Below are 56564 nucleotides of genomic sequence, written 5' to 3' on the forward strand. Positions count from 1 at the left end.
TTGGCCAACCTGTCCTCGGTCGCCGTCGACCGCCTCGAAGCCCTCGTCCGCAACCGGCTCAAACGGCTTCAGTACCGCCCCGACATCCTCGACGGATTCCTCGCCGGGACCGGCCTCTCCCTCGACCTCCCACCGCCATCACCCTGAAGCGCCGATGTCAGTACCCGGAGTCCACGGGTGCGGTGAACCAGCGCACCGAGACGCTGGCGATCCTCGGCGGTGACGCAGATGTGGACAAGTTCATCGCGCACACCGGGGGCGACCTGAACGACCAGCGCGCCATCCAGGAGACGATGAAGGTCAAGGCAGCATCGATCCACTTCGCCGACCAGTTCTTCAACGGTGGCACGATGGTGAACCCCCTCGGCTTCGACGGCCTGCGCAAGCGCCTGATCGGCCGTCAGGTCATCGACGGTGCATCGGTCGGTGCAGTCGCTGGCGGCTACGACTTCTTCGACAAGCTCGACGCCCTGCTGTCCGCCGTCCCGGGTCTGAACGGCAGCAATGGCGCTCTCTACATGAACGCCGCACTTATCGCCAAGATCCGTTCCGGGTTCATCGTCGAGCCGGTTGCCGCCGCTGGTGCCAAAACTTTCGAGCTCATCGTGGACGAGTCTCGCCAGCGCAACGCTGGCGGCCAGGTCCTCGACGTCTTCGACGGGACCAATGCGCAGGCGGTTGACGAAGTCGCTATTGAAACGCGCCGACCAGAAGGCCCGGGCGCGAGAGCCGCCGCCTTGGCCCGAGTCCGGCTCGGTCTCGAAGAAGTCATCCGGCCGCATGGTAGTCATCGTGTCCGACAGGCAACAGAGCGACCGACGGGCGAGCGGTGGCACAGGTGTCCGGGGGCCCGGGCGATCCGCACGAGCGGCGACTGGAACATGCGGCAGGTCGAGAAGCTGGCGCGATCGGGGTCGGTCACCCTCCGTGAGGAGGGTGACCGACCCCGATCTCGTTCTCCTCCGCTGACCCATCGCCAGCTATCGGCGTCGCCATTTCACACTCATTTCACATGAGGGCGAGGACGAGCGAGTAGTGGCGAGAGCTCATGAGAGACGTTTTCGCAGGTCAGAGGCCCTTAAGTGGCTTTCGGGCCAAGTGGCGCTTAGGGGTCGATTTAGAGGTCGTAGTACAGCTCGAACTCGTGCGGGTGCGGCCGCAGCGCGATCGGGGCGATCTCGTTGGTGCGCTTGAAGTCGATCCAGGTCTCGATCAGGTCCGGAGTGAAGACGTTGCCCGCGAGCAGGTACTCGTGGTCGGCCTCCAGGGCCTCCAGGACGGCCGGGAGCGAGGAGGGCACCTGCGGGACGTTGGCGTGCTCCTCGGGGGCCAGCTCGTAGAGGTCCTTGTCGACCGGCTGCAGCGGCTCGATCTTGTTGCGGATGCCGTCGAGGCCGGCCATCAGCATGGCGGAGAAGGCCAGGTACGGGTTGGAGGACGGGTCCGGCGCGCGGAACTCGATGCGCTTGGCCTTGGCGTTGGAGCCGGTGATCGGGATGCGGATCGCGGCCGAGCGGTTGCGCTGTGAGTAGACCAGGTTGACCGGCGCCTCGAAGCCCGGCACCAGGCGGTGGTAGGAGTTCACCGAGGGGTTGGTGAACGCCAGCAGCGAGGGGGCGTGCCGCAGCAGGCCGCCGATGTAGTAGCGGGCGGTGTCGGAGAGGCCGGCGTAGCCCTGCTCGTCGTAGAAGAGCGGCGAGCCGTCGGTCCACAGCGACTGGTGGACGTGCATGCCCGAGCCGTTGTCGCCGAAGATCGGCTTCGGCATGAAGGTGGCGGTCTTGCCGTTCCGCCAGGCGACGTTCTTGATGATGTACTTGAACAGCATCAGGTCGTCGGCGGCGTGCAGCAGGGTGTTGAACTTGTAGTTGATCTCGGCCTGGCCGGCTGTGCCGACCTCGTGGTGCTGGCGCTCGACCTCCAGCCCGGCCTTGGCGAGTTCCAGCGACATCTCGGCGCGCAGGTCGGCGAAGTGGTCGACCGGTGGCACGGGGAAGTAGCCGCCCTTGTACTTGACCTTGTAGCCGCGGGCGTCGCCCTCGGCGGCGCCGCTGTTCCAGGCGCCCGCCTCCGAGTCGATGTGGTAGAAGGACGCGTTGGCGCTGGTCTCGAAGCGGACCGAGTCGAAGACGTAGAACTCGGCCTCGGGCCCGAAGAACGCGGTGTCGGCGATGCCGGAGGAGGCGAGGTACGCCTCGGCCTTCTTGGCGACGTTGCGCGGGTCGCGGCTGTAGGCCTCGCCGGTGACCGGGTCCTGGATGAAGAAGTTGATGTTGAGGTGCTTCTCGGCCCGGAAGGGGTCGAGCCGGGCCGTGGCGAGGTCCGGCACGAGGGCCATGTCGGACTCGTGGATGGCCTGGAAACCGCGGATCGACGAGCCGTCGAACATCAGGATCTCGGACGGATCGAAGGTCGCCGCAGGTACGGAGAAGTGCTGCAAGACGCCCGGCAGGTCACAGAACCGGACATCGACGAACTTGACGTCGTTGTCCTGGATGAACTGCTTCACTTCGGCGGCGTTGTTGAACATCCATCCTCCTCGGCGTGCGAATTGGGCTCACCCTAGGAATGGGTCGTTTCCAGTCGGTGACCCGTTCGTTTCCTCGATGTTAACCGCACCCCCCGGACGGGCGGCAAAGCCGTACGGGATCGGGCAAATCACCTCGCCGACCTGGGCGGCCTCCCCCAAGTGGTCTGGACCACTGGAAGATTGCGGGGAAAGCCGCCGGAGCCGGATTCACCCGGTCGGGGAGGGTGCCCCGCAGGGGAGGGGTGCCGGTGACGGTGCGGGCCGTCAGCCCGGTTAGTGTGGATTCGTGGACACCAGAGAAGCGTTGGGATCGTGGATCGACGGCCCTAAGGCGGCCGCCGAGAAGATGGGCACCGACTTCGGGCACCGCGGCGAGCGCCTCGGGCTGCCCGAGGAGGGCCCCGGCTCCATCGCCGGCCCCGGCCGCCGGATCGGCGCCCTGTTCGTGGACGGCTGGCTGGTCGCCCTGATCTCGTACGGCCTGATCGCCCGCGGCGACCAGGCCGAGGCCAACCTCTGGACCAGCCCGCTGTACTTCCTGGTCGCGGCCCTGCTGCTGGCCACGACCGGCACGACGGTCGGCAAGCGGCTGTTCGGCCTCCGGGTGATGCGCCTGGACGGCGGCCGCGCGACCATCCCGCAGGTCCTGCTGCGCACCCTGCTGCTCTGCCTGGTGGTGCCCCCGCTGGTCTGGGACCGCGACACCCGGGGCCTGCACGACAAGGCGGTCGGCACGGTCGAGGTCCGGATCTAGCACCGGCCGCCGGTCCGCTCCGCCGGCGCACGACGCGGAGCGGCGTCCGGAGCGGCGTCCGGAGTGGAACGCGCCTCCGGAACCCCGGAACTGCGAACCGCCCCCGGAGCCCCGAACCCCGGAACCCCAGGACACCGAAACGGCCCCGCCGCGGAGCTTCCGCGGCGGGGCCGTTCTCGTGTCGTCAGGGGCGGGGGGAGGGTCAGCGGGCCTGGCCGCCCTTGGGCATCCGGGCACCCTTGGGCATCGGGCCCTTGGGGATCGGCGCCTTGGAGAGCAGGTCGCCCAGCGCGCGCAGGCGGTCGTTGGTCTCGGTGACCTGGGCGGCGGTGATGGCGCGGGGCAGGCGCATCAGGTGGACCTGCAGCTTCTTCAGCGGGATCTCGCCCTCGCCGTTGCCCACCACGATGTCGTGCACCGGCACGTCGCCGACCACGCGGGCCATCTTCTTCTTCTCGGAGGCCAGTAGCTGGCGCACCCGGTTCGGGTTGCCCTCACCGATCAGCGCGATGCCGGCCCGGCCCACCGCGCGGTAGACCGCGTCCTGGTTGCGGGTGACCGCGACCGGGGTGGTGTTGGAGCTCCAGCCGCGCTTGATGTTGTTCAGCACCGCCGCGACGGCCCCCGGCTGCCCCTCCATCTGTCCGAACGCGGCGCGCTCGGCCCGGCGCCCGAAGACGATCGCCATGGCCAGCACGGCCACGATGAAGCCCAGGATGCCCAGGTAGACGGGGTGGTCGATTGCGAAGCCGATGGCGAGGAACACGCCGAAGGTCAGCAGGCCGACGCCGGCGATGATCAGGCCGATCTTGGTGTCGACCTTCTTGGTCATGTTGTACGCCAGGCGGATCTGCTTCAGTCGCCCGGGGTTCTCGGATGTTTCCCTCGCCATAACGCTCATGGTACGTGGCACCGGTAGGGGATATCCAAGCCCGGGTACCCGTTCGCCCGAACCGTGACCCGTGTGCCTGCACGTCGTCGCGCACAGCGACGTCCGGAGCCCTCGCCGACGCCGGACCGTCACCGCCGGGCGCCGCGCGTCGTGGACTCGCTCCGCCCGGTCTCAGTGCCGGGCGGAGCGGGTCCCCGCCGTGCCCGCCGTCTCGACCGTCGCGGCCGCGTGCCGGCGGTCCGCCTCGTGCCGCCGGTCCGCCGCGTGCCGGCGGTCCTCGCACACCGCCGCCCAGGCGTTGCGGCGCGCGTGCTGCTGGCCGGGCGCCAGCAGGACGCTCTCGGCGAACCGCAGCGCCACCCTCACCGACCGGATCCGCATTCCCATGCCGAACAGCTCCTCTTGTGGCTGAGAAGAATCGAACGCTCGCTGTGCGTCCATCGTCCCCACCCCGTGTTACCAGTCCGTGACCAGGCAGTCAAAGCGTGGTGAAACCCGGAAGGGCGGAGCCGCGGCTCCGCCCTTCCAATGGCTCAAAGTCGACCGGACCGTCAGACGGCGGCCTGCTCGCGCCGCTCCAGCGCCTGCCGGTACAGCCGGCCGGCCCGGTACGACGAACGCACCAGCGGGCCCGACATGACACCCGCGAAGCCCAGTTCCTCGGCTTCCTGCTGGAGCTCGACGAACTCGTGCGGCTTCACCCAGCGCTCCACCGGGTGGTGGCGCAGCGAGGGGCGCAGGTACTGGGTGATGGTGATCAGCTCGCAGCCGGCGCCGACCAGGTCGGCGAGCGCCTGGCTGACCTCCTCGCGGGTCTCGCCCATGCCCAGGATCAGGTTGGACTTGGTGACGAGTCCGGCCGCGCGGGCCTGGGTGATGACGTCCAGCGAGCGCTCGTAGCGGAACGCGGGACGGATCCGCTTGAAGATCCGCGGCACCGTCTCGACGTTGTGCGCGAGCACCTCGGGGCGGGAGGAGAAGACCTCGGCCAGCTGCTCTGGCACCGCGTTGAAGTCGGGGATGAGCAGCTCGACGCCGGTGCGGCCGCTCTCGCGGTCGGCGGTCATCGCGTGCACCTGGCGCACGGTCTCGGCGTACAGCCAGGCGCCGCCGTCCTCCAGGTCGTCGCGGGCGACGCCGGTGATGGTGGCGTAGTTGAGGTCCATGGTGACGATGGACTCGGCGACCCGGCGCGGCTCGTCACGGTCGAACTCGGCGGGCTTGCCGGTGTCGATCTGGCAGAAGTCGCAGCGGCGGGTGCACTGGTCACCGCCGATGAGGAAGGTCGCTTCGCGGTCCTCCCAGCACTCGAAGATGTTGGGGCAGCCGGCCTCCTGGCAGACCGTGTGCAGCCCCTCCTTCTTCACCAGCGACTGGAGGGCGTTGTACTCCGGGCCCATCTTCGCGCGGGTCTTGATCCACTCGGGCTTCCGCTCGATGGGGGTCTCGCTGTTGCGGACCTCCAGGCGGAGAAGCTTCCTGCCGTCGGGTGCGACAGCGGACACGTGCGACTCCTAGAACTAGACGGGGTACCCCCAGGGTACGCCTGTGGTTGTACGGCCTTCGCCGGGCCTGCCGCCCTGCAATCGCAGGGCAACACGACTACCGGCGAGTAGATTCCCAGTGCTCGGGGCTTTCCCTCGGGCCGTGCCCGTCGGGTGGGCGGCCGGGCACCGGCGTGGGTCGCCGGCCGGGCGCCGGGCGGGTCAGCGGCTGAGCGCCGGTTCGGGCAGTTCGGCGAAGAGCTCCGCCAGGTGCCGCTCGACGACCGGCGCCGCCTCGGCGACGGGGAGCCCGCGCTTCAGCTCGCCGGAGAGCGAGGCCACACCCGCGTCCCGGATGCCGCACGGCACGATCTTGTCGAACCAGGTCATGTCCGGGTCGCAGTTCAGCGCGAAGCCGTGCATGGTCACCCCGCGGGCGACCCGCACGCCGATGGCGGCGAGCTTGCGGTCGTCGCCGCGCTGCCCGGCGTTGGAGGGAGCGTACTCGGGGCCGGCCAGGCGCGGGTCGATGCCCAGCGGCAGGCCCATCCGCAGGGTCAGTCTGCCGATGTCGACCACCTGGGCCGGGTCGACCACGGCGTCCGGGAGGGAGTCGCCCAGCACCCAGACGCCGCTGCGGCCCTCGACCCGGGTGGTCCCGATGCCGAACTCGGCGGCGGCGCGGATCAGCGCCTCCTCCAGCCGGCGGACGTAGGCGATGACGTCGATCGGGTCGGGCAGCTTGACGATCGGGTAGCCGACCAGCTGGCCGGGGCCGTGCCAGGTGATCTCGCCGCCCCGGTTGACCTCGACCACCGGGGTGCCGTCCAGCGGCAGGTCGGCGGGATTGGTGCGCTTGCCCATGGTGTACACGGACTGGTGCTCCAGCAGCAGGACGGTGTCGGGGATCTCGTCCGCGACCCGCAGCGCGTGCAGCCGCTGCTGCTCCTCCCACGCCTCCTGATAGGACACGGTGCGCTCACCTATGCCCATGTGAACAAAACGCACGTTCTCGCTCACCGCTTTGAGCTCCTTGCCAGGCGTTCGAGACCAACCTCGCCACTGTACGCCCCGGCCCCGCCGGATCCTCAGCCTCCCGCCAGCAGCCGCAGCCGCAGCGCGAGCCGGAGTTCCAGGGACCGCTCGGGGTGGTTCCAGTCCTGCCCGAGCAGCGCCTCGACCCGGTCGAGCCGCTGGACCACCGTGTTCACGTGGACGTGCAGCTCGTCCTTGGCCCGGGTGAGGCTGCCGCCGCAGTCGAAGTAGGCGCGCAGGGTGCGGACCAGCTCGGTGCCGCGTCTGGCGTCGTACGCGAGCAGCGGGCCGAGCGTCGCGCCGACGAAGCCGTCCACGTCGTGGCCGTCGCCGAGCAGCACCCCGAGGAAGCCGAGCGTGCGGGCCGAGGAGCCCTCCCCGGCGCGGCCGAGCACGCGCAGCGCCCGGACGCAGCGCAGGCTCTCGGCGTGGGCGGCGGCCAGTGCGGCGGGGCCGGCGGACGGGCGGGCGGCGCCGACGGTGACCGGGAACCCGGCCAACCGGGCGAGCTGTTCGGCGGCCTGCCGGGCGGTCTCCTCGGGATCCCCGGCGGTGCCGGCCTCGACGGGCACCAGCAGCACCACGGCCTCGCCGTGCTCGGCGCTGACGCCCCGGGAGCCGAACAGGTACCGCCGGGCCGCGCCCGCCAGCCGGCCCCGGTCCGCACCGGCGGGTTCGGCCGGTTCCGCGACCAGCACCAGGTGCGGCCGGGCGAGGTCGACGCCGAGCCGGCGGCCGCGCGCGGTGAGCCCGGCAGGGTCGCGCTCCGGCGCGGTCAGCAGGTCGGTGAGCAGTTCGCCGCGGATCCGGTTCTCGGTCTCGGCCACCGACCGGCGCAGCAGCAGGAGCAGTGCGGTCACCACGCCGGCCCGTTCGAAGAGCCGCCGGTCGGCGTCGTCGAGGTCGGGCCGGCCGCGCAGCACCAGGGTGCCGAGCGCGTCGTGCCCGGCCAGCACCGCGCAGACCCACAGTTCGCCGTGGAGCACGGACCTGCCCTCGGTCCGGGAGGCGGCGACCGCCCCGGCCAGCTCGGCGGCGGGTGCGGACCGGCCGGCCAGCGGCTCGCCCTCGGCGTCGAGGACCGCTATCTCGCCGCCCAGCAGTGCCGCGACGGCGGCGGCGACGTCCGGCACCTCGGCGCCGCGCAGCACCAGGTCGGTGAGCCGGTCGTGCGCCTGCTCGGCGCGCTGGACGGCGGCGGAGTGCGCCCGGACCAGTTCGTTGGCGGTGTTCAGCTCGGCGAGCGCGGCCCGGGTGTCGGCGAGGGACTTGGCGGTGTCCAGGGCGATCGCGGCGTGCGCGGCCAGCGTGCAGAGCAGCGCGACCTCGTCGGGGGAGAAGGCGCGCGGCGTGCGGTCGGCGGCGAACAGGACGCCGATGACCTGTCCGCCGATCAGCAGCGGCACCCCGATGATCGCGACCAGGCCCTCGTCCAGCACACCCGCGTCGATCGTGCCGGTGTGGTGGAAGCGCTCGTCGGCGCGGTAGTCGGGGGTCGCGTACGGGCGGGCGGTCTGCGCGACCAGCCCGCCCAGGCCGTCGCCGAGGCTGAGCCGCAGGGTCTGGAAGAGCACGGAGACCGAGCCGTCGGTGACCCGCATGTAGGTGTCGCCCGCGGTCTCGTCCGGCAGGGTCAGGTAGGCGGTGTCGGTGCCGAGCAGCATCCGGGCCCGGCGGACGATCGCCTGGAGCACGGTGTCCGGCTCCCGGGAGGCGGCCAGGTCCCCGGCGGTGTCGAACAGGGCGGTCAACTCGGCTTCCCGGCGCCGGTGTTGACGCAGGGTCCGGTGGACTCGCAGGGCCTGCCAGGTGGCGTCGTCGATCTCGGCGAGGACGGCGGCCGGCGCCCCGCGGCGGCGGGCGTCGGCCAGCACGTCGGCGAAGTCCTCGGTGGCGGCGCCCGAGGCGAGCAGGTCGAGCAGCCGCCGCAGCGCGGGCGCGGCGCCCTCGTGAGGGTGGGTCATGGTGCGTGCCGCCAATCGGCGTCGGTCCGTCGATTCCGGGGAATCGCGATGGTAGCGGCTCGGCCCCCGGGCGACGGCGGTCCTCGCGGCCGTCGCCCAGGGGCCGGGGCGGGCTTTCCGGCCACGAACCTCAGGCGACGGCGGGCTTGCCGGCTGCCGGGGCGTCCGCCGGCTGCCCCTCCGGGCCCTCCGGTGCCCCGGCCTCGGCGAGGTCCTGCCCCCTGGTCTCCCGCCCGCAGAGCACGGCGAGGACGGTGAGCGCCGCCGCGACGGCGACGTACACCGAGATGGGGGTGGCGCTGCCGTAGTCCTTGAGCAGGGCGGTGGCGATCAGCGGTGCCGGGGCGCCGGCCGCCACGGAGGCGAACTGGGCCCCGATCGAGGCGCCCGAGTACCGCAGGCGGGTGGCGAACATTTCGGAGAAGAAGGCCGCCTGGGGCGCGTACATCGCGCTGTGGAAGACCAGCCCGACGGTCACCGCGAGGACCAGTGACCCGAACGAGCGGGTGTCCACCATGCCGAAGAAGACGAACGCCCAGACCCCGACCCCGATCGCGCCCACCAGGTACACCGGTTTGCGCCCGACCCGGTCGGACAGCGCGCCGAACAGCGGGATCAGCGCGAACTGGACCGCGGAGCCGATCAGTACGGCGTTCAGCGCGCTCTGCTTGGCGAAGTGCGCGTGCGTGACGGCGTAGGTCAGCACGAACGTCGTCATCACGTAGTACGAGATGTTCTCCGCCATCCGCGCCCCCATGGCCACCAGCACCTCCCGCCAGTGGTGCCTCAACACGCCGACCAGCGGCGGCTGTTCGACGGTCGCCCGGTCCCGCTGGGCCGTCAGCGCGGCCCGGAACAGCGGCGACTCGTCCACCGCGAGCCTGATCCACATCCCGACCCCGACCAGCACCGCCGACAGCAGGAACGGCACCCGCCATCCCCAGGACAGGAACGCCGACTCCGACTGCACGGACGTCATCAGCGACAGCACCCCCGCCGCCAGCAGGTTCCCGGCCGGCGCCCCGCCCTGCGGCCAGGACGCCCAGAAGCCCCGCCGGCGCCGGTCCCCGTGCTCCGACACCAGCAGCACGGCCCCGCCCCACTCGCCGCCGAGCGCGAAGCCCTGCACCAGCCGCAGCGCGGTCAGCAGCACCGGCGCCGCGACGCCGATCGAGTCGTACGTCGGCAGCAGGCCGATCGCCGTGGTCGACCCGCCCATCAGCAGCAGGCTCAGCACCAGCAGCTTCTTGCGCCCGACCCGGTCGCCGAAGTGTCCGAACATCAGCGCCCCGACCGGCCGCGCCGCGAACCCGATCGCGTAGGTGAGGAACGCCAGCAGCGTCCCGGTCAGCGGGTCGCTGTGCGGGAAGAACAGTTTCCCGAACACCAGCGCCGCAGCCGTGCCGTAGAGGAAGTAGTCGTACCACTCGATGGTCGTGCCGATCAGGCTGGCCGCCACCACTCTCGGGAGTGAGGTGCGCGCAGCCGTACCGCTTGCAGGGGCGTTCATGTGCCACCACTTCCAGGGCTGGGGGAGACGATGTCGCCACAAGGTAGGAATCCGCCGGGCGGAGGCCTATGTGGGCGGGCCACATACCGTGCGATCGGTTCATGGCGTGCGGGGCCACGGCCCCGCGGTCAGTGCGCCGTCCAGCCGCCGTCGACCGGGAGGCTGGCGCCGGTGATGTACGAGGCGGCGGGGGAGCAGAGCCAGAGGGCGAGCTGGGCGACCTCGTCGGGTTCGATCAGCCGCTTCACGGCGGTGCGGTCGAGCATGACCCGCTCGACCACCTCGTCCTCGGGGATGCCGTGGGCGAGCGCCTGGGCGGCGATCTGCTTCTCCACCAGCGGGGTCCGGACGTAGCCGGGGTTGATGCAGTTGCTGGTCACGCCGTACGGCGCGCCCTCCAGGGCGACCGTCTTGCTCAGACCCTCCAGGGCGTGCTTCGCGGTGACGTACGCGGACTTGAAGGCGCTGGCCCGCAGGCCGTGGACCGAGGAGACGTTGACGACCCGCCCCCACTCCCGCGCGTACATGTGCGGCAGGGTCCGGCGCAGGATGCGGAACGGGGCCTCGACCATCACGCGTTGGATGAGGGTGAAGCGCTCGGGCGGGAACTCGTGCACGGGCGCCACGTGCTGGAGTCCGGCGTTGTTGACCACGATGTCGGCGTCGTCCGGCAGGGCGTCCACGGCCCCGGGGTCGGCGAGGTCGGTGACGATCGCGAGCCCGCCGATCCGCTCGGCGACCTCCTCGGCGGGGGCGGCCGCGAGGTCGACGACGTAGACCCGGGCCCCGGCCCCGGCGAGGGCCTCGGCGCAGGCCCGGCCGATGCCCGAGGCGGCCCCGGTGACCAGCGCGGTACGGCCGTCGAGCGGACGGGCTGTAGTGGTGTCCATGGCCGAGAACGGTAGGAATCCGACGCCCCGGCTCCCATGTGGCGGGCCACCACAGCATTCCGCCGGGCTGTGGCGGCAACCACTACGACCCTCGATCGACGGTTCGACCGCGGAAGGCCAAACCCATGGTGACCCCGCTTCCCCACAATGGGCGCGGTTGCTTCACCCGTTCGGAGGATTGCTCGGTCAGATCCGCCCATAGCGCCCGAATGCTCGCTACATTCACGCCGATTCCCGACAGGGGGCGCCGCCCCAGGCCGCCGAAGTGCTGGTAGGGCCCGGTGCGACGTCCGAGAGGTGTTGACAGACATGCCCCAACGGCCTGCAACCGACAGCCCGGCGTACGGACCGCTCGACCCGCTCGGCCGGCACCGAGGTCCGGTCGGCCGGAGCCTTCCGGACGCCCCCGACGCCCTGGCCCCCGACGCCCTGACGGGCGACACGCTGACCGCCGACGACCCGACCGCCGACGAACTGCGGCTGCCCGAGCAGGCCACACCCGACCGGCACGAGAGCCCCGTCGCACCCGCGCCCGCGCGGAGCACCGGCCACTCCGGCCCGGCCCCGCAGAACGGCCAGCTCGCCGCGCTGATCGAGGAGGCCGGCTTCTCGCACGCCGGCCTGGCCCGCCGGGTCGACCAACTCGGCCTGGAACACGGCCTCGACCTGCGCTACGACAAGACCTCGGTCACCCGCTGGCTGCGCGGCCAGCAGCCCCGCGGCGCCACCCCGGCCCTGATCGCCGAGGTCTTCACCCGCCGCCTGGGCCGCCGCCTCACCGCCCAGGACCTCGGCCTGGACGCCTGCGCCCCGGTCTACGCCGGCCTGGAGTTCGCCGAGACCCCGCAGGAGGCGGTGGACATCGTGGCGAGCATGTGGCGCAAGGACAACGGCCCGCAGTCCGAGCTGCGCCGGATCGCCTTCACCCCGGCCGGACTGGTCGTGCCCAGCCGGGACTGGCTGATCGGCCGCACCGACGAGCGGGTCGCCCGGGACGGCTCCACGCTGACCCGCCAGGACACCGCCACCGGCCCGCCGCCCGCCGGCTCCGGCCCCGCCACCGGCGCCGCACAGGGCGCGCCGGGCGCGTCCCCCGTGAGCCCGGCACGCGGCCCGGCCGTGGGCCTGCCCGGGGCGCCCACCGCACGCAGCACCGCAGGGACGACCGGCACCGCCCCCACCATCGGGCGGGTGCCCACCCAGAGCCGCCGTCCACCGGTCGCCGTCGAGCCGCCGTACACCGACCCGGCCCGCGAGTCCCGCCCCGCCCTGCGGGTCGGCCGCGGCGACATCGCCGCCATCCGCGCCGTCGGCGACCTCTTCCGCGCGCTCGACCATGCCTACGGCGGCGGCCACGCCCGCCAGGCGCTGGTCCGCTACCTGGAGAGCGAGGCCGAGCCGATGCTGCGCGGCCGCTACGGCGAGCAGATCGGCCGGGCCCTGTTCGGCGCGGTCGCCGACCTGACCCGGCTGGCGGGCTGGACGTCCTTCGACATCGCCGCGCACGGGCTCGCCCAGCGCTACTTCGTCCAGGCGCTGCGCCTGTCCCAGGCCGCGGGGGACCGCGCGCTCGGCGGCTACGTGCTGGTGACGATGAGCCAGCAGGCCGTCCACCTCGGCCACGGCCGGGAGGCGGTCCAGCTCGCCCGGGTCGCCCAGCAGGGTGTGGGCACGGCCGTCCCGCCGGTGGTCCAGTCGCTGATGCATGCCGCCGAGGCCCGCGGGCACGGCCTGCTGGGCGACGTCCGGTCCTGCACCACCGCCCTGGTGCGCGCCGAACGGGCCCTGGCGGCGGCCCGCACCGGCGACGAACTCCCCGCCTGGGCACGGTACTTCGACGAGGCGCAGCTCTCCGACGAGTTCGCCCACTGCTACCGCGACCTGCAGCAGTGGCGCACCGCCGCGCAGCACGCCGAGAAGTCGCTGCGGCTGCGCTCGCCCGCCTACGCGCGCAGCCGGATCTTCTGCCGGCTGGTGCTGGCCACCGCCCGGCTCGGCATGGGGGACCTCGACGAGGCCTGCACCATGGCGACCGACGCGCTGCGGGCGGCGGGGGAGATGCGTTCGGCCCGCTCGCTGGAGTACGTCCGGGACTTCCACCGCCGCCTCACGCCCTACCGCGGCAGCCCGGTGGCCCGCGCCTTCGAGGAGACGGCCCGCCAGGCGGGGGTGATCTGACGGGGGCGGGGTCCGGGCCGCCTCCCGGGCCGGGCGCGCTCACGGCCTCCCGGCCCGGGGCGCCGGCCTCCCCGCGCCCTGCGGCCCGTCGCCCGCCGCCTGGGCCGCCGCCCGGCAAGGCGCGGGCGTGGCGGGCCCGGAGCGGTCGGCCCCGGGGCCCGGAACGCGGCGCCCTCAGGCCGCCGCCTCCACCTCCCGCGCGTCGGCCGGGACGCCGAGGTCGCGCAGCACCGCCCGGGCCGCCCGTCGCCCCGAGACCAGCGCGCCCTGCACGGTGCTGGTGTCCCGGTGGTCCCCGGCGACGTACAGCCCGGCCAGCAGTCGCACCGGGCGCCGGGTGTTGTGCGGCGGCGGCATCGCGGGCAGCGCGTCGGGGACGTGCCGCACGCTGAGGAACTGCCAGCCCGCCGTCGCGGTGCCGTACAGCTCGGCGAGCCGGGCCCGGACGGCCGGTTCGAGTCCGGCCGGGCCGCCCGCGTCGAAGGCGCGCCGCCCGAGCAGCGTGGTGGCGACCAGTGCCTGCCCGGCCGGGGCGCACGAGGGGTGCAGTTCGCTGAGCACCAGCGAGTGCGAGACCAGCGGCGGGTGCCCGTTCGGCCGGTCGCCGTCGAGCAGCAGCACGGCTTCGCCCACCGGGGCCCGGTCGGCCGCGTGGTAGAAGGTCGTGACGGGGTGGAAGTCCGGCAGCCGTAGTCCGGGCAGCAGTGCGGCGGCCGAGCGGGCGTCGGTGGCGACCAGGACGGCCTGGGCGCCGATCCGCCCGTGGTGGAGGGTCTCCACGCCGTCCGCGCTGATCGAGGTGACCTGCACCCCGGTGCGGACGGTGCCGGCGGGCAGGGTGGCGGCCAGCTGGGCGGGCACCGCCGCGATTCCGCCGGCGGGCAGACAGAGCCGCCCGCGGGCGTAGGAGCGCAGCACCAGGTCGGCGACCCGGCTGCTGGTGCCGAGTGCGGGATCGCTGAGCAGGGCGCTGAGCAGCGGGCGCAGGAAGCCGTCGACGGTGCGCGGGGCGAGTCCGTGGCCGGCCAGCGCGCGGGCGGTGGTGGTCTCGGGTCGGGCCTGCAGCCGGGCGATCGGGGCGGTGGCGAGCCGGCCGAGCCAGTTGCCGAGCCTGGCCTTGTCCAGCGGGCTGCCGAGCGGGGCCCGGATGGCGGCCTGCCGGGCGGTGGTGAGCTGTGGGTCCCCGGCGCGGTACCGGCGGCCGCCGCTGTGCACGAGTACGCCGGGTGCGAGCGGGCGCAGGTCGAGGCGGTCGAGGTCGAGCGTGCGGCGCAGCTCGGGGAAGGCGGTGTTCAGCAGGTGGCTGCCGTCGTCGAGCCGGAATCCGTCCAGTTCGCGGGTGGCCATTCGGCCGCCGATCCGGTCGCTGCTTTCGAGGACCTGAACGGCGAGGCCGTGGCCGGTGAGCGCGCGGGCGGCGGCCAGGCCCGCGAGTCCGGCGCCGACCACGACGACGTCCGGGTCGGACGGCCGACGAGCGCGGCGGGTGAAGTCGTACGTGGGCACTGGGGTGCTCCCTCCCTGGTCCCGGGGCTCCGGCCGACGCAGGCAGCGGGGTGCCGGGACACGGTCCGAGGAGGGTGATGCCCAGTCAGTGTGAGCATCAGACAAGCGCATCGAGCCGGATTCGAAGGCCGGCAGGGGTTGTGCGGTACCGGGCGGGGGCGCGGTCACGGACAGTGCGCCGTGGCGGCCGGGTTCGGGGTCGGCGGGCGCGTACGGTCACCGGGGGCGTGCGGCGCGCCCGTTGTGTGCTCCCGTGCGCCCCCTCCCGGAGCCCCGTCCGACCCCCGACCGGCATATGCCCCTGGCCAGGGTGGATGCCGTAGTCGGAGGTACGCACGGAGCCCGGCGCGAGTACGGAGCCCGGCGCGAGTACGTCACAGCGCCGCGAGCACCGCCGAGTACACGTCCGGGTGCGTGAAGCGGAAACCCGCGTCCGACAGCCGTCGGGGCACCACCCGGTGACTGCCGACCACCTCGACCGCCAGCTCGCCCAGCACCACCTTGAGAACCGCCTCCGGCACCGGGAACGGCGTCGGCCGCCGCAGCGCCCGCCCGAGCGCGGTGGTCAGCTCGGAGTTGGTCGCCGGGTTCGGCGCCGTCAGGTTGAACGCGCCGGACAGGTCGTCGTGGTCGATCAGGAAGCGCAGCGCGGCCACCTCGTCGTGCAGCGAGATGAAGCTCCAGTACTGCCGCCCGCTGCCGAGCCGACCGCCCAGGCCCAGCCGGAACAGCGGGAACAGCCGCCCGCCGGCCCCGCCGGCCGCGGACAGCACCATCCCGGTGCGCGGGTGGACGACCCGGATCCCGGCCCGCTCGGCCGGCCTGGCCGCCGCCTCCCACTCCAGGCAGACCTCGGCCAGGAAGTCGTCGCCGGCGGGGGAGTCCTCGTCGATCACCCGGTCGTCGGTCTGCCCGTACCAGCCGACGGCGGAGGCGCTCACGAGGACCCGGGGCGGCTCCTTGAGCTTGGCCAGCGCCACGGCCAGCGTCTCGGTGCCGTAGACCCGGCTCTCCCGGATCTCCCGCTTGTAGGCGTCCGTCCAGCGGCGGGCGCCGACCCCGGCGCCGGCCAGGTGCACCACCGCCTGGACGCCGGCCAGCCCGTCCCGCTCGACCTCGCCGAGCAACGGGTTCCACCCGATCGCCGTGCTGCCGTCGGGCTGCGGGCCCGTCCTGGACCGGTGCCGGACCAGCCGGACCACCTCGTGGCCGTCCGCCAGCAGGGAGCGGACGAGCGCCGAACCGATCAATCCCGTGGAACCCGTGACAGCGATGCGCATGCGCCCATCCTCGCAGTTCCCGGGCGTCCCGGGCCTTCCGACCCTGCCGACGGGCCCCGCTGTTCCCACCGTTCCCGCCGTTCCCACCGGTCCCGCCGTTCCCGCCGGTCCGACCGGTCCCACGGTTCCCGGCCGCCCGTCACGTCCGCAGGCGCCCTAGCATGACGCGCATGCTCGACGACGATCTGATCATCCGTCCGGCGCAGCCCGAGGACGAGCGCGAACTCGCCGTCCTCAACCGCGCCGCCTGGTCCGCCCTGTCCGACGTCTCCCCGGAACCGCCCGCCGACGACGCGGTCTTCGACGAACGCCACACCCCCGAGCAGTACCTGCTGGCCGTCCTGGGCGGCCGGATCGTCGGCTACGTCCGCCGGATCCCGCCGACCCGGCTGGCCGCCAACGGCCACGTCCGCCAGATCCAGGGCCTGGCCGTCGACGGCACGGTCCGCGGCCGGGGCGTCGGCCGCCTCCTGGTCGAGGCGGTCTGCGACGCGGCCCGGGCCGAGGGCGCCCGGAAGATGACCCTGCGGGTGCTCGGCTGGAACACCCCGGCCCGCCGCCTCTACGAGAGCTGCGGGTTCACCGTCGAGGGTTCACTGGCCGAGGAGTTCCTGATCGACGGGTCCTACGTGGACGACGTCCTGATGGCCCGGCGGCTGGTCGACTGAGCCCCGGGATCCCCGGCGGCGACCCGCGTCCCGGACGGCGCGCGCCCGTCGCACCGGGGCGCACTCGCAGCCGACCCGGAGCGGACTCGGAGCGGGGTCGAAGCCGACTCGAAGCGGCGCGGAGGCGGTGCAGAGTCGTGACCCGCTCGCCCTGTCTGGACCGCCGCCACGGCGGGTACCGTACGGCCGTGAGCAACTCGACGCCTCCCGGGTGGTACCCGGTTCCGGGTGCGGACGGCACCCCCGGTCACGAGCGCTGGTGGGACGGCAACACCTGGACCAACGAGGTCAGGCCGCTCCAGGGCGGCGCCGGACCGCTCGCCGAGGCCCCGACCGAGGCAGCCTGGCAGCCCTCCGACCGGAAGCCCGGCTACGGCTACCCCGGCGGCGCCACCACGCCCCCGGCCTACGGCTACCCGGGGCAGGACGGCTCCCCGGCGGCCGGCTACGGCTACCCGGGCCAGGAGGCCCACCAGGGACAGCCCGGGTACCAGGGACAGGCCGGCTATCCGGGGCAGGCCGGCTACCCGGGGCAGGCCGGCTACCCGGCGGCCCAGGGCGCGGGCTACGGCTACCCGGGGCCCGGCTACCCGCCGCCGGCCCCCTCCGGGAACAGGTCCGGCCTGGCCATCGGCATCTCCGTCGGCGTGCTGGCCGTGGGCGGGATCATCGCCGCGATCGTGTTCGGCACCGGCGGCGGGGACCCGAAGGCGGACCCGACCCCGGCGCCCACGGTCACCGTCACCCAGAGCGACGGCCCCGCCCCGAGCCCCACCCCGGCCCGGCCCACCACCAGCCCCACGGTGCCGGCGCCCAAGCCCGCACCGGTGCTGAAGACCACCATCCCCGACCCGCAGCACGCGATCACCGTCCCGGTGTTCGACGGCTGGGACGCGGCGGCCGACTCCGCGCACTCCACGGTCTACCTCGGCAGCGGCCGCTACACCTGCGCGGACGGCAACTCCTGCATCCGCGGCCAGTTCTCGGTCGAGAAGGACACCGTCCAGGGCGCCACCCCCAAGGCGGCCGCCGACGCCACGATGCCCACCTACGCCGGGCAGATCTTCACCGGGATCACCTCGCACACCGACTACGGCTCCGGCTACGTCAGCGTCGCCGGCGTGCTCGGCTACGCCACGCGCTGGCACATCCGCACCTCGGACGGCACCCAGGGGTACGTCCTGCTGGCCGCCGTCCCGGCCAAGGGCGGCGGCTACGTGGTCTTCGAGGGCGGCGTGGACGACGACCCGTCCGCGCCGGACCCCTCGGTACTGGACCAGATCCTCAAGGGCGTCCAGCAGGACAGCTCGTCCGGCAGCTCCACCTGAGCACCGGGCCGGCCCGAGCCCGGGCCGGCCCGCCCCCCCCGGGGCAGCGGCCGGCCCGCCACCCGGGCGGCGGGCCCGCTCAGTCCCCGTACCGCTCCCACAACTTGGGGAAGCGCTTCGCCATGACGTCCGGGTCGTCGAAGTCCAGCGAGGGGCCGGACGGCCGTCCGGCCTGCCGACCGCCCACCTCGGGCAGCGGCAGCCCGGTCAGCCGCTCGTACGCCTCGTCGGCGGCGTAGCCGATGTCCTCGGCCTCGCCGTCCTCCTCCTCGTCGAACTCGGGCAACAGGTCGGCCAGGTCGTCCGGTTCGATCAGCCCGCCCTCGAAGACCTCCCGGCCCTGGGCGATCAGCCAGCAGCGGAAGTAGTCGAAGGTGTCCTCGGAGGCGCCGTCCAGCAGCAGGTAGGCCGCGCCCCACAGGTCGTACTGGTAGGCGCGCTGGAACCGCGCCTCGAAGAGCCGGGCGAAGTCGATCACGTCGTCCGGGGTCAGTCGGACGAGCCGCTCCACCAGCCGGTCGGCCTGCTCGTCGGGGTCGCCGTCGGCGGCGTCCCGGGTTTCGTCGATGATCTGCCAGAAGTCCGTCTCGTCAATCACCGCTCCAGCATCCCCGTTCGTCCGCGTCCGCGCATGCCATGACCCGGCGTGGCCCGGGCCGGGAACGGCGGATCGGGGGTCCGGGACCGCGGATCGGCGTCCGGCAGCGGCGGATCGGGCCGCGGGAACGGCCGGAAGCGGCCGGGAACGGCGGAACCCCGCGCCGTCCGGGGACGACGCGGGGTTCCGCAGGACCGTGGAGGGGTCAGAGGCCGAGCTCGACCTCGAACTCGCCGGCCTCCAGGATCTCCTTGACCGCGACCAGGTAGCGGGCGGCGTCGGCGCCGTCCACCAGGCGGTGGTCGTAGGAGAGCGACAGGTAGGTCATGTCGCGGATGCCGATGGCGGTGCCGCCGTCGGCCTCGATGACGACCGGGCGCTTGACGGTGGCGCCGATGCCCAGGATGGCGGCCTGGTTCGGCGGCACGATCACGGTGTCGAACAGCGCACCGCGCGAGCCGGTGTTGCTGATGGTGAAGGTGGCGCCCGACAGCTCGTCCGGGGTGATCTTGCTGTCGCGGACCTTGCCGGCCAGCTCGGCGGTCTTCTTCGAGATGCCGGCGATGTTGAGGTCGCCCGCACCCTTGATGACCGGGGTCATCAGACCCTTCTCGGAGTCCACCGCGATACCGATGTTCTCGGTGTCGAAGTAGGTGATGGTGCCCTCGGCGTCGTTGATCCGGGCGTTGACGACCGCGTGGGCCTTCAGCGCCTGGGCGGCGGCCTTGACGAAGAACGGCATCGGGGACAGCTTCACGCCCTCACGGGCGAGGAAGGAGTCCTTGGCCTTGCCGCGCAGCGACATGATCTTGGTGATGTCCACCTCGACCACGCTGGTCAGCTGGGCCTGCTCGTGCAGGGCCTTCATCATGTTGTCGCCGATGACCTTGCGCATGCGGGTCATCTTGACCGTCTGGCCGCGCAGGGCGGACGGCGCGGCGGTGGCCTTCGGCGCGGCGGCCGGGGCGGCAGCGGCGACGGGGGCCGGAGCGGCCTTGGCGGCCTCCGCGGCGGCAATGACGTCCTGCTTGCGGATGCGGCCGCCGACGCCGGTACCGGCGACGGAGGACAGCGCGACACCGTGCTCGGCGGCGAGCTTGCGCACCAGCGGGGTGACATAGGCGTCACCGTTGTCGGCAGCGGCGGCGACCGGAGCCGGGGCAGCGACCGGAGCCGGAGCGGCAACGGGGGCCGGAGCGGCAACGGGGGCCGGAGCGGCGACCGGAGCCGGGGCGGCAACGGGGGCCGGGGCGGCGACCGGAGCCGGGGCGGCAACGGGGGCCGGGGCGGCGACCGGAGCCGGGGCAGCCACGGGGGCCGGAGCGGCGACGGGGGCCGGGGCGGCGGCGACGGCACCCGCGGCGCCGATCAGCGCGAGCTGGGCGCCGACCTCGGCGGTCTCGTCCTCGCCGACCAGGATCTTCACCAGGGTGCCGGCGACCGGGGACGGGATCTCGGTGTCGACCTTGTCGGTCGAGACCTCCAGCAGCGGCTCGTCGACCTCGACCGTCTCACCCTCGGCCTTCAGCCAGCGGGTGACGGTGCCCTCGGTGACGGACTCGCCCAGGGCGGGCAGCAGCACCGGGGTGGCGTCGCCGGCCGGGGCGGCCGGCGCGGCGACCGGGGCCGGGGCAGCGACGGGGGCCGGGGCGGCGACCGGAGCCGGAGCGGCAACGGGCGCGGGGGCGCCGGAGCCGTCGTCGATGATCGCCAGCTCGGCGCCGACCTCGACGGTCTCGTCCTCGCCGACCTTGATCGAGGAGAGGATGCCGGAAGCGGGGGCCGGGATCTCGGTGTCGACCTTGTCGGTCGAGACCTCAAGCAGCGGCTCGTCGACCTCGACACGCTCACCCTCGGCCTTCAGCCAACGGGTGACGGTGCCCTCGGAAACGCTCTCGCCCAGCGCGGGCAGTGTTACTGAGACCGCCATGGTTTCAGCGACTCCTATCAAGTCTTGCGTACGGGAAGTACTTGCGTACGGGAAGTACCGGAAAAGGGGGGTGGGGCGCGATCAGTCGTGCGCGTGCAGGGCCTTGCCGGCCAGCGCCAGGTGCGCCTCGCCCAGGGCCTCGGACTGGGTCGGGTGCGCGTGGATGAGCTGCGCGACCTCGGCCGGCAGGGCCTCCCAGTTGTAGATCAGCTGGGCTTCGCCGACCTGCTCGCCCATGCGGGCGCCGACCATGTGGACACCGACCACGGCGCCGTCCTTGACCTGGACGAGCTTGATCTCGCCGGCGGTCTTCAGGATCTTGCTCTTGCCGTTGCCGGCCAGGTTGTACTTGAGGGTGACGACCTTGTCCTTGCCGTACAGCTCGACGGCCTTGGCCTCGGAGATGCCGACGGAGGCGACCTCGGGGTTGGAGTAGGTCACGCGCGGGACGCCGTCGTAGTCGATCGGCACGGGCTTGAGGCCGGCCAGGCGCTCGGCGACCAGGATGCCCTCGGCGAAGCCGACGTGGGCCAGCTGCAGGGTCGGGGCGAGGTCACCGACCGCGGAGATGGTGGGCACGTTGGTGCGCATGTACTCGTCGACGAGGACGTAGCCGCGGTCCATCGCGACGCCGTTCTCCTCGTAGCCGAGGCCGGCCGAGACCGGGCCGCGGCCGATGGCGACGAGCAGCAGGTCGGCGTCGATCTGCTTGCCGTTCTCGGTGGAGACGCGGACACCGGTCTCGGTGTACTCCACGCCCGAGAAGCGGGCCTTCAGCTCGAACTTGATGCCGCGCTTGCGGAACGCGCGCTCCAGCAGCTTGGAGGAGTTCTCGTCCTCCAGCGGAACGAGGTGCGGCAGGGCCTCGACGATGGTGACCTCGACGCCGAAGGACTTCCAGACCGAGGCGAACTCGACGCCGATGACGCCGCCGCCGAGGATGACGGCCGACTTCGGGATGCGGTCGAGCTTGAGGGCGTGGTCCGAGGAGATGACGCGGTTGCCGTCGATCTCCAGGCCCGGGATCGAGCGCGGCACGGAACCGGTGGCCAGGACGATGTGGCGGCCTTCGATGCGCTGGCCGTTGACGTCCACCGAGGTCTGCGAGGAGAGCTTGCCCTCGCCCTGGATGAAGGTGACCTTGCGGGACGCCACCAGGCCCTGCAGGCCCTTGTACAGGCCGGCGATGACGTCGTCCTTGTACTTGTGGACGCCGTTGATGTCGATGCCCTGGAAGGTGGCCAGCACGCCGAACTCGGCGGCCTCCTTCGTCTCGTCCGCGATCTCGGCGGCGTGCAGCAGCGCCTTGGTCGGGATGCAGCCGCGGTGCAGGCAGGTGCCGCCCAGCTCACCCTTCTCGACCAAGGCGACGCTCAGGCCCAGCTGAGCGGCGCGGAGCGCCGCGGCGTAACCGCCGCTTCCGCCTCCGAGAATGACTACGTCGAAAACGGTGCTGGCGTCGTTCGCCACGTCACGTCCTCCATGCAATGGGGTGGGTCGCCGGGCCGGTACGGTCCGGTGGGTCGGAAGCCTTTGTGGGGCGCCCAGTCGTGCCGGAAATACATCTTCGCACTTGTTCGCGGTAGCTGATGTCCGGGTCCACCCCCGAGGTGTCCCACGGAGTGGTCACCGGGGCGGGAATACCCCCCACGGATGGGCATCATCGCAGCTCAGCGCAGTACTGACAGCCGCCGGACGGGGGTCATCCGCGCCATCGGCGGCGGTCTCTTCCGCACTGTGGAACAAAGTTTCGCCCGCAGCGAACAAGGGTGCGCCCCGGTCGCCCGTCCTACTCGTAGGTAACCGGACCGGAACGCGGACGGGGCCCGGCGCGCACGCGCCGGGCCCCGTCTCGGCGGGTGCCTGATCAGGCCTTGCCGTTCGCCGTCCGCTCGGCGAAGCGGACCAGGGTGCGCACCGCGCTCGCGGTGCCGCCCTTCGGGGTGTAGCCGAACGGGGCGCCCTCGTGGAACGCCGGGCCGGCGATGTCCAGGTGCGCCCAGTCGATGCCCTCGGCCACGAACTCCTTGAGGAACAGACCGGCCACCAGACCGCCGCCCATCCGCTCGCCCATGTTGGCCAGGTCGGCGATGGTCGACTCGGTCATACCCTTGCGCAGGTCGGCGGGCAGCGGCATCGGCCAGGACTGCTCGCCCACCTCGCCCGCGAGGGCGTGCAGGTCGTCGCGCAGCTCGTCGTTGTTGGCCATCACGCCGAAGGTGCGGTTGCCCAGGGCCAGCACCATGGCGCCGGTCAGGGTGGCCACGTCGACGATGACGTCCGGGTTCTCCTCGCCGGCCCGCACGATGGCGTCGGCCAGCACCAGACGGCCCTCGGCGTCGGTGTTCAGGACCTCGACGGTCTTGCCGCCGTACATCCGCAGCACGTCGCCCGGGCGGGTGGCGGAGCCGGACGGCATGTTCTCGGCCAGCGCCAGCCAGGCGGTCACGTTGACGGCCAGGCCCAGGCGCTTGGCGGCCACCACGGCGGCGAACACGGCGGCGGCGCCGGCCATGTCGCACTTCATGGTCTCGTTGTGGCCGGCCGGCTTCAGCGAGATGCCGCCCGAGTCGTAGGTGATGCCCTTGCCGACGAACGCCAGGGTGGCCTTGGCCTTCGGGTGGGTGTAGGCCACCTTCACCAGGCGCGGCGGGTTGGTCGAGCCGACGCCGACGCCCAGCAGGCCGCCGAAGCCGCCCTTGGTCAGCGCCTTCTCGTCCAGCACCTCGACCTTGAGGCCGTGCTCCTTGCCGGCCGCCTGGGCGATCGCGGCGAAGCTCTTCGGGTTCAGGTCGTTCGGGGCGGTGTTGACCAGGTCGCGGGCGCGGTTCATCTCCTCGCCGAGCGCGGCGGCCCGCTCCACGGCGGCCTTGGCGTCCTTGCTGCCCTTGCGGGCGGCCAGCAGGACCAGCTCGCCGACCGGCTCCTTGCCGTTGCCGTTGCCCTTGTACGTGCCGAAGGCGTACGAGCCGAGCAGGCCGCCCAGCGCGACCGCCTCGATCTCCGCGGCGGACTCGGCCGGCAGGGCCAGCGCAGCCTTCTTGGCACCGGCCAGGGTGCGGGCGGCGACACCGGCGGCGCGGCGCAGCGCCTCCAGCCCGTAGCCCTCCTCGCCGGCCTCGCCGATGCCGACCGCGAGCACGAGCGCGGCCTTCAGGCCGGCGGGGGAGTGGACCTTCACGGCCTCGCCCTCGGCGCCGGTCGCGCCCAGGGTGCTGAGGACCTCGGCCAGCTTGCCCTCGAACGCCTCGTTCACGGCCTCGGCGCCGGGGGCCAGCACGATGCCCTTCGGGCCCTTGGCGACACCGACCACCAGGGCGTCCGCGCGCAGCGAGGCGGCGGAGGAGGTGCTCACAGACAATGCAGTCACGTAATGCGTCCTGTTCTTTCGCGGTCCACGGCCGGTCGCGGCGCGGCTGCCGCACCGGCGCAGCCCGCCGTCGCAGGCCGTCCGCCGACGGGCCTCCGGGTCCGGGCCCCCTGGTTGCGCGCGCCCGCCGGAGCGGCCGCGCACACCGGAGGCCCCGGCTCCTCGGAACGCGCCGGGCGGGCAGGACCTGCCACGGTGCAGGGCTGCGGTGCTTCACGCATGGTAGTCCGCATGCTGGGATCACGCGCCGCCCGGTGTCAGCCGAGCAACGCCAGGGCGAACAGCGCCCCCGTCGCGGCGGTCTCGGCCATCGCCCCGAGCACGTCCCCGGTGATTCCGCCGAAGCGCCGCACACACCTCCCGAGCAGCAGTCGGGCGCAGCCGACCCCGAACACAAGGGCCAGCGGGAGACGGAGAGCTGACCATCCGTCGAACAGTCCGAGCCCGGCCAGGACGAGTGCCGATCCGGCCGTCCCGGCGACCGCCCCGGCGGGTGTCACCGTGCTCGCGACCACCGCGCCCAGCCCGCCCGGCCGGGCGGCGGGCACCGACCGCAGACAGCCCCAGGCGAGCGCGCAGCGGGCGGCCGTCGCCGAGGCGAGCACCGCGAGCGCGCCGCGCAGCGGCGAGTGCCCGAACTGACCGGCCAGTGCGGCGGTCTGGGCCAGCAGCACGAGGACCAGGGTCAGCACGCCGAACGGGCCGATGTCGGACTGCTTCATGATGCGCAGCGCGTCCTCGGCCGGCTTCCCGCTGCCGAGCCCGTCGGCGACGTCCGCCAGGCCGTCCAGGTGCAGGCCCCGGGTCAGCCCGGCGAGCACGCCCACCGAGGCCACCGCCCCGAGCGGCCCGCCGGCCCGCCAGGCCACCAGCGCCCCCGCCCCGGCGGCCAGCGCGCCCAGCACCAGTCCCACCAGCGGGGCCGTCGCCATCGCCCGGGCCCCCGCCGCCCGGTCCCAGCGCTCCACCCGCACCCGCAGCACGGACAGGGTCCCGAACCCGAACCGCAGCCCGTCCTCCCACGTGGCCCGAGCAATGCGGTCCGTCATCAACGCGTTCCTCTCACCGCGGGAACTCCCCTGTGCGGGGCGTTCTCCGGACTGCCGGGCGTCCGCCCGGGGGCGCGGGAAACCGCGCGGGACCGAGGCGACGGCCCGGTCCCGGCCCCGGCCCGCCGGCCCTGGGTCTCCGGCGCCCGGTCGGCCCTGCCGCCTACAGCTTCCGCAGCAGGTCCGCCGCCGAGGGCAGCCTCGGCTGCTCCTTCGGCGCGGCGGGCGCCGCCGGTACGAACGGCTTCGGCGTCTCGTCCGAGAGCGCGTCCCCCGCCGCCTGCAGCAGCGGCAGCGCGAGCAGCGCGCCGACGCCCTCGCCCATGGTGATCCCCTGGTCCTGCAGCGGCGTCAGGGTCAGTCGGTCGTACGCCTTCGCCTGGGCCGGCTCGCCGCTGGACTGCCCGGCCCGCCACCACTCGGGTGCGCGGAAGGCGATCCGCTGCGCGACCAGCGCGCAGGCCGCCGCGACCACACCGTCCAGCACCACCGGCAGCCGCCGGACGGCCGCCTGCAGCAGGAAGCCGGTGATCGCCGCGAAGTCGGCCCCGCCGGTGACGCCGAGGAGCGCCAGCTGGTCGCCGAGCACCGGCCGGGCCCGCCGCAGCGAGTCCCGGATGGTGGCGCACTTGACCATCCAGACCCGGTCGTCGATGCCCGAGCCGCGCCCGGTGACCGCCGCCGCGTCCGTTCCGCACAGCGCGCCGACCAGGACACCGGCCACCGTGGTGGAGCCGACCCCGAGGTCGCCGAGCAGCACCAGGTCGGTGCCGGCGTCGGCCTCCTCGTCGGCGACGGCCATGCCGGCCCGGAAGGCCCGGGCGGTCTCCTCCGGGGTGAGCGCGTCCTCGACGTCGATCCGCCCGGAGCCGCGCCGGATCCGGTGGGCGACCACCTCGTCCGGGAAGTCGGCCGGGTCGACGTCCACCGCGACGTCGACGACCCGCACGTCGGCGCCGTAGCGCGCGGCCAGCTTGGCCACCGGCGCGGTGCCGTCCAGCACGGCCCGCACCCGGGCCGCGGTGCCGCCGACGGCGGGCATCCGGGAGACGCCGAGTGCCGCCACGCCGTGGTCGGCGGCGAACAGCAGCACCTTGGGCGCGGACACCGGGCGCACCGGGGAGCGACCCTGCACGGAGGCCAGCCAGCTGCCCAGTTCCTCCAGCCTGCCGAGCCCGCCGCGCGGTCGGTCGGCGGCCTGCCAGCGTTCGTCGGCGGCCCGCCGGGCGCTCTCGTCGGGGCGCTCGACGAGCGAGGAGAACGTATCGAGATCCACGGTCGTGTCCATCGTCCGGAAGGCTACACGCCGAAGATGTTCAGCCCGCGGCTGGCTTGACGGTCAGCACCTGCCCCGCCACGACCAGCAGGACCCGCTCCGAGGCGTCCGCCACGGCCATGTTGAGCCGGCCCAGGGTGTCGCGGAAGCGCCGCCCGGCGGCGGTGGCGGGGACGACACCCATGCCGACCTCGTTGCTCACGGCGACGACCGTCCGCCCGGTGGCCGCCCAGGCCGCCGCCAGCGCCTCGCAGCGCCGCTGCACCGCGGCCTCGCCCCGGTCCTCCCAGACCCCGTCGTCCCAGGCGTCGCACTCGTCCATCACGGCGGTGAGCCAGAGCGCCAGGCAGTCGACCAGCACCGGCGCCGGATCGGCGGTGTCGGCCAGCACGGCCTCCAGGTCGCAGGTCTCGGCGGTGCGCCAGCTCGCCGGCCGGCGCTCGCGGTGCAGCGCGACCCGCCGGGCCCACTCGTCGTCTCCGTCCCGGGTGCCGCCGGTGGCCACGTACAGGACGTCCGGGCGGTCGGCGAGGAGCTGCTCGGCCCGGGTCGACTTGCCGGAGCGGGCGCCGCCGAGCAGCAGCGTGCGGGGGAGCGGGGGGAGGGTCGCCATGCCGCCCATCCTGCCGGACGAGGCATACGGAAGATCCGGCCGGGCAGGCTAAGGTGCGCAGCAACACAGGCAGTGTCGTCAGTGGGAGGAGCCGGGCATGGCGTGGACGTGGCGGTACGAGAAGGCGGACGGCAGCGCGGTGACGCCCGGCGGCAGCCAGGAGGAGTTCGCCGGCCAGGGGGACGCCGAGACCTGGATCGGCGAGTCCTGGAAGCAGCTCGCGGAGGACGGCGTCGACACCGCGGTGCTCCTGGAGGACGACCGGGTCGTCTACGCGATGAGCCTGCACGAGGAGTAGGCCCTCGGCCGGGGCGGGCGCGGCAGGCGCGCTACTTCGCCCCGATCACGTGCAGCAGCGCGGCGACCTGCCGGTACGGGTCGGTGCGGCCGGCCCGGTCCTCGGCCTCCAGCAGCTGGGCCAGCTGCCGTCCGTCGACCGGCGGGGCCGCGTCGTCGGCGGCGTTGTCGGTGAAGACCCGCACGCCGTACCAGTGCCGGAGCGGCACCGACACCTCGGAGAGGGTGACGGAGAGGTCGGCGAGCCGGTCGGCGCGGGCGGCCAGCCCGAGCCGGTTGTAGTACCGGTCGCTCTCGAAGGCGTGCAGCGCGGCCCGCCAGTCGCCGGCGGCGGCGGGCCGCAGCGCGAGCGCGTCGCGGTTGCGGACCAGCAGCGAGAGCAGTCCGCCGGGTGCCAGCAGCCGGGCCAGCGAGGCGATCATCGGGTCCGGGTCGGGCAGGTACATCAGGACGCCGTGGCAGAGCACCACGTCGAAGCTGCGCGGGCCGAACCAGCGCCCGCACTGGTGGCCGTCCCCGCTGAGCAGCTGCAGCCGGCCGCGGACCTCCGCCGGCTCCTCGGCGAGCGCCCCCTGGGCGACGCCGAGCGCGACCGGGTCGGAGTCGATCCCGGTGACGTGGTGGCCGGCCCGGGCCAGCCGCAGGGCCTGGGTGCCCTGGCCGCAGCCGATGTCCAGGACCCGCTGCGCGCTGCGGCCGGTCAGCTGTTCGGCGAGCTGGCGCGAGACGAGTTCCTGGCGGACGAAGTTGCGCAGTCCGCCGAGCCGGTCCAGCCAGGCGGCGGTGCCGCCGGCGAAGGACCCGCTGCGCGAGGGCAGCAGGCGCTCCTGGGCCAGCCGGTCGTGGCCGCCGTGGCCCTGCCCCGGCAGCGCGTACAGGCCGGGCCCCTCCCAGGAAGGCGGGGCCCAGCCGGAGTCGACCGGTTCGGCGGTCAGGGCTTCTCCCCGCGCCGCACCTGCGGCTTGGGCAGGCGCAGCCGGCGCATCTGCAGGGTGCGCATGATGCCGTAGGCGACCGTGCCGCGGGTGTTCTCGGTCGGGAACCGCTCGGCGAGCTGCTTGCGCAGGCCGAGGCCGAGGCGGGCGAAGTCCAGGATCACGAAGACGAAGAACAGCAGGAACAGCAGCGTGGAGAGCACCTGGATCTGCTGGACCTTGATGATGCTCAGCACCAGGATGACCACGGCGGCCGGGAGGAAGAACTCGGCGAGCGACCAGCGGGCGTCCACGTAGTCACGGGCGAACTTGCGCACCGGGCCCTTGTCGCGGGCCGGCAGGTGCCGCTCGTCGCCGTTCATCAGCGCCTGGCGCTGCTTCTCGCGCTCGTCCCGCATCCGGTCGCGGGCCTGGCGGCTGGCCTCCTTGCGGTCCTTGGGCACCGTCACCCGGGTGCGCCGGTGGGCCTCGGCCTCGTTGCGCTTGGGGGTGGGGCGGCCCTTCTTGGCCTCCGGGTGGCGGGCCTGGGGCGTCTCGTCCTGCTTCTCCAGCACGGTGGCGGAGGCGGCGGCATCATCTGAACGGCGTCGGAACACACCACCAGCGTACGGGGTGCGGAGCCGCTTCCACGGGTGCCCTCGGAACCGAACGCATATCGATACCGCGGGGTGGTCGCCCGAACCGGGTTTCCCGGGGGCTTCCCGTAGGGGATCAGTCGGATGGACGATAGGGGGGATGAGGGGCGGATCCACCCGGGGGAGGAGGAAACACCCCTGGTCGCTGTAGCAGTCTTGTTGCAGGCAGGTGCACTGCGGCGATGGGCTCGCTGCACATACACTCGTCGTGTCTGGTAACGAGATAAGACCGCAGCCCGGAGAAGGGGGCACCCGAGGCCCATGAGCGACGGAATCATGAAGCGTATGGGGCTGATCTTCCGCTCCAAGGCGAACAAAGCCTTGGATCGGGCGGAGGATCCCCGTGAGACGCTCGACTACTCCTACCAGAAGCAGCTCGAACTGCTGCAGAAGGTACGGCGTGGTGTCGCGGACGTCGCGACCTCGCGAAAGCGCCTCGAACTCCAGCTGACCCAGCTCCAGCAGCAGTCGGCCAAGTACGAGGACCAGGGCCGCAAGGCACTGTCCCTCGGCCGTGAGGACCTCGCCCGCGAGGCGCTGACCCGCAAGGCCAACATGCAGTCCCAGATCACCGATCTGGAGACGCAGTACCAGCAGCTGCAGGCCGAGGAGGAGAAGCTCACCCTCGCCTCCCAGCGGCTTCAGGCCAAGGTGGACGCCTTCCGCACCAAGAAGGAGACCATCAAGGCGACCTACACCGCCGCGCAGGCGCAGACCCGCATCGCCGAGTCCTTCTCCGGGATCTCGGAGGAGATGGGTGACGTCGGCCTGGCCATCCAGCGCGCCGAGGACAAGACCGCCCAGATGCAGGCCCGGGCCGGTGCGATCGACGAGCTGCTCGCCTCGGGCGCGCTCGACGACGCCAGCGGTCTCGGCCGCAAGGACGACATCGAGGCCGAGCTGGAGCGCGTCGCCGGCGGGTCCGACGTCGAGCTGGAGCTGGCCCGGATGAAGGCCGAGCTGTCCGGCGGTCCCGCCTCGGGTCCGGCCGCGATCGAGCAGGGCAAGCCCGAGGCCCAGCCGCAGCAGCAGGACACCCCGCGCATCAACTACAACAAGTGATCTGAGCTCGACCCCCACGAACCAGGGAGACGCACGGCATGATCATGAGGGTCATGGGTGAAGGGCAGTTCGAGGTGGGCGAGGACCACCTGAACCTGCTCAACGAGCTCGACTCCGAGCTCGTCACCGCAGTGGATTCGGGGGACGAGGAGCTCTTCCGCCGGGCCTACGGCAAGCTGCTGGAGGCGGTGAAGCAGTACGGCACCCCGGTGCCGCTGGACTCGCTGGAGCCGTCCGAGCTGATCCTGCCGAGTGCCGACGCGACGATCGACGAGGTCCGCGACCTCCTGATGGCCGACGGCGAAGGCGTGATCCCGGGCTTCCCCGAGTAGCGCTGCGGCTGCTGCCAGACGAAAGGGCGGGTCCCCTCCACCAGGAGGGGACCCGCCCTTTCGCGTGTGGCTCGTGCCGGCTCTACGGCAGGGCCAGCATCCGGTCCAGCGCCGCCTTGGCGTGCTTCTCGGTCTCCGGGTCGACGCTGATCACGTTCGGCACCCGCCCCTCGACCAGCGACTCCAGCGCCCAGACCAGGTGCGGCAGGTCGATCCGGTTCATGGTCGAGCAGAAGCAGACCGTGCGGTCCAGGAAGACGATCTCCTTGTCCGGGTGCGCCTTGGCCAGGCGGCGGACCAGGTTCAGCTCGGTGCCGATGGCCCACTTGGAGCCGGGCTCGGCGGCGTCCAGCGCCTTGATGATGTACTCGGTCGAGCCCACCATGTCGGCGGCCGCGACGACCTCGTGCTTGCACTCGGGGTGCACCAGCACGGTCACGCCGGGGATCCGCTCGCGGACGTCGTTCACCGACTCCACGCTGAACCGGCCGTGCACCGAGCAGTGGCCGCGCCACAGGATCATCTTCGCGTCGCGCAGCTGCTCGACGGTCAGGCCGCCGTTCGGCTTGTGCGGGTTGTACAGGACGCAGTCGTCCAGCGAGAAGCCCATCTCGCGCACCGCGGTGTTGCGGCCGAGGTGCTGGTCGGGCAGGAAGAGCACCTTCTCGCCCTGCTCGTACGCCCACTCCAGCGCGCGCTTGGCGTTGGAGGAGGTGCAGATGGTGCCGCCGTGCCGGCCGGTGAAGGCCTTGATGTCGGCGGAGGAGTTCATGTACGAGACCGGGACGGTCACGTCGGCTATGCCGGCGTCGGTCAGCACGTCCCAGCACTCGGCGACCTGCTCGGCGGTGGCCATGTCGGCCATCGAGCAGCCGGCCGCGAGGTCCGGCAGGACGACCTGCTGGGCCTCGGTGGTGAGGATGTCCGCGGACTCGGCCATGAAGTGCACGCCGCAGAAGACGATGTACTCGGCCTCGGGGCGGGCCGCCGCGTCGCGGGCGAGCTTGAAGGAGTCGCCGGTGACGTCGGCGAACTCGATCACCTCGTCGCGCTGGTAGTGGTGTCCGAGGATGAACACGCGGTCGCCGAGAGCGGCCTTGGCCGCTCGGGCGCGCTCGACGAGGTTCGGGTCGGAGGCCGGGGGGAGGTCACCGGGGCACTCGACGCCGCGCTCGCTGTTCGGGTCGGCCTCGCGGCCGAGCAGCAGCAGAGCGAGCGGCGTCGGAGTGGGGTCGACGCCGGAGGTCTCGGTGATGGTGGTGGTCACGGGCGGGTGCCCTTCTGTGCGGCCGATCGAGCGGTGAAGCCTTTTCGTCTAACTGACGCTATCTATGATAACCGGTTGGCGTCGGCGTGACGATGGCCATCCTGTCGATGTGACGAGAACCGCTCGCCGGATCGGATGCTTCCTGGCGTGGCCGAATCGATACTTCCAAGCCCCCGGGTATGGCTGAGCCATGAAAGCAATCGCGATCAATCGCTACGGCGGCCCCGAGGTGGTCGAGTACACCGACCTGCCCGACCCCAAGGTCGGGCCGGACTCGGTCCTGGTGGAGGTCCGGGCGGCCGGGGTGAACCCGGTGGACTGGAAGGTCCGGGACGGCGCCCTGGACGGCCTGCTGGACGCGCACTTCCCGCTGGTCATGGGCTGGGACGCGGCCGGCGTGGTCCGCGCGGTCGGCGGCGGGGTAACCGAGTTCGCCCCGGGCGACGAGGTCTACGGATACGTCCGCAAGGACGCCGTCGAGCACGGCACCTACGCCGAGCTGCTCTCCGCCCCGGTCCGCACCCTCGCCCGCAAACCGGCCGCGCTGGACTGGGCGCAGGCCGGCGGGCTGCCGCTGGCCGGGCTCACCGCGCTGCAGGGCCTCAGGGCGCTGCGGCTCACCGAGGGTGAGACCGTCCTGGTGCACGCCGCGGCCGGCGGGGTCGGCCACCTGGCGGTGCAGCTGGCCCGGGCCCGCGGCGCCCGGGTGATCGGCACCGCGGCCGAGCACAACCACGACTACCTGCGCGGCCTCGGCGCGGAGCCGGTCCGCTACGGCGACGGCCTGGCCGACCGGGTCCGCGCGCTCGCCCCGGACGGGGTGGACGCGGCCCTGGACCTGGTCGGCCGCGGCGCGGTCCGGGTCTCGGCTGGCCTGGTGGCCGACCCGGGCCGGATCGCCTCGGTCGCGGACTTCGGGGTCAAGGCCCTCGGCGGCCGGTACGTCTGGGTCCGACCGGACGCCGACGGCCTCGCCGAGCTGGCTGCGCTCGCCGACGACGGCCGGCTGACCGTGACCGTCGCCTCCACCTTCCCGCTGGCCCAGGCCGCCTCCGCCCAGGCGCTCAGTGCGGAGGGCCGCACCCGGGGCAAGATCGTCCTCCTGGTGGAGTGACGGCCTCCTGCCTGTCGTCCGTCGGCGGTGAACTCGTCCAGGTCATCCGCCAGAATGGGTGGCGAACCGTTTCGGCAGACCGCTCCGGAAGAGACCGCCGCCGCGACGCGCAGCCGAACCCCCGCACGACCCGTGGAGCCCCGCACCGATGACCAGCAGCCGAGCGAACGAGGTGGTCGGGGCCGACCTGGACGAGACCGACCGGCTCCTGCTCGCCCGGCTCGGCCGCGACGGCCGCGCCTCGTACGCCGAGATCGGCGTGCAGGTGAACCTCTCCGCCACCGCCGTGCGCCGCCGGATCGACCGGCTCCGGGCGCGCGGCGTGGTGCGGGGCTTCACCGTGGTGCTCGACCCCGCCGTCCTCGGCTGGCAGACCGAGGCGTTCGTCGAGGTCTACTGCCGCGAGCGCACCGCCCCCGAGGAGATCCTCGCCAGCCTGCGCCAGTTCCCCGAGGTCATCGCGGCCTGGACGGTCACCGGCGACCCGGACGCCCTGGTCCACCTGCGAGCGGCCGACATGCGCCACCTGGAGGCCGTCATCGAGCGGATCCGGCGCGAGCCCGGGGTCCAGCGCAGCCGCTCCTCGGTCGTCCTCTCCCAGCTGATCGGCTGACGCCTCCGGGGGTACGCAGGAATCCTGCGCGGACCGCCCCGAAGACGCTCGAAACCTGCCTGACCAGCCGCGTTCCGACGCGCGGCGAGGCACTCCGGCTGCCTACGCTGATCACGTCCGGTCGTCGCGGTGAAGACCCCCGCCGACCGGGCCGGATCCTCACCCCCCGACACCCCACAGCCGAGAGGGACCCGCCGTGTCCGCAGCCCCCGACCGCATGCACCGGCCCGACAACGAACTGGTCGACCTGGTTTTCGACTACATGCGGGAGCGGCTGCAGTACGACCCCGTCCCGCTCGACCACCCCGGTGACGGCGAGCACCTGCGCACCCAGCTGGCCGGCCTGCTGAACCAGGACGGCAACAATCCGGCCGACGTGCTCAAGCTCTACGACCACGAGCTGTCCCGCGCGGTCATCTCCGCCGACAGCCCGCGCTACCTGTCCTTCATCCCGTGCGCCCCGACCAAGGCCGCGCTGCTGTTCGACATGGTGGTCTCCTGCGCCTCGCTGCAGGGCATCTCCTGGCTGGAGGCGGCCGGCGCGATCGCCGCCGAGAACCAGGTCCTGCGCCTGATCGCCGACCGCGCGGGCATGCCCGGGACGGCCGGCGGCACCTTCGTCTCCGGCGGTTCGGCGGGCAACCTCTCCGCCCTCGTGGTCGCCCGCGACACCGCCCGCCGTCGCCTCGGCGTCGGCCCGGAGGCACGGCTGCGGATAGCCGTCGCCGACCAGGTGCACTCCTCGGTCAAGAACACCTTCAACATCATCGGCGTCGAGGCCTTCAAGGTCCCGACCGTGAACCGGCGGTTCACCGGTGAGGCGCTGCGCGCCGCGCTGGCCGCCGACCCGAACCCGGAGACGGTGATCGCGGTCGTCGGCACCGGCGGCACCACCAACGAGGGCATCGTCGACGACCTCGCGGGCCTGGCCGAGGTCGCCCGCGAGCGCGACCTGTGGTTCCACGTGGACGGCGCCTACGGCGGCGCGGGCCTCTTCGCCCCCTCGGTGCGCGAGCGCTACAACGGCATCGAGCACGCCGACTCCTTCGTGGTCGACCCGCACAAGTGGCTGTTCGCCCCCTTCGACTGCGCGGCGCTGATCTACCGCAACCCGCAGCTCGCCCGCGCCGTGCACACCCAGGACGCCTCGTACCTGGACGTCCTGCACACCGAGGGTGACGAGTGGAACCCCACCGACTACGCCTACCACCTGACCCGGCGCGCCCGCGGCCTGCCGCTCTGGTTCTCGCTGGCCGTGCACGGCGTCCAGGCCTACACCGACGCCATCGAGGCCGGCCTCACGCTCGCCCGGGACACCGCGCAGCTGATCCGCGAGAGCGACCACCTGGAGCTGCTGTTCGACCCGCAGCTCTCGGCGGTCTGCTTCAAGCGCACGGGCTGGACCAACGACGACTACTACCGCTGGTCGCAGCAGCTGCTCGCGGACCAGATCGGCTTCGTCACCCCCACCGGCTGGGACGGCGAGACGGTCGCCCGCTTCGCCTTCCTGCACCCGGGCACCACCATGGAGATGGTCCGGGAGATCCTGGACACCATGGCCTGATCAGGGCTCCACGCGTACGGCCCCACCGGCTCCCGGTGGGGCCGTACGCGTCGGCGGGCCTACAGGAACGCCCCGCTCGGCAGGTACGGCGCCGGCGGGCGCATCCCGCGCACCCCGACGAAGCCGCCCGCCACCGGCGTCAGGCCGACCTCCAGCCCGACGTCCAGCGCCCACTCCTGCTCGGCGGTCAGGAAGTCCACCCGCGCCCCGACGCCGTCCGGCACCCGGGCCAGCGCCTCGCGCAGCAGCCGGGCGGCGATCCGCTTGCTGGTGGCCGCCAGCAGCCGCACCGTGCCGCCGTCCCGGTAGCAGTAGCCGCTGCCGGCCAGCGCGTCGGCGACCAGCAGCTCCTCGAAGTGGCCCAGCATCAGCTCGTGGTCGGGCCCGTGCGCCGACCCGCGCAGCCGCCGGTCCACCGAGTCCAGCAGGTGCAGGTGGGTGGCGTTGCCGCGGTGCACCGGGATGTCCCCGGGGTCGATCAGCCCGCTCCGGTCCACCCGCCCGGACAGCCGCATCGCCGGGTGCAGGGTGAACCCGGCCAACCGGTAGCGGCGCGCCGCCGCGGCGGAGTCCGACGCGCAGACCATCCCGCGCAGACAGCCCCGCGCGTGCGTCGCCGCCCGCTCCAGCAGCAGCCGCCCGACGCCCTTGCCCTGCGCGGACGGCCGCACCGCGTACAGGGACGGCGTCCACAGGCCCTCCCGGCGCATCGACAGCACCACCCCGACCGGCTCCCCGTCGACCGAGGCCAGCCAGCAGCCCCCGGGATCGGTGCGCGCCAGGTGCCTGGTCCTGGCCAGCTGCAGCGGGGTCGGCCCCGGCGCCGGCCCGGTCCCCGCGGGGTCGGCGAACGCGGCGGCGGACAGCTCCTGGACCGCCTCCGCGTCCGCGGCGGTGTCCCTGACCGGGCGAAGGATCATGCCCACCATCCTGGCGTCCGACCGGCCGCGGCGGGGCCGGTTCACCCGGATCCACGGCTCGGGCGGTGACCGGTCCTCCGGGGTTGTGCGAGCATGGGGAGCGTAGGGGACACGGGTGGTACGCCCGGCCCACGGAAATCCACCGCACGACAGGCCGCAGAAATCCACCGCCGCCCGGAAATGAATCCGGACAGCCGGTGGTTGGCACTGGCGGTAGACCGTCGTCAAAGACCGGGAGAAAGCAGATGACCGTCCAGGACGAGACCACCGTCGAGAGTGGCATCCTCCTTACCGATGCCGCCGCGGCCAAGGTCAAGGCCCTGCTGGAGCAGGAAGGCCGCGAGGACCTCGCGCTGCGCGTCGCCGTCCAGCCCGGCGGCTGCTCCGGCCTGCGTTACCAGCTGTTCTTCGACGAGCGCTCGCTCGACGGCGACGTGATCAAGGACTTCGACGGTGTGAAGGTCGTCACCGACCGGATGAGCGCCCCGTACCTGGGCGGCGCCACCGTCGACTTCGTCGACACCATCGAGAAGCAGGGCTTCACGATCGACAACCCGAACGCCACCGGCTCCTGCGCCTGCGGCGACTCGTTCAGCTAAGCGCACCGCGAGAAGGCGGCCCCGGGAGGAATCCCGGGGCCGCCTTCTCGTTGTCCCGCGCCACGGCCGCTACTGGCCGGCGACGTCCGGGGTCACCGGGTCCGGCCCGGCGTGCGGGTCGGCGTCCAGCGGCACCTCCTGGCCGCTGGTCCGGTCGACCACCGTCCGCCCGGCCAACGGCGAGCGCAGGTCGGCCGACACCGACTGCCGCTTGGCCAGCGCGTTGCAGACCTGTCCGGGCTGCAGGGCGGGCTTGCCCGGCACGACCACGACGTCGACCCGGCCCGGCTGCGACTCGTCCGCCTTCAGCGCGTACGTCGTGCAGACCCCGCCGAAGAAGTAGACGGTCAGCTTGGTGGTGCCGTCCACCCGGTACGCCACCGGCGGGTGCGCGGGCGAGCCCGAGCCGTTCGGGTTCGGCTCTCCCGGCGCGATCCCGTTGACCGGGGGAGTGCCCGGCGCCGGCTGCCCCGGAGCGGGCGAGGCCGGCGTGGGGACGAAGTCGGTCGGTGGCGCCGTGGGCGGCCGGCCGGCGTCCGAGGGGCTCCCCGTCGGAGCCGCCGCAGAGGGGCTGCCGGAGGGCGCCGGGGCCTGCGGGGAGGCGGAACCGGTGGCCGCGCCGCTCGTCGCCGAGTCCGAGGCGGGCTTGCCGTCCCCGTTGCACCCGGCCACCGTCATCACCGCCGCCAGCGCCAGGGCCGCCAGGGCCACCGCCCGCCGACCGCGCCGGGGCATCGTCTCCAGATCCATCTGCACATCCTCCCGAGAGCTCAGCGGCGCCGCCTCCTCGGCCGCTCCGCGCGGATGTGACGTGCCCCGGACGGATCCGGTTCCGTGTCGGTCCGGGACCGGCTCAGAGGCCGTACTCGGCCATCCCCGCGACCACCCGCTGCGCCCCGGACGGGACGCGGAAGCCGGCGGACGCGGGGGCGGTGGGCTCCGGGCCGGTCGCCAGCAGCGGCCAGAACCGGCGCAGCCGCCGGGAGGAGTCCAGCAGGGCGTCGAGGGTCTCGCCGTCCTCGGCCCGCAGGCCGGGCAACGGGGACTGGTCGGTCTTCATCGGGCATCGCTCCGATCCAGAGCGGCGGCGGCTCCGCCGCAGTAGACGTAGGGGCCCGCCCGCGGCGGGCCTCCTGGGGCCGACCCTAGGCCGGGCCTCGTCCCGCCCACCAGTGCTACCCGGAGGTAGTACACGTTCGACGGCAACGGGTGCCACCATGGCCGAGGGGGCGGCAACTTGCGGCACTGTTGCCGGGGCACGTCCTGGGGCCGGTACCGTGAGTGGGTTCATCCGCGCCTGCCCGCTGGCCCCGCAGCCATCCTGAGGAGACCTCCCGTGCGTATCGCCGTCGCCGGCTCGATCGCCACCGACCACCTGATGACGTTCCCCGGCCGGTTCGCCGACCAGCTCGTCGCCGAGCAGCTGCACACCGTGTCGCTGTCCTTCCTGGTCGACACCCTGGACATCCGCCGCGGCGGGGTCGCCCCGAACATCGCCTTCGGCATGGGTGTGCTCGGGCTCCGCCCGGTCCTCGTCGGTGCCGCTGGCGCGGACTTCGCCGAGTACCGCAGCTGGCTGGAGCGCAACAACGTGGACTGCGACTCCGTCCACATCTCCGAGACCCGGCACACGGCCCGCTTCATGTGCACCACGGACCAGGACCACAACCAGATCGCCTCGTTCTACACGGGTGCCATGGCCGAGGCCCGCAACATCGAGCTGAAGCCGATCGCCGACCGCGTCGGCGGCCTGGACCTCGTCCTGATCGGTGCCGACGACCCGCAGGGCATGGTCCGCCACACCCAGGAGTGCCGCACCCGCGGCTACGCCTTCGCCGCCGACCCCTCCCAGCAGCTGGCCCGCCTGGAGGGCGAGGACATCCGCGAGATCGTCGACGGCGCCGCATACCTCTTCACCAACGAGTACGAGGCCGCGCTCATCGAGAGCAAGACCGGCTGGGACGCCGACGAGCTGCTCACCCGCGTCGGCACCCGGGTCACCACCCTGGGCAGCAAGGGCGTCCGGATCGAGCGCAAGGGCGAGGCCCCGATCCTGGTCGGCTGCGCCCGCGAGGAGGCCAAGCTCGACCCGACCGGCGTCGGCGACGCCTTCCGGGCCGGCTTCCTCGCCGGCCTGTCCTGGGACCTCGAACTGGAGCGCTCCGCCCAGCTCGGCTGCATGCTGGCCACCCTGGTCATCGAGACCGTCGGCACCCAGGAGTACGAGCTGCGCCCGGCCGCCTTCCTGAAGCGCTTCGAGGACAGCTACGGCGCCGAGGCGGCCGCCGAGATCCGCGCGCACCTGGTCAAGTAGTCCGCCGCACGACGAGGTAGGCCGAGCCCCGGTCGCCGCCGTAGTCGGCGGCCGGGGCCTCGCCCGCGTACTCCTGTCCGCGCATCCCGCACCAGGCCGGGATGTCCAGCCGGGCCGCCTCGTCGTCGGCCAGCACGACGACCGTGCCGCCCGGCGGCACCTCGCCGATCCGCTTCGCCAGCTCGATCACCGGCAGCGGGCACCGCTTGCCCAGCGCGTCGATCACCAGCAGCGGCGCCGGGGCCGCGGCGGCCGCCCCCGGCGCCGGCAGGTCCAGCCCGAGCGGCGCCCGGACCCCGGCCACCAGCTCCGGCAGCACTGCGAGGAAGCGCTCCACGTCCGCCTCGGCCGTCCCGTACGGCAGCGAGACCCGGACGTTGCCCTCGGTGAGCACCCCCATCGCCGCCAGCACGTGACTGGGCGTCAGCGTGGACGAGGTGCAGGAGGAACCGGAGGAGACCGCGAAGCCCGCCCGGTCCAGCTCGGTCAGCAGCACCTCGCCGTCCACGTACAGGCAGGAGAAGGTGACGATGTGGGGCAGTCGCCGCACCGGGTCGCCGACCACCTCGACCTCGGGCACCAGCTGCGGCACCCGGGCCCGGATCCGCTCGACCAGCGCGTGCAGCCGGGCGTTCTCCCGCTCGGCCCCGGCCCGCACCGCGCGCAGCGAGGCCGCCGCGGCGACGATCGCCGGGACGTTGACGTAGCCGGGCACCCGGCCGCCCTCGCGCTCGTCGGCCGGCAGCGGCGAGGCGTACCGGACGCCCTTGCGCACCGCCAGCACCCCGACCCCGGGCGGTCCGCCCCACTTGTGCGCGCTCGCGGTCAGCAGCGACCAGCCCGTCGGGACGTCCACCCGCCCGGCGCTCTGCGCCGCGTCCACCAACAGCGGGACACCGGCCCCGGCGCACAGCGCGGCGACCTCGCCGACCGGCTGGACCGTCCCCACCTCGTGGTTGGCGCTCTGCAGCGCGGCCACCGCGGTGTCCGGGCGCAGCAGCGCACCGAAGGCCGCCGGGTCGACCCGTCCGCCCCGGTCCACCGGCACCACCGAGACCCCGCCCCCCGCGTCGCCGTGGCGCTCGGCGACGTGCAGCACGCTGGAGTGCTCCACCGCGGAGTGCACCAGGTGGCCGCCGCGCCGGCGGTTCCCGGCCAGGGCGCCGAGCAGGCCGAGCTGGACGGCCTGCGTCCCGCTGGCGGTGAAGGCGATCTCGTCGGCCCGCGCGCCCAGGACCTCGGCGACCGTCTCGCGGGCGGCGTCCAGCAGCATCCGGGCCTGCCGGCCGGAGCGGTACAGTCGGGCCGGATCGGCCCAGCCCTCGTCCAGGGCGGCGGTCAGCGCCTGCCGGGCGACGGGGTGCAGGGGGGCCGTCGAGGCCGCGTCGAAGTACACGGTCACATTTAACGGCACACCCGGGGCGCCGTCCGGTCCGCCCGCGCAGCTCACCCGGCGTCAGTCGATCACCCCGAATGTCCGCTTCGTCCGTGTCCGACGGGTCGTCACGGGCGTTGTCCGAGGTCATCCCCCGATCGGGCGTACGGACCTCGAATGCCTACGATGACCTGCGGCGCAGCCCTTGCCGGGCCTGATCGGGCGACCGGGCGGCGCGTTACCGGGGGCTGCCCGTCAGGAGCGCATAAGGCTGGAGTAGGGTTTGGCCCGCATAAGCATTCAAACCGTGCCCGTGGACGGGTCGCCGGGGAGGCTCACACTCCTCTCCCGGGGCGACGCGAAGGCGGGCGAGACTTCGGGAAGGCGCTACGTGAGTCCCAACGGCTCCGACCGCTCGCCGCGGCGCACGATGCGGCGGAAGCTGCCTCAGGCGCTGGCACTGGGCCTCGTCATCGCGACCGCCACCGGCTGCTCGGCCAACGACCTCCCCAGGCTTGGCCTCCCGAGCCCCGTCACCGAGGAAGGGCCCCTGGTCCTCCACATGTGGCAGGGGTCCTGGATCGCGGCGCTGGTGGTCGGTGCTCTGATGTGGGGTCTGATCATCTGGAGCGTGATCTTCCACCGGCGCAAGCGCACCGGTGTGGAGATCCCCCCGCAGACCCGGTACAACGTGCCCATCGAGGCGCTCTACACCGCGGTCCCCATCATCATCGTGTCGGTGCTCTTCTACTTCGTCGCCCGCGACGAAGCGACGCTGACCTCCACGTCCGCGAAGCCGCAGCACTACGTCAACGTGGTCGGCTTCCAGTGGAGCTGGGCGTTCAACTACGAGAACACCGAGATCCCCGACCCGGCCAACAAGGACGCCGCGTACGAGGTCGGCACCCCCGCGGAGGCTCCGACGCTCTGGCTGCCGGTCAACGAGTCGGTGCAGTTCCGACTCACCTCGCGTGACGTGATCCACGACTTCTGGCCCATCAACTTCTTGATGAAGATGGACGTCATGCCGGGCGTGGTGAACAAGTTCGAGGTCACCCCGACCGTCAAGGGCGAGTACAGGGGCAAGTGCGCCGAGCTCTGCGGCGTCGACCACTCGCGCATGCTGTTCAACGTCAAGGTCGTCGACCGCGCCGACTACGACAAGCACCTGGCCGAGCTTCGCGCCAAGGGCCAGAACGGTGCGGTGCCCTCTGGCCTCATCTCCATGGGAAGTGAAGAGAAGTGACCATCCTCAACGAGCCCGCCGCGGCCGGCGGGGGCGCCGAGGCCGTCACGGTCGGGGCGCAGCGGACCCGGAAGCCGGGTTCGACCATCATCAAGTGGTTGACCACCACTGACCACAAGACGATCGGCACCCTGTACCTGGGCACGTCGTTCGCCTTCTTCCTGATCGGTGGCATCCTCGCCCTGATCATGCGCGCCGAGCTGGCTCGTCCCGGGACCCAGATCCTGTCGAACGAGCAGTTCAACCAGGCGTTCACCATGCACGGCACGATCATGCTGCTGATGTTCGCGACGCCGCTGTTCGCGGGCTTCTCGAACTGGATCATGCCGCTGCAGATCGGCGCCCCGGACGTGGCGTTCCCGCGTCTGAACATGTTCGCGTACTGGCTGTACCTCTTCGGTTCGACCATCGCGGTGGCGGGCTTCGTGACCCCGAACGGCGCCGCCGACTTCGGCTGGTTCGCCTACTCCCCGCTGTCGGACGCGGTGCACTCGCCCGGCGTCGGCGGCGACATGTGGATCATGGGTCTGGCCTTCTCCGGCTTCGGCACGATCCTCGGTGCGGTCAACTTCATCACCACGATCATCTGCATGCGCGCCCCGGGCATGACGATGTTCCGGATGTCGATCTTCGTCTGGAACGTCCTGCTGACCTCGGTCCTGGTCCTGCTGGCCTTCCCGGTCCTGGCCGCCGCGCTGTTCGCCCTGGAGGCGGACCGCAAGTTCGGTGCCCACGTGTTCGACCCGGCCAACGGCGGGGCGATGCTGTGGCAGCACCTGTTCTGGTTCTTCGGCCACCCCGAGGTGTACATCATCGCGCTGCCGTTCTTCGGCATCGTGTCGGAGATCATCCCGGTCTTCAGCCGCAAGCCGATGTTCGGCTACTCCGGCCTGATCGCGGCCACCATCGCGATCGCCGGTCTGTCCGTGACGGTGTGGGCCCACCACATGTACGTCACCGGCCAGGTGCTGCTGCCGTTCTTCTCCTTCATGACCTTCCTGATCGCGGTCCCGACCGGTGTGAAGTTCTTCAACTGGGTCGGCACCATGTGGAAGGGCTCGCTGAGCTTCGAGACCCCGATGCTCTGGACGGTCGGCTTCCTGGTCACCTTCCTCTTCGGTGGTCTGACCGGTGTCCTGCTGGCCTCCCCGCCGATCGACTTCCACGTCTCGGACTCGTACTTCGTCGTCGCCCACTTCCACTACGTGGTCTTCGGCACCGTCGTCTTCGCGATGTTCGCCGGCTTCCACTTCTGGTGGCCGAAGATGACCGGCAAGATGCTGGACGAGCGCCTCGGCAAGATCACCTTCTGGACGCTGTTCTTCGGCTTCCACGCGACCTTCCTGGTGCAGCACTGGCTCGGCGCGGAGGGCATGCCCCGCCGCTACGCCGACTACCTGGCCTCGGACGGGTTCACCACCCTGAACACCGTCTCGACCATCGGCTCCTTCGTGCTCGGCCTGTCGATCCTGCCGTTCCTCTACAACGTCTGGAAGACCGCCAAGTACGGCGAGAAGGTCACCGTGGACGACCCGTGGGGCTTCGGCCGCTCCCTGGAGTGGGCGACCTCCTGCCCGCCGCCGCGGCACAACTTCCTCACGCTGCCCCGGATCCGCTCCGAATCCCCGGCCTTCGACCTCCACCACCCGGAGATCGCCGCGCTGGACTACCTGGAGAACCACGGTGAGCCGGCCAAGCACCTCGCCGGTGTGACCCCGGCGAAGTACGACGCCCCGAAGCTGGGCAAGGGCAAGCAGGAGGGTGACGCCTGATGAAGGAACAGGGAAAGATCTTCCTGGGCCTGTCGGTCTTCGTACTGGCCATGGCCATCACGTACGGCCTGTGGACCAACAACGCGGAGGGCCCGGGCCTGGAGGCCGCCGGCACCACCGCGCTGTTCCTGGCCTTCGCGCTCTGCGCGTTCATCGGCTACTACCTCGCCTTCACCGCCCGCCGGGTGGACAGCGGCGCGGGTGACAACCCCGAGGCCGAGGTCGCGGACGACGCCGGCGAGCTGGGCTTCTTCGCCCCGCACAGCTGGCAGCCGCTCTCGCTGGCGCTCGGTGGCGCGCTCGCCTTCATGGGCGTGATCTTCGGCTGGTGGCTGATGTTCTGGGCCGCCCCGATCATCCTGATCGGCATCTTCGGATGGGTCTTCGAGTTCTACCGGGGCGAGAACCAGAACCAGTAGGTTCCGCTTCCGACACCAGGGCCGGTCCTCCCGCACGGGAGGACCGGCCCTGGTGCGTCCGCGGGGTGGCGGCCTCACTCCGGCGGGTGAACGCGAGGTCCCTCGGATGTCGCTCAGACCGAAAGCGTTCCTACGATCTGATCAATCGTGCGAACCCTCGGAGGCGGTCATGGCCGACAGGCGCGGAACCGCAGGTATCGGCAGCATCTCGCTGGCCCTCGCAGTGCTGGCCCCGCTGGCCGCCTGCTCGTCCGGCGGCGACGAGTCCGCCGGCCCGCACCGGATCGACGCGGCCCCACTGGTCCACCTCTCGGCGGACGGCAAGGTGGACCCCGCCCAGCCGGTCACCGTCACGGCCGTGCAGGGCAGCCGGCTCACCGACGTGACCGTGGTGGGCCCGGACGGCCGGGTGGTCGCGGGCAAGCTCGCCGACGACCAGCGCAGCTGGCAGACCACCGGACGGCTGAAGGCCGCCACGGCGTACTCCGTCCGCATCTCCGCGGACGACGGCAAGGGCGGCCGGGGCGACACCACCGCCGACTTCAGCACCCTCGCCGCGCAGCGCCTGCTCACCGCCAAGCTCGGCCCGGACTCCTCCGGCACCGGCGTCTACGGGGTCGGCCAGCCGCTCACCGTGCAGCTCTCCGAGGCGGTGAAGGACCCGCAGGCCCGCCAGGAGGTCGAGCAGTCCCTGACCGTCACCTCCCAGCCCGCCGTCACCGGCGCCTGGTACTGGGTGGACGACAAGAACCTGCACTTCCGCCCGGAGGAGTACTGGCCGGCCGGGACGACCGTCGCGCTGTCCTTCGACGGCACCGGCAGCCGGATCGCGGACGGCCTCTACGGCGGCGACCGCAGCTCGCTGCGGCTGCGGATCGGCGAGCGGGTCGAGTCGGTGGTCGACGCGGCCGCCCACGAGCTCACCCTGAAGCGTGACGGCGAGGTCGTGCGGACCATCCCGGTCACCACCGGCAAGCCCGGCTTCGACACCCGCAACGGCGTCAAGGTGGTGCTCGGCCAGGAGCGGTCGGTCCGGATGAGCGGCGAGACCATCGGCATAGCCGCCGGCAGTGCGGAGTCGTACGACCTCGACGTGCAGTGGGCCACCCGGGTGACCTGGAGCGGCGAGTACGTCCACGCGGCGCCCTGGTCGGTCGGCTCGCAGGGCGTGGCGAACGTCAGCCACGGCTGTACCGGCATGAGCACCGACAACGCCAAGTGGTTCTACCAGAACACCCGGGTGGGGGACCTGGTGACGGTGGTCAACAGCAACGGCGCCGCGATGGAGGCGTTCGGCAACGGCTTCGGGGACTGGAACGTCCCCTGGACGGACTGGGTCAAGCACAGCGCCGTCGGACAGCCCCTCAGCACCAGTCTCCCGCCCGCCCAGGCCCCGGCCGCGGGGATGATCCGCCCGGAGGTCTGATCCCCCGTCCGGACCCCCCTCGACGGCCCGCTGTTAGACCTCGGGGTGGGTCCCGGGGTAGGCCAGCCCCAGGGCGGTGACCGCCGCGGCGAGGGCGTCCGGGTACGAGAGCCCGAGGCGGTGCGCGCGCTCGGCGTACTCGGTGGCGGCCGCGGCGGCCAGCCGGTGCGCGGTGTCCCCGGCGGCGGCGATCAGCGTGCCGCGCCGGCCGTGGGTCTCCACCACGCCGTCCGCCTCCAGCTCCTTGTACGCCCGGGCGACGGTGCCGGCGGCCAGCCCCAGGTCCTCGGCCAGGGCCCGGACGGTGGGCAGCCGCAACCCGGTGGGCAGCTCGCCGGTGCGGGCCCCCTCGGCGATCTGGGCACGGATCTGCTCGTACGGGGGAGTGGCGGAGTGGGGGTCGACGGAGAGCTGCACGGGAGGCTCCTGGGACGGGGACGGGTACGGGTGCGGGAAAGCCCGAGGGCCGCCGACCGGAGACGAACTCCGGTCAGCGGCCCTCGGGGTGGCGCGGGTACGGGATCAGTGGTGGCCGTGGCCGCTGGTGATCTCGTGGTGCTCCTCTGCGGTCGGCTTGGGGATCTGGCTTCCCTCGCCGTAGAAGCCGCGGGAGAGCTTGGCCCGGGTGCGGGTGAGAGCGCCGGCCTTGCCGGCCACACCGTTCTCGTCCGTCTGGGCCGGCAGCTCGACCGGCTGGTTCTGCTCGTGCGCGGTGAGCTTGAACAGGTCCTTCTGCGGGAGCTGGGCGTGCACCTCGACGAACTCGCCGTGCGGCAGGCGCTTGATGACGCCCGTCTCGCGGCCGTGCAGCACCTTCTCCTTGTCACGGCGCTGGAGGCCGAGGCACCAGCGCTTGGTGACGATGAAGGTGATCACCGGGACCGCGAAGAAGCCGACGCGGACGAAGTAGGTGATCGAGTTGATCGACAGGTGCAGGTGGGTGGCGAACAGGTCGTTGCCACCGCCGACCAGCAGCACCAGGTACAGGCTGATCCAGGCGGCACCCAGGGCGGTGCGGACCGGGGCGTTGCGCGGGCGGTCCAGGATGTGGTGCTCGCGCTTGTCGCCGGTGATCCAGCCCTCGATGAACGGGTAGACCGCGATCGAGACCAGGACCAGCGGGAAGATCATCAGCGGGATGAACACACCCAGGTTCAGGGTGTGGCCCCACAGGCCGATCTCCCAGCCCGGCATGACGCGGATCAGGCCCTCGGAGAAGCCCATGTACCAGTCGGGCTGGGCGTCCGTGGAGACCTGGTCCGGACGGTACGGGCCGTAGGCCCAGATCGGGTTGATCGTGGCGATCGCCGAGATGGCGGCGATCAGACCGAACACCAGGAAGAAGAAGCCACCGGCCTTGGCCATGTAGACCGGCATCAGCGGCATGCCGACGACGTTCTTCTCGGTCTTGCCCGGGCCCGCCCACTGGGTGTGCTTGTGGTAGAAGACCAGGATCAGGTGCGCCACCAGCAGGCCGAGCATGATGCCCGGGATCAGCAGCACGTGGATGGTGAAGAACCGCGGCACGATGTCGTGGCCGGGGAACTCGCCCCCGAACAGGAACATCTGGACGTAGGTGCCCACCAGCGGGACGGCGAGGATCGCGCCTTCCATGAAGCGGATACCGGTGCCCGACAGCAGGTCGTCCGGCAGCGAGTAGCCGAAGAAGCCGTCGAACATGCCCAGGATCAGCAGCAGGAAGCCGAAGACCCAGTTGATCTCACGCGGCTTGCGGAACGCGCCGGTGAAGAACACGCGCATCATGTGCACGAGCATCGCGGCCACGAAGACCAGCGCGGCCCAGTGGTGGATCTGGCGGATCAGCAGACCGCCGCGGACCTCGAAGCTGATGTCCACCGTCGAGGCGTAGGCCTCGGACATCCCGATGCCCTTGAGGGGCACGTACGAGCCGTTGTAGACGACCTCGGCCATCGACGGCTTGAAGAACAGCGTCAGGTAGACGCCGGTCAGGATGATGATGATGAACGTGTAGAGGCAGATCTCGCCCAGCATGAAGGACCAGTGGTCCGGGAAGATCTTCCGCAGGTTGGCCTTGGCGAGGGAGTAGATCCCCAGCCGGCCGTCCGTCCAGTCAGCTGCGGCTTCCCACTTGTTGGCGGGCTTGTCACGCGTGCTGGAGGGCTTGGCGGCACCGGTCGTGGTGCTGCTCGCGCTACTCATCGAGCACGCTCCCAGAAGCTCGGGCCGACGGGCTCCGCGAAGTCGCCGGTGGCGACCAGGTTGCCCTTCTCGTCAGTGGTGATCTTCAGCTGCGGCAGCGGGTGGCCGGCCGGGCCGAAGATGACGCGCGCGCCGTCCGCCAGGTCGAAGGTCGACTGGTGGCAGGGGCAGAGCGCGTGGTGGGTCTGCTGCTCGTACAGGCTGATCGGGCAGCCGACGTGGGTGCAGATCTTGGAGTAGGCGAGGATGCCCTCGAAGCCCAGATCCTTGGACTTGTCGTCCTTGATGTCCTCCGGTGCGATGCGCACCAGCATCAGGGCGTCCTTGGCGATCTGCTGCTGGAAGTCCTCGTCGTGCGTGGAGAGGCCCTCCGGCATGGCGAAGGTCAGCGAGCCGACGGAGATGTCCTCGGGCTTCATCGGCAGCATGGTGTTCATGTTGATGAGAGCCAGCGGCTTGGCCTCCGTCGCCTCCTTCCAGCCGGTCTCCTGGAGCTTGTTCTCCGGGAGCGGGCCGAGGTCGCGGAGCAGGACCACGCCGGAGAGCGGGACCAGCGCCATCGAACCGATGAGGGTGTTGCGGATCATCTTGCGGCGGCCGAAGCCGGACTCGGCGGCGCCGGTCTTGAACTGCTCGATGACGTCCGCGCGGACCTCGTCGTCGGCCTCGATCGGGTGACGCTCGGCCGGCAGCTCGACGTCCGACATCAGGGTGCGGGCCCAGTGGACCGCGCCCGCGCCGATCATGAAGAGCGCGACGCCGAGGGTCAGGCCCAGCGCGAAGTTCAGCGCGCTGACGTTACCCAGCGGGAAGATGTAGACGATCTTGTCCGGGTCGATGGTCACGTACGAGGCGATGAAGCCGACGGTGGCGAGCATCGAGATCACGAACATCAGCGAGACCTGGCGCTCGGCGCGCTGGGCGGCCCGCTCGTCGATGTCGGTGCGACGGGGCTCGTGGGCCGGCAGGCCCGGGTCGGCGAAGGGGTTGCCGTGCTCGGCGACCTCGCCGGCGGAGCCGTGCGACTCCGGGAGGTTCTCTTCTGACATGTCGTGGCTCATGACTTCTTGGCCTTGGTGGTGTGGGCGGCGACCCAGATCGCGACCGCGATGAGCGTGCCAAGACCGAAGATCCAGCCGAACAGGCCCTCGGTCACCGGACCGAGGCTGCCGAGCGTGAGACCACCGGGGTTGGGCTCTTCGCTGGTGGTGTGGCGGACGAAGGCCACGATCTGCTTCTTCTGCTCCTCGGGCATGGTGCCGTCCGGGAACGACGGCATGTTCTGCGGGCCGGTCTGCATGGCCTCGTAGATGTGCTTCGCGTCCACGCCCTCCAGCGACGGGGCGTACTTGCCCTTGGTCAGGGCACCGCCCTGGCCGGCGAAGTTGTGGCACTGGGCGCAGTTGGTGCGGAACAGCTCGCCACCCTTGGAGATGTCCTCCGGGTTGGTCGAGGTGTACTGCTCCTCCTTCGGGGTCACCGGGCCGGGACCGAGGGAGGCGACGAAGGCGGCGAGCTGGTCGATCTCGGCCTGCGTGTAGATGTTCTTCTTGCGCGGGACCTGGGCGCCGGGCTGCTGGGCCGGCATGCGGCCGGTGCCGACCTGGAAGTCGACAGCGGCGGAGCCGACGCCGACCAGGCTCGGACCGTCACTGCCGCCCTGGCCGTTCAGGCCGTGGCAGGAGGAGCAACCGACGGCGAAGAGCTTCTTGCCCTCATCGATCGCGAGCGACTGCGCGGCGACGTCGGCCTGCGCCTTGTCGGCGGGAGCGAACGCGGCGTACAGCCCCCCGGTTGCCGCCAGGGCGAGAAGTAGGACGACCAGCGCCGCCAATGGGTGGCGCCGTCGTGCGGAGAGCTTTTTCACGGAATAACCCCGGTGTCAGGATCTGGTCGACTGGTGGGTGCACCCGGCGGCCGGTCTGGCCGGCACGAGGCTGCCTGTCTAGGGCTGCGCGCGCGGTCGGTCGGTGGGAGCGTCGGCACCGGCAGAAGCGGCCCGTCGCCGGTGAGGGCGGGGGCCGCAGCCGGTGGCCAGCGACCTGATCAGCTGGTTACTTGATCAGGTAGATGGTCGCGAACAGGCCGATCCACACGACGTCGACGAAGTGCCAGTAGTACGACACGACGATCGCGGCGGTGGCCTGCTCGTGCGTGAAGCGCTTGGCTGCGTACGTCCGTCCCAGGACCAGCAGGAAGGCGATCAGACCACCCGTCACGTGCAGGCCGTGGAAGCCGGTGGTCAGGTAGAACACCGTGCCGTACGGGTCGGAGGACAGCGACAGGCCGTCCTTCTTGACCAGCTCGGTGTACTCGTAGACCTGGCCGCCGATGAAGACCGCGCCCATCATGAACGTGATGATGAACCACATGCGGAGCTTCTTCACGTCACCGCGTTCGGCGGCGAACACGCCGAGCTGGCAGGTGAGCGAGGAGAGCACCAGGACGGTGGTGTTGACCGAGGAGAACGCCACGTTGAGGGCGTGGGCCTTCTCGGTCCAGAACTCGGCCCCCTTGACGGAGCGGAGCGTGAAGTACATCGCGAAGAGGGCCGCGAAGAACATCAACTCGGAACTGAGCCAGACGATCGTTCCGACGCTGACCATGTTCGGCCGGTTGACCGATCCGTGCGCGTGCCCGGTTTCTACTGCTGTTGCTGTCGCCACGACGGACATTATGTCGGTCCCTTATTCCGTCTTCACGCCGGGGGGTGTCCCTCGGAGTGTCCGGTGCGTGCGGTATGCCCGCTTGGGGGCCGGTGGGGTGCCCGGATGGGGGCTGAGCAGCGGCGTGTCCCTTTTCTGACGGTTCCTCGGAGCGACCTGCGACCCCGTTGCCCGGCGCGTCGTTGCACGGTCGGAGCAGCCGCGGGAGGTAGGGGGAGCGGCCCGGGTCGGCCGTACGGGTGGACCGGGCGGGTCAGGGTGACGCGCCGTCCTCCGGGCGGGTGAGCCCAGGGCGCGGCGGCTTGAGGAGGAACGTGCGCGAGGGGCACTCGGCGGAGGGTGATCGGGAGTAGCATCCGGATCAGGCGAACGTGGTCCGGATCACACTTGAGGGAGCAGGGCCCATGGCGTACACGACCGATGAGACGCTCACCGTTCTCGTCTACAGCGACGACCGCAACACCCGCGAGCAGGTGCTGACGGCGCTCGGCCGTCGGCCCGCCGAGGATCTTCCCGAGCTGTCCTACCTGGAGTGCGCGACCACCCCCGCGGTGCTCAAGGCACTGGAGAAGGGCGGCGTGGACCTCTGCGTGCTGGACGGCGAGGCCGTCCCGGCCGGCGGGCTGGGGCTCGGGCGGCAGTTGAAGGACGAGATCTACGGCTGCCCGCCGGTGCTGGTGCTGATCGGCCGGCCGCAGGACTCCTGGCTCGCCGCCTGGAGCCGCGCCGACGCCGCGATCTCCCACCCGGTGGACCCGGTGGCGCTGGCCGAGGCGGTCGCCACCCTGCTGCGGGCGCGGCTGGCGAAGCGGGCTCCGGCCGCTCGTTGAGCGGTCCCGTCTCAGTAGTAGAGAAGAGGGGGCCATCGGCGCCCAGCCGCTCGATAGGCTGGCTCCATCCGTACGGACGTCCCCCGGAGCGGGGGAACCGACAACAGCTGGAGTCAGCCATGGTGAACGTGAACCCTGCGAACGGCGGTAGCGACCCCGCGCAGGTGGTCCGCTCCTGGCCGGACCTCCTGTCGGCGCTGTTGAAGGGGGAGGACCTCGACCGCTCCTCCACCGCGTGGGCGATGGACCGGATCATGAGCGGCGAGGCGTCCCCCGCCCAGGTGGCCGGCTTCATGATCGCCCTGCGGGCCAAGGGCGAGACGGTCGACGAGGTCAGTGGTCTGGTGGACGCGATGTACGCGCACGCCGAGCCGCTGGACGTCCCCGGCCCCGCGGTGGACATCGTCGGCACCGGCGGCGACCGCGCGAAGACCGTCAACATCTCCACGATGTCGGCGATCGTCGCGGCGGCGGCCGGCGCCAGGGTGGTCAAGCACGGCAACCGGGCCGCCTCCTCGTCGACCGGGTCCTCGGACGTGCTGGAGAAGCTCGGCGTGGCGCTGGACCTCCCCGCCCGGCGGATCGCCGAAGTGGTCGAGGAGGTCGGCCTCACCTTCTGCTTCGCGGCGAAGTTCCACCCCTCGATGCGGCACGCCGCCACCGCCCGGCGCGACCTCGGGGTGCCGACCGCCTTCAACATCCTCGGCCCGCTGACCAACCCGGCCAAGGTCACCTCGCACGCCGTGGGCTGCTTCGACACCCGGCTCGCCGGGCTGATCGCCGGGGTGCTCGCCCGGCGCGGTTCGACCGCGCTGGTCTTCCGCGGCGACGACGGACTGGACGAGCTGACCATCACCACCACCTCGCGGGTGTGGGTGGTGCGCGACGGAGTGGTCACCGAGACCTCCTTCGACCCGCGCGAGGTCGGCATCGAGCTGGTCGGCATCGAGACGCTGCGCGGCGGGGACCCGGCGTTCAACGCCGAGGTCGCGCGCCGGCTGCTGGCGGGGGAGCGCGGGCCGGTGCGGGACGCCGTCCTGCTGAACACGGCGGCGGCGCTGGTCGCGCTCGACCTGGGCGACGCGCCGCTGGCGGAGCAGCTCGCGGCGGGCATGGCGCGGGCCGCGGAGGCCATCGACTCGGGTGCGGCGCAGGAGCTGCTGCGGCGCTGGTCGGAGGCCACCAGCCGGAGCTGAAGCGGTGGTCGGGAGCCCGTGCCGGTGCGCCGGCACGGGCTCCCGGCGTCCGCGGAGGCGGGAGGGCGCGTGCGCTGTCCGGATGGTGGATACCCGTTTGACCGCCCGCTGGACGCGACCCTAGAGTCGACGGCAGGTCATGAGTGACAGCGTCAAGCCCCAGCTTGCTGTCCGGCAACCCTCCGTCCGTGGCGGGGTGCCCTGGGTGAGGACCGGGTCGCCACGGCACACCGTCCGTGCGGCAAGCGCGGACGCCCGACGACTAGCACTCCCGGGGTCCCCATACCCCGAAGGAGTGCATCCTCATGTCCCTCGCCACCGAAACCTGCGCCCCCCTCGCCGTCCTCGGCGCCGACGTCCAGGTCCCGCTCGCCAGCGGTGAGAAGGTCGGCTACGCGGCGCTCGACTACGCGGCCAGCGCCCCGGCGCTCCAGCGGGTGTGGGACGACGTCGCCGCCTACGCGCCGTACTACGGCAGCGTGCACCGCGGGGCCGGCTACCTCTCGCAGCTGTCCACCGACCTCTTCGAGCAGAGCCGCCGCACCGTCGCCGGGTTCCTCGACCTGCGCGAGGGCGACCAGGTGGTCTTCACCCGGGCCACCACCGACTCGCTCAACCTGCTGGCCTCCGCGGTTCCGGCCGGCACCCGGGTGTTCGCCTTCGAGACCGAGCACCACGCCTCGTTGCTGCCCTGGGCGCACGCCGGACTGGATGTCACCTACCTGCGCGCGCCGCGCTCGCGGGCCGGGGCGGTGGCCGCCCTGGACGCCGCCCTCGCCCAGGCCCCCGAAGGCCCGAAGCTGCTCTGCGTCACCGGTGCCTCCAACGTGACCGGCGAGCTGTGGCCGGTCGCCGAACTGACCCGGACCGCGCACCGGCACGGCGCCCGGGTGGTGCTGGACGCCGCCCAGCTGGCCCCGCACCACCGGGTCTCGGTGCGCGAGCTGGACGTCGACTGGATCGCCTTCTCCGGCCACAAGCTCTACGCGCCGTTCGGCGCCGGGGTGCTGGCCGGCCGGGCGGACTGGCTGGACGCGGCCGAGCCGTACCTGGCCGGCGGCGGCGCGACCCGGACGGTGGCCCGGGAGACGGACGGCTCGGTGGCCGTGGAGTGGCACACCGGCCCGGCCCGGCACGAGGCCGGTTCGCCGAACGTCATCGGCGCCTACGCGATCGCCTCGGCCTGCCGCGCACTGAGCGAGGCCGGCTTCGACGCGCTGGAGGCCCGCGAGCGGCAGCTGGTCGACCGGCTGACGGCCGGGCTGGCGGAGATCCCCGAGGTCAGGGTGCTGAACCTGTTCGGCGCCGGCTCGGCGCGGGTGGGCGTGCTGTCCTTCGTCGTCCGGGACTGGAACAGCTCGCACTTCTCGGCCGCGCTGTCCGCCGAGTACGGCATCGGCGTGCGCGACGGCCTGTTCTGCGCCCACCCGCTGGTGCGCACCCTGCTCGGGGACGAGGACGTCGCGCCCGGTCCGGTCTCCGAGTGTGGTGCGCCGGAGCCCTCGCTGCCGGGCGAGCGCAGCCTGAACGCGATCCGGGTCAGCTTCGGAGCCGGGACTCCGGACGAGCACGTCGACCGCTTCCTGACCGCCGTCCGCGAGCTGGTCACGGAGGGCGCGGCGTGGAACTACCGCAACGAGGGCGGGCGTTGCGTCGCGACGGTGCAGGTCGACCGCGGCCGCCGAGAGGGCTGAGCCGGAGGCCCCGCTACTCGTCCAGGCCGAGGGCGAAGGCCGCTTCCAGGTCGTGCTGGGAGTAGGTGCGGAAGGCGATCTGGGTCTCGGTGTGGGCCACGCCCGGGACCTTGTTGAGCCGGCCCGGGATGACCTCGGCCAGGTCGTCGTGACGGCGCACCCGGACCATCGCGACCAGGTCGTACCCACCGGTCACCGAGTAGACCTCGCTGACGCCCTCGATGGAGGCGATGGCCTCGGCGATCTCCGGGATGCGGTCGACACTGGTCTTGATCAGGACGATGGCGGTGATCACTGTTCCGGCTCCTTTGTGGGGTGCCGCCAGCGTATCGGGCGTCAGCCGGGTCGTCTCGGGGGGTGGCGGACCACGGTGCAGGCGTAGAGGAACCCGGCCGAGAAGCCGATCACGTGGACCAGGTAGGCCACCCCCGGGCCCGCCGCGTGCACCGACCACCACTGCAGGGCGAACCAGAGGCCGAGCACCAGCCAGGCCGGAAAGCGCAGCGGCAGGAAGAACAGCAGCGGGACGAGGGTCGTCACCCGGGCGCGCGGGTGGAAGCGCAGGTAGGCGCCCAGGACGCCGGAGATCGCGCCGGAGGCGCCGATGAGGACCCGGGTGGAATCCGGCGAGTGCGCCTCGGCGAGCGCGAAGCCGTACGCGGCCAGGCTGCCGACGGCCAGGTAGAAGACGGCGTACCGGGCGCGGCCCAGCCGCCGTTCGACGGTGGGGCCGAAGACGTGGAGGAAGAGCAGGTTGCCGAGCAGGTGCAGCCAGCCGGCGTGCAGGAAGAGGCCGGTGAGGGCGGACAGCGCCGGGTGCTTGCCCGGCGTCGGAGCGGCCGGGCAGCCGGGGACCGGGTCGGGGGCCTCGGCGAGCTGTTCGGTGGTCAGCGATCGTCCGGTCAGGAGTTCGGCCGGGACGGCGCCCCAGCGCTGCTCGTACCGCTGCTCCGCGCAGACCCGGGTCTGGCCGGTGCCGTACAGCGGATTCAGCCCGGCGGCCGGACCGAGGAGGAAGACCAGGGTGTTGACCGCGATCAGGGCGTAGGTGACCGCCGGGGCGGCCGCCTCCGGCCGGTCTCCCCGCTCGGCGGTGTGGTCGGGGGCCGCGAGCGCCATGCGGCCAAGCATCCCTCCGGGCGCCGCTGGTGACACGGCGGTTTACGGCAGGTGGACTAGCCCCGCTATTCCGCTGACCGGTGGTCGCGATGGTTGCCCCAGGCAATAGGCTTGGCGCGGGCATTCCCGCCTCCCGCCGCCGACGCCGGGGCTCCGGGGGGAGCGCCTAGCCCACGCAGGGACCACCCGAGAGGACCCCCGATGACCGTCCCCGCCCTGACCGCCGAGACGCGCTGGCGCTGCACCCTGTGCGGCAACCTCACCCGCTTCGACGTGACCCGCACCGCGCGGGTGACGGAGTTCCTGCACTTCGACCTCGCCGGCGACTCCAAGGTCGAGGAGACCGAGGTGCTGAGCGAGACCGTCGAGTCGGTGCGCTGCCGCTGGTGCAACGCCGTGGACCAGGTCGAGCTGGTGGCCCGTCCGGGTGCCGAGGGCGCGGAGGCCCCGACCGAGCAGGGCTGATCACCGCGGTGCGGCGGGCGGTGCGCGGCGCGCCCGTCCGCCGCACGGGACAATACAGACAAGACACACGGAGCGTGACGACAGGGGGCAGTCGCGGCCGTACCCAGCCGGAAACAGGATCGGAGCCGAGGACGTGGTGGACGCAGCGAAGGAGCCCGGCGAAGCGCAGGGGCTTCGGCCCGCTGCGCAGACGCCGGACGCCGGGACGGGACCGGCGGAGAGCGCCGTGCCCGCAGCCGGCGAGCCAGGGGTCGGCGGGTCCGGGCACGGCGGTGCGGAGGGCTTCGCGGCGGAGGGCGCCTCGTCCGGTGCCTCCGACGCGGCCGGCTCCCCGACCCCCTCGGAACTCCCCGGGTTCTCCGGCCCCGCCACGGAGCGCGCCGTCGAGAAGCTGGACCGGCCGCTGCCCGAGGGGGTGCGCCGTCGCGTGGTCGGGCTGGCCTCGGACGCGCTGGGCGGCCTGCCGCCGGGTGAGCTCCCGCAGAGCCTGCGTCAGTACGTGAAGTTCACCCCGGCGCGGCGGGCCAAGTACGCGGCCACGGCGCTGGCGGCCGCGCTGGAGGCGGAGCCGGCCTTCCGGGTGCGGATAGCGGAACGGCTGCGGCTGGGGCAGCCGGACCTGGTGCGGGCGCTGGAGTCGGGCAGCGTCCCGGGCGCCGCCGATCCGATGGACGTCGCGGCCGCCGCCTACCTGGTGCGTTCGGCGGGCTGGAGCCGGCTGGTCGCCGAGGTCGGCGAGGAGGCCGAGCGGGCCGGCGCCGAGGACGCGGCCGCCGAGGCGTCCCGGCTGGTGGAGAAGCTGCAGGCGGAGCTGGCCGAGGTGCGGGCCGCCGCGCGGGCGGACCTGGAGCGTCAGCGCGCGGAGTCCGAGGGCGTCCGGCGGGAGGCCGAGTCGCTGCGCAAGAAGGTGCGGTCGCTGGAGAGCGACACCCGCCGGGCGCAGGCGGAGACGCGCCGGGTGGCCGGGGAGCTGGAGGCCCTGAAGGCCCAGGGCGCGGCCGAGCGCAGCGCCGCCGAGACCGAGGCGCGGCGGCTCAAGCACCGGGTCTCCGAGCTGGAGACCGCCGCCGAGCAGGGCCGCCGGTCCGCCCGCGAGGGGCGCAGTGTCGAGGACATGAGGCTGCGGCTGCTGCTGGACACGATGTTGCAGTCGGCCCAGGGGCTGCAGCGGGAGCTGGCGCTGCCGGTCTCCCAGATCCGCCCGGCGGACCTGGTGGAGGCGGTGGTGCCGGGGGCGGCCTCCCCGCACGACGTGGCCCGGCGGGGGCTGGCCGAGGACGACCCGGCGCTGCTGGACCAGCTGTTGGCGATCCCGCAGGTGCACCTGGTGGTGGACGGCTACAACGTGACCAAGACCGGCTATCCGACGCTGCCGCTGGAGCAGCAGCGGATCCGGCTGTTGGGCGGGCTGGCGATGCTGGCGCAGCGCACGCAGGCGGAGGTCACCTGCGTGTTCGACGGGCAGGACCTGGACGTCCCGGTGATGATGGCGCCGCCGCGCGGGGTCCGGGTGCGGTTCAGCCGGACCGGGGAGACCGCGGACGAGCTGATCCGCCGCCTGGTGCGGGCGGAGCCGCAGGGCCGTCCGGTGGTGGTGGTGTCCGCCGACCGGGAGGTCGCGGAGGGCGTGCGGAAGGCGGGCGCGCGCCCGGTGGCGTCGGTGCTGCT

Annotated in this window: 52 protein-coding genes, 2 pseudogenes and 1 riboswitch (1 of these 55 running past the window's edge); of the genes and pseudogenes, 23 read left to right on the forward strand and 31 right to left on the reverse strand. The window is 72.6% G+C overall.

Annotated features, from left to right (window positions below; all coding sequences use genetic code 11):
* Together AB0D10_RS30085 and AB0D10_RS30090 are read left to right on the forward strand one after the other, a co-directional pair.
* A pseudogene (locus tag AB0D10_RS30085) lies at window positions 1-147 on the forward strand (IS630 family transposase); the annotation flags it as partial.
* Complete coding sequence (locus AB0D10_RS30090; RefSeq protein WP_360262177.1) at window positions 144-1016, forward strand: major capsid protein; 873 nt, start codon at window positions 144-146, stop codon at window positions 1014-1016. The pseudogene AB0D10_RS30085 and the gene AB0D10_RS30090, both read left to right, overlap by 4 nt.
* A gap of 101 nt (window positions 1017-1117) precedes the next feature.
* Here AB0D10_RS30090 and glnA read toward each other — a convergent pair whose 3' ends face one another.
* Window positions 1118-2530 carry a type I glutamate--ammonia ligase gene (glnA, locus tag AB0D10_RS30095; protein ID WP_360262097.1) on the reverse strand — a complete coding sequence of 471 codons (1413 nt, stop codon included), beginning with the start codon at window positions 2528-2530 and terminating at the stop codon, window positions 1118-1120.
* A 286-nt stretch (window positions 2531-2816) separates the two neighbouring features.
* Here glnA and AB0D10_RS30100 point away from each other — a divergent pair, with 286 nt between their 5' ends.
* Window positions 2817-3284, forward strand: a complete 468-nt coding sequence (locus AB0D10_RS30100) for an RDD family protein (RefSeq protein WP_360262098.1) — start codon at window positions 2817-2819, stop codon at window positions 3282-3284.
* 202 nt (window positions 3285-3486) lie between these two features.
* Here the strand turns inward: AB0D10_RS30100 and AB0D10_RS30105 are convergent, their stop codons facing one another.
* The 7 genes from AB0D10_RS30105 to AB0D10_RS30135 form a co-directional block, all read right to left on the reverse strand.
* Window positions 3487-4176, reverse strand: a complete 690-nt coding sequence (locus tag AB0D10_RS30105; RefSeq protein ID WP_360262099.1) for a DUF4191 domain-containing protein — start codon at window positions 4174-4176, stop codon at window positions 3487-3489.
* Between the two features lie 171 nt (window positions 4177-4347).
* Complete coding sequence (locus AB0D10_RS30110) at window positions 4348-4563, reverse strand: hypothetical protein (RefSeq protein ID WP_360262100.1); 216 nt, start codon at window positions 4561-4563, stop codon at window positions 4348-4350.
* 164 nt (window positions 4564-4727) lie between these two features.
* Window positions 4728-5681 (reverse strand): lipoyl synthase, encoded by a 954-nt coding sequence (gene lipA / locus AB0D10_RS30115; RefSeq protein ID WP_360262101.1) that lies wholly within the window; start codon window positions 5679-5681, stop codon window positions 4728-4730.
* A gap of 201 nt (window positions 5682-5882) precedes the next feature.
* Window positions 5883-6680: a lipoyl(octanoyl) transferase LipB gene (gene lipB, locus AB0D10_RS30120; protein ID WP_360262102.1), complete on the reverse strand. Its 798-nt coding sequence runs from the start codon at window positions 6678-6680 to the stop codon at window positions 5883-5885.
* A gap of 68 nt (window positions 6681-6748) precedes the next feature.
* A complete protein-coding gene (locus tag AB0D10_RS30125) occupies window positions 6749-8659 on the reverse strand; it encodes a GAF domain-containing protein (protein WP_360262103.1) in 1911 nt (636 codons plus the stop codon).
* Window positions 8660-8789: 130 nt separating this feature from the next.
* Window positions 8790-10169: an MFS transporter gene (locus tag AB0D10_RS30130; RefSeq protein ID WP_360262104.1), complete on the reverse strand. Its 1380-nt coding sequence runs from the start codon at window positions 10167-10169 to the stop codon at window positions 8790-8792.
* Window positions 10170-10297: 128 nt separating this feature from the next.
* Window positions 10298-11059, reverse strand: coding sequence for a 3-hydroxybutyrate dehydrogenase (locus AB0D10_RS30135; protein WP_360262105.1), 762 nt, complete (start codon window positions 11057-11059; stop codon window positions 10298-10300).
* Window positions 11060-11368: 309 nt separating this feature from the next.
* On the opposite strand from AB0D10_RS30135, the gene AB0D10_RS30140 reads away from it, so the two are divergent.
* Window positions 11369-13237, forward strand: coding sequence for a regulator (locus AB0D10_RS30140; RefSeq protein ID WP_360262106.1), 1869 nt, complete (start codon window positions 11369-11371; stop codon window positions 13235-13237).
* Window positions 13238-13411: 174 nt separating this feature from the next.
* Here AB0D10_RS30140 and AB0D10_RS30145 read toward each other — a convergent pair whose 3' ends face one another.
* Together AB0D10_RS30145 and AB0D10_RS30150 are read right to left on the reverse strand one after the other, a co-directional pair.
* Window positions 13412-14743 (reverse strand): NAD(P)/FAD-dependent oxidoreductase, encoded by a 1332-nt coding sequence (locus AB0D10_RS30145; protein WP_360262107.1) that lies wholly within the window; start codon window positions 14741-14743, stop codon window positions 13412-13414.
* Window positions 14744-15117: 374 nt separating this feature from the next.
* Entirely contained in the window at window positions 15118-16023 is a 906-nt protein-coding gene (locus tag AB0D10_RS30150) for a TIGR01777 family oxidoreductase (RefSeq protein WP_360262108.1), read from the reverse strand.
* A gap of 170 nt (window positions 16024-16193) precedes the next feature.
* On the opposite strand from AB0D10_RS30150, the gene AB0D10_RS30155 reads away from it, so the two are divergent.
* Complete coding sequence (locus AB0D10_RS30155; RefSeq protein WP_360262109.1) at window positions 16194-16691, forward strand: GNAT family N-acetyltransferase; 498 nt, start codon at window positions 16194-16196, stop codon at window positions 16689-16691.
* Between the two features lie 188 nt (window positions 16692-16879).
* Entirely contained in the window at window positions 16880-18019 is a 1140-nt protein-coding gene (locus tag AB0D10_RS30160) for a DUF2510 domain-containing protein (RefSeq protein ID WP_360262110.1), read from the forward strand.
* Between the two features lie 79 nt (window positions 18020-18098).
* Here the strand turns inward: AB0D10_RS30160 and AB0D10_RS30165 are convergent, their stop codons facing one another.
* From AB0D10_RS30165 to cobU, 7 genes and pseudogenes are all read right to left on the reverse strand, one after another.
* Window positions 18099-18614: a DUF4240 domain-containing protein gene (locus AB0D10_RS30165; protein ID WP_360262178.1), complete on the reverse strand. Its 516-nt coding sequence runs from the start codon at window positions 18612-18614 to the stop codon at window positions 18099-18101.
* A 208-nt stretch (window positions 18615-18822) separates the two neighbouring features.
* A complete protein-coding gene (gene sucB / locus AB0D10_RS30170) occupies window positions 18823-20547 on the reverse strand; it encodes a 2-oxoglutarate dehydrogenase, E2 component, dihydrolipoamide succinyltransferase (protein ID WP_360262111.1) in 1725 nt (574 codons plus the stop codon).
* An 81-nt stretch (window positions 20548-20628) separates the two neighbouring features.
* A complete protein-coding gene (lpdA, locus tag AB0D10_RS30175; RefSeq protein WP_360262112.1) occupies window positions 20629-22035 on the reverse strand; it encodes a dihydrolipoyl dehydrogenase in 1407 nt (468 codons plus the stop codon).
* A gap of 379 nt (window positions 22036-22414) precedes the next feature.
* Window positions 22415-23917, reverse strand: a complete 1503-nt coding sequence (locus tag AB0D10_RS30180; RefSeq protein WP_360262113.1) for a leucyl aminopeptidase — start codon at window positions 23915-23917, stop codon at window positions 22415-22417.
* Window positions 23918-24174: 257 nt separating this feature from the next.
* Window positions 24175-24966: an adenosylcobinamide-GDP ribazoletransferase gene (locus AB0D10_RS30185; RefSeq protein WP_360262114.1), complete on the reverse strand. Its 792-nt coding sequence runs from the start codon at window positions 24964-24966 to the stop codon at window positions 24175-24177.
* 163 nt (window positions 24967-25129) lie between these two features.
* Window positions 25130-26254 (reverse strand): nicotinate-nucleotide--dimethylbenzimidazole phosphoribosyltransferase, encoded by a 1125-nt coding sequence (locus AB0D10_RS30190; protein WP_360262115.1) that lies wholly within the window; start codon window positions 26252-26254, stop codon window positions 25130-25132.
* A 28-nt stretch (window positions 26255-26282) separates the two neighbouring features.
* A pseudogene (gene cobU / locus AB0D10_RS30195) lies at window positions 26283-26849 on the reverse strand (bifunctional adenosylcobinamide kinase/adenosylcobinamide-phosphate guanylyltransferase); the annotation flags it as partial.
* A gap of 103 nt (window positions 26850-26952) precedes the next feature.
* On the opposite strand from cobU, the gene AB0D10_RS30200 reads away from it, so the two are divergent.
* Complete coding sequence (locus tag AB0D10_RS30200) at window positions 26953-27153, forward strand: hypothetical protein (RefSeq protein ID WP_360262116.1); 201 nt, start codon at window positions 26953-26955, stop codon at window positions 27151-27153.
* Between the two features lie 31 nt (window positions 27154-27184).
* On the opposite strand, the gene AB0D10_RS30205 is transcribed toward AB0D10_RS30200, so the two are convergent.
* Window positions 27185-27925: a methyltransferase domain-containing protein gene (locus AB0D10_RS30205; protein WP_360262179.1), complete on the reverse strand. Its 741-nt coding sequence runs from the start codon at window positions 27923-27925 to the stop codon at window positions 27185-27187.
* 158 nt (window positions 27926-28083) lie between these two features.
* Entirely contained in the window at window positions 28084-28683 is a 600-nt protein-coding gene (locus AB0D10_RS30210) for a DUF3043 domain-containing protein (protein ID WP_360262117.1), read from the reverse strand.
* Window positions 28684-28983: 300 nt separating this feature from the next.
* Here AB0D10_RS30210 and AB0D10_RS30215 point away from each other — a divergent pair, with 300 nt between their 5' ends.
* Together AB0D10_RS30215 and AB0D10_RS30220 are read left to right on the forward strand one after the other, a co-directional pair.
* A complete protein-coding gene (locus AB0D10_RS30215; protein WP_360262118.1) occupies window positions 28984-29784 on the forward strand; it encodes a PspA/IM30 family protein in 801 nt (266 codons plus the stop codon).
* A gap of 38 nt (window positions 29785-29822) precedes the next feature.
* Window positions 29823-30116 carry a hypothetical protein gene (locus AB0D10_RS30220; RefSeq protein WP_360262119.1) on the forward strand — a complete coding sequence of 98 codons (294 nt, stop codon included), beginning with the start codon at window positions 29823-29825 and terminating at the stop codon, window positions 30114-30116.
* Between the two features lie 82 nt (window positions 30117-30198).
* Here the strand turns inward: AB0D10_RS30220 and nadA are convergent, their stop codons facing one another.
* Window positions 30199-31383, reverse strand: coding sequence for a quinolinate synthase NadA (gene nadA / locus AB0D10_RS30225; protein WP_360262120.1), 1185 nt, complete (start codon window positions 31381-31383; stop codon window positions 30199-30201).
* 190 nt (window positions 31384-31573) lie between these two features.
* Between nadA and AB0D10_RS30230 the strand changes: the two genes are divergently transcribed.
* The 3 genes from AB0D10_RS30230 to AB0D10_RS30240 all read left to right on the forward strand — a co-directional run bounded on the left by AB0D10_RS30230 (window position 31574) and on the right by AB0D10_RS30240 (window position 34674).
* A complete protein-coding gene (locus AB0D10_RS30230; protein ID WP_360262121.1) occupies window positions 31574-32497 on the forward strand; it encodes an NADP-dependent oxidoreductase in 924 nt (307 codons plus the stop codon).
* Window positions 32498-32645: 148 nt separating this feature from the next.
* Window positions 32646-33110, forward strand: a complete 465-nt coding sequence (locus tag AB0D10_RS30235; RefSeq protein ID WP_360262122.1) for an Lrp/AsnC family transcriptional regulator — start codon at window positions 32646-32648, stop codon at window positions 33108-33110.
* Window positions 33111-33306: 196 nt separating this feature from the next.
* Window positions 33307-34674, forward strand: coding sequence for a pyridoxal-dependent decarboxylase (locus AB0D10_RS30240; RefSeq protein WP_360262123.1), 1368 nt, complete (start codon window positions 33307-33309; stop codon window positions 34672-34674).
* A gap of 59 nt (window positions 34675-34733) precedes the next feature.
* On the opposite strand, the gene AB0D10_RS30245 is transcribed toward AB0D10_RS30240, so the two are convergent.
* Entirely contained in the window at window positions 34734-35594 is an 861-nt protein-coding gene (locus AB0D10_RS30245) for a GNAT family N-acetyltransferase (protein WP_360262124.1), read from the reverse strand.
* A gap of 245 nt (window positions 35595-35839) precedes the next feature.
* On the opposite strand from AB0D10_RS30245, the gene erpA reads away from it, so the two are divergent.
* Window positions 35840-36193 (forward strand): iron-sulfur cluster insertion protein ErpA, encoded by a 354-nt coding sequence (gene erpA / locus AB0D10_RS30250; protein ID WP_049651846.1) that lies wholly within the window; start codon window positions 35840-35842, stop codon window positions 36191-36193.
* Between the two features lie 69 nt (window positions 36194-36262).
* Here the strand turns inward: erpA and AB0D10_RS30255 are convergent, their stop codons facing one another.
* Both AB0D10_RS30255 and AB0D10_RS30260 read right to left on the reverse strand, forming a co-directional pair.
* Entirely contained in the window at window positions 36263-36943 is a 681-nt protein-coding gene (locus AB0D10_RS30255) for a hypothetical protein (protein WP_360262125.1), read from the reverse strand.
* Between the two features lie 103 nt (window positions 36944-37046).
* A complete protein-coding gene (locus AB0D10_RS30260) occupies window positions 37047-37253 on the reverse strand; it encodes a hypothetical protein (RefSeq protein WP_360262126.1) in 207 nt (68 codons plus the stop codon).
* Between the two features lie 276 nt (window positions 37254-37529).
* Between AB0D10_RS30260 and AB0D10_RS30265 the strand changes: the two genes are divergently transcribed.
* Window positions 37530-38507, forward strand: coding sequence for a carbohydrate kinase family protein (locus tag AB0D10_RS30265; protein WP_360262127.1), 978 nt, complete (start codon window positions 37530-37532; stop codon window positions 38505-38507).
* Here AB0D10_RS30265 and AB0D10_RS30270 read toward each other — a convergent pair.
* A complete protein-coding gene (locus AB0D10_RS30270) occupies window positions 38500-39903 on the reverse strand; it encodes an aminotransferase class V-fold PLP-dependent enzyme (RefSeq protein WP_360262128.1) in 1404 nt (467 codons plus the stop codon). The genes AB0D10_RS30265 and AB0D10_RS30270 overlap by 8 nt on opposite strands.
* Before the next feature lie 370 nt (window positions 39904-40273).
* Between AB0D10_RS30270 and coxB the strand changes: the two genes are divergently transcribed.
* From coxB to AB0D10_RS30290, 4 genes are all read left to right on the forward strand, one after another.
* On the forward strand, window positions 40274-41128 hold the full coding sequence (gene coxB / locus AB0D10_RS30275; protein WP_360262129.1) for a cytochrome c oxidase subunit II: 855 nt from the start codon (window positions 40274-40276) through the stop codon (window positions 41126-41128).
* Window positions 41129-41214: 86 nt separating this feature from the next.
* Window positions 41215-42900 (forward strand): cytochrome c oxidase subunit I, encoded by a 1686-nt coding sequence (gene ctaD, locus AB0D10_RS30280; protein WP_360262180.1) that lies wholly within the window; start codon window positions 41215-41217, stop codon window positions 42898-42900.
* On the forward strand, window positions 42900-43319 hold the full coding sequence (locus tag AB0D10_RS30285; protein ID WP_360262130.1) for a cytochrome c oxidase subunit 4: 420 nt from the start codon (window positions 42900-42902) through the stop codon (window positions 43317-43319). Before ctaD ends, AB0D10_RS30285 begins: the two co-directional genes overlap by 1 nt.
* A 169-nt stretch (window positions 43320-43488) precedes the next feature.
* The gene (locus AB0D10_RS30290; RefSeq protein ID WP_360262131.1) at window positions 43489-44745 is read left to right on the forward strand and encodes an Ig-like domain-containing protein; all 1257 of its coding nucleotides are present in this window, start codon (window positions 43489-43491) and stop codon (window positions 44743-44745) included.
* Window positions 44746-44778: 33 nt separating this feature from the next.
* On the opposite strand, the gene AB0D10_RS30295 is transcribed toward AB0D10_RS30290, so the two are convergent.
* The 5 genes from AB0D10_RS30295 to AB0D10_RS30315 all read right to left on the reverse strand — a co-directional run bounded on the left by AB0D10_RS30295 (window position 44779) and on the right by AB0D10_RS30315 (window position 49601).
* Window positions 44779-45162: a GntR family transcriptional regulator gene (locus AB0D10_RS30295; RefSeq protein ID WP_360262132.1), complete on the reverse strand. Its 384-nt coding sequence runs from the start codon at window positions 45160-45162 to the stop codon at window positions 44779-44781.
* A 105-nt stretch (window positions 45163-45267) separates the two neighbouring features.
* On the reverse strand, window positions 45268-46926 hold the full coding sequence (locus tag AB0D10_RS30300; RefSeq protein WP_360262133.1) for a ubiquinol-cytochrome c reductase cytochrome b subunit: 1659 nt from the start codon (window positions 46924-46926) through the stop codon (window positions 45268-45270).
* The gene (locus tag AB0D10_RS30305; protein ID WP_360262134.1) at window positions 46923-47975 is read right to left on the reverse strand and encodes a Rieske 2Fe-2S domain-containing protein; all 1053 of its coding nucleotides are present in this window, start codon (window positions 47973-47975) and stop codon (window positions 46923-46925) included. Before AB0D10_RS30305 ends, AB0D10_RS30300 begins: the two co-directional genes overlap by 4 nt.
* Window positions 47976-47983: 8 nt before the next feature.
* The gene (locus tag AB0D10_RS30310; RefSeq protein ID WP_360262135.1) at window positions 47984-48793 is read right to left on the reverse strand and encodes a c-type cytochrome; all 810 of its coding nucleotides are present in this window, start codon (window positions 48791-48793) and stop codon (window positions 47984-47986) included.
* A 187-nt stretch (window positions 48794-48980) separates the two neighbouring features.
* Complete coding sequence (locus AB0D10_RS30315) at window positions 48981-49601, reverse strand: heme-copper oxidase subunit III (protein ID WP_360262136.1); 621 nt, start codon at window positions 49599-49601, stop codon at window positions 48981-48983.
* Between the two features lie 395 nt (window positions 49602-49996).
* Here AB0D10_RS30315 and AB0D10_RS30320 point away from each other — a divergent pair, with 395 nt between their 5' ends.
* The 3 genes from AB0D10_RS30320 (at window position 49997) to AB0D10_RS30330 (ending at window position 53312) form a co-directional block, all read left to right on the forward strand.
* The gene (locus AB0D10_RS30320) at window positions 49997-50422 is read left to right on the forward strand and encodes a hypothetical protein (RefSeq protein ID WP_350522543.1); all 426 of its coding nucleotides are present in this window, start codon (window positions 49997-49999) and stop codon (window positions 50420-50422) included.
* A gap of 119 nt (window positions 50423-50541) precedes the next feature.
* Window positions 50542-51618 (forward strand): anthranilate phosphoribosyltransferase, encoded by a 1077-nt coding sequence (trpD, locus tag AB0D10_RS30325; protein ID WP_360262137.1) that lies wholly within the window; start codon window positions 50542-50544, stop codon window positions 51616-51618.
* A 135-nt stretch (window positions 51619-51753) separates the two neighbouring features.
* Window positions 51754-51872, forward strand: a riboswitch (SAM riboswitch).
* Window positions 51873-51923: 51 nt separating this feature from the next.
* Window positions 51924-53312, forward strand: a complete 1389-nt coding sequence (locus tag AB0D10_RS30330) for an aminotransferase class V-fold PLP-dependent enzyme (protein ID WP_360262138.1) — start codon at window positions 51924-51926, stop codon at window positions 53310-53312.
* Between the two features lie 13 nt (window positions 53313-53325).
* On the opposite strand, the gene AB0D10_RS30335 is transcribed toward AB0D10_RS30330, so the two are convergent.
* Together AB0D10_RS30335 and AB0D10_RS30340 are read right to left on the reverse strand one after the other, a co-directional pair.
* The gene (locus tag AB0D10_RS30335) at window positions 53326-53607 is read right to left on the reverse strand and encodes an Lrp/AsnC ligand binding domain-containing protein (RefSeq protein ID WP_189915153.1); all 282 of its coding nucleotides are present in this window, start codon (window positions 53605-53607) and stop codon (window positions 53326-53328) included.
* Window positions 53608-53648: 41 nt separating this feature from the next.
* Window positions 53649-54431, reverse strand: a complete 783-nt coding sequence (locus AB0D10_RS30340) for a rhomboid family intramembrane serine protease (RefSeq protein ID WP_360262139.1) — start codon at window positions 54429-54431, stop codon at window positions 53649-53651.
* A gap of 201 nt (window positions 54432-54632) precedes the next feature.
* Here AB0D10_RS30340 and AB0D10_RS30345 point away from each other — a divergent pair, with 201 nt between their 5' ends.
* Window positions 54633-54896 carry a hypothetical protein gene (locus tag AB0D10_RS30345; RefSeq protein ID WP_360262140.1) on the forward strand — a complete coding sequence of 88 codons (264 nt, stop codon included), beginning with the start codon at window positions 54633-54635 and terminating at the stop codon, window positions 54894-54896.
* Window positions 54897-55287: 391 nt separating this feature from the next.
* Window positions 55288-56564, forward strand: partial view of an NYN domain-containing protein gene (locus AB0D10_RS30350; protein ID WP_360262181.1) — the 5' portion only. It continues 25 nt past the right edge of the window; the window shows 1277 of its 1302 coding nt (coding positions 1-1277); it begins with the start codon at window positions 55288-55290; its stop codon lies beyond the right edge, outside the window.

The sequence above is a fragment of the Kitasatospora sp. NPDC048545 genome (genome assembly GCF_040651155.1).
GTDB lineage: Bacteria > Actinomycetota > Actinomycetes > Streptomycetales > Streptomycetaceae > Kitasatospora.

Coding starts and splice junctions, on each gene's coding strand:
- AB0D10_RS30305 (WP_360262134.1), bottom strand. CDS start 47,975: ATGTCAGAAGAGAACCTCCCGGAGTCGCACGGCTCCGCCGGCGAGGTC.
- AB0D10_RS30340 (WP_360262139.1), bottom strand. CDS start 54,431: ATGGCGCTCGCGGCCCCCGACCACACCGCCGAGCGGGGAGACCGGCCG.
- AB0D10_RS30215 (WP_360262118.1), top strand. CDS start 28,984: ATGAGCGACGGAATCATGAAGCGTATGGGGCTGATCTTCCGCTCCAAG.
- erpA (WP_049651846.1), top strand. CDS start 35,840: ATGACCGTCCAGGACGAGACCACCGTCGAGAGTGGCATCCTCCTTACC.
- AB0D10_RS30105 (WP_360262099.1), bottom strand. CDS start 4,176: ATGGCGAGGGAAACATCCGAGAACCCCGGGCGACTGAAGCAGATCCGC.
- AB0D10_RS30320 (WP_350522543.1), top strand. CDS start 49,997: ATGGCGTACACGACCGATGAGACGCTCACCGTTCTCGTCTACAGCGAC.
- trpD (WP_360262137.1), top strand. CDS start 50,542: ATGGTGAACGTGAACCCTGCGAACGGCGGTAGCGACCCCGCGCAGGTG.
- AB0D10_RS30235 (WP_360262122.1), top strand. CDS start 32,646: ATGACCAGCAGCCGAGCGAACGAGGTGGTCGGGGCCGACCTGGACGAG.
- AB0D10_RS30345 (WP_360262140.1), top strand. CDS start 54,633: ATGACCGTCCCCGCCCTGACCGCCGAGACGCGCTGGCGCTGCACCCTG.
- glnA (WP_360262097.1), bottom strand. CDS start 2,530: ATGTTCAACAACGCCGCCGAAGTGAAGCAGTTCATCCAGGACAACGAC.
- AB0D10_RS30245 (WP_360262124.1), bottom strand. CDS start 35,594: ATGATCCTTCGCCCGGTCAGGGACACCGCCGCGGACGCGGAGGCGGTC.
- sucB (WP_360262111.1), bottom strand. CDS start 20,547: ATGGCGGTCTCAGTAACACTGCCCGCGCTGGGCGAGAGCGTTTCCGAG.
- AB0D10_RS30155 (WP_360262109.1), top strand. CDS start 16,194: ATGCTCGACGACGATCTGATCATCCGTCCGGCGCAGCCCGAGGACGAG.
- AB0D10_RS30125 (WP_360262103.1), bottom strand. CDS start 8,659: ATGACCCACCCTCACGAGGGCGCCGCGCCCGCGCTGCGGCGGCTGCTC.
- AB0D10_RS30290 (WP_360262131.1), top strand. CDS start 43,489: ATGGCCGACAGGCGCGGAACCGCAGGTATCGGCAGCATCTCGCTGGCC.
- AB0D10_RS30185 (WP_360262114.1), bottom strand. CDS start 24,966: ATGACGGACCGCATTGCTCGGGCCACGTGGGAGGACGGGCTGCGGTTC.
- AB0D10_RS30140 (WP_360262106.1), top strand. CDS start 11,369: ATGCCCCAACGGCCTGCAACCGACAGCCCGGCGTACGGACCGCTCGAC.
- AB0D10_RS30220 (WP_360262119.1), top strand. CDS start 29,823: ATGATCATGAGGGTCATGGGTGAAGGGCAGTTCGAGGTGGGCGAGGAC.
- AB0D10_RS30300 (WP_360262133.1), bottom strand. CDS start 46,926: ATGAGTAGCGCGAGCAGCACCACGACCGGTGCCGCCAAGCCCTCCAGC.
- AB0D10_RS30330 (WP_360262138.1), top strand. CDS start 51,924: ATGTCCCTCGCCACCGAAACCTGCGCCCCCCTCGCCGTCCTCGGCGCC.
- AB0D10_RS30260 (WP_360262126.1), bottom strand. CDS start 37,253: ATGAAGACCGACCAGTCCCCGTTGCCCGGCCTGCGGGCCGAGGACGGC.
- AB0D10_RS30285 (WP_360262130.1), top strand. CDS start 42,900: ATGAAGGAACAGGGAAAGATCTTCCTGGGCCTGTCGGTCTTCGTACTG.
- AB0D10_RS30110 (WP_360262100.1), bottom strand. CDS start 4,563: ATGGGAATGCGGATCCGGTCGGTGAGGGTGGCGCTGCGGTTCGCCGAG.
- AB0D10_RS30315 (WP_360262136.1), bottom strand. CDS start 49,601: ATGTCCGTCGTGGCGACAGCAACAGCAGTAGAAACCGGGCACGCGCAC.
- AB0D10_RS30200 (WP_360262116.1), top strand. CDS start 26,953: ATGGCGTGGACGTGGCGGTACGAGAAGGCGGACGGCAGCGCGGTGACG.
- AB0D10_RS30230 (WP_360262121.1), top strand. CDS start 31,574: ATGAAAGCAATCGCGATCAATCGCTACGGCGGCCCCGAGGTGGTCGAG.
- AB0D10_RS30190 (WP_360262115.1), bottom strand. CDS start 26,254: ATGGACACGACCGTGGATCTCGATACGTTCTCCTCGCTCGTCGAGCGC.
- AB0D10_RS30255 (WP_360262125.1), bottom strand. CDS start 36,943: ATGGATCTGGAGACGATGCCCCGGCGCGGTCGGCGGGCGGTGGCCCTG.
- AB0D10_RS30150 (WP_360262108.1), bottom strand. CDS start 16,023: ATGCGCATCGCTGTCACGGGTTCCACGGGATTGATCGGTTCGGCGCTC.
- AB0D10_RS30130 (WP_360262104.1), bottom strand. CDS start 10,169: ATGAACGCCCCTGCAAGCGGTACGGCTGCGCGCACCTCACTCCCGAGA.
- AB0D10_RS30135 (WP_360262105.1), bottom strand. CDS start 11,059: ATGGACACCACTACAGCCCGTCCGCTCGACGGCCGTACCGCGCTGGTC.